Origin of the sequence: Caballeronia sp. LZ043 (assembly GCF_031451075.1) — a bacterium.
GTDB lineage: Bacteria > Pseudomonadota > Gammaproteobacteria > Burkholderiales > Burkholderiaceae > Caballeronia.
The window spans coordinates 1-57,671 of sequence record NZ_JARUXT010000057.1 but is presented as its reverse complement, the minus strand read 5'-3'; the positions used below and the strand labels follow the sequence as shown (position 1 = coordinate 57,671).

The 57,671-nt window shown below is 60.1% G+C and carries 53 protein-coding genes and 1 pseudogene; 29 read left to right on the top strand and 25 right to left on the bottom strand.

The window, feature by feature from the left end; all coding sequences use genetic code 11:
- Positions 1–1,341 precede the first annotated feature (1,341 nt).
- From QCE64_RS36735 to QCE64_RS36720, 4 genes are all read left to right on the top strand, one after another.
- Positions 1,342–2,364, top strand: coding sequence for a PRTRC system protein D (locus tag QCE64_RS36735; protein WP_310009322.1), 1,023 nt, complete (start codon positions 1,342–1,344; stop codon positions 2,362–2,364).
- The gene (locus tag QCE64_RS36730) at positions 2,361–2,726 is read left to right on the top strand and encodes a hypothetical protein (protein WP_310009321.1); all 366 of its coding nucleotides are present in this window, start codon (positions 2,361–2,363) and stop codon (positions 2,724–2,726) included. Before QCE64_RS36735 ends, QCE64_RS36730 begins: the two co-directional genes overlap by 4 nt.
- Positions 2,727–2,876: 150 nt before the next feature.
- Complete coding sequence (locus QCE64_RS36725) at positions 2,877–3,032, top strand: hypothetical protein (protein ID WP_310009320.1); 156 nt, start codon at positions 2,877–2,879, stop codon at positions 3,030–3,032.
- The gene (locus tag QCE64_RS36720; protein WP_310009319.1) at positions 3,022–3,255 is read left to right on the top strand and encodes a hypothetical protein; all 234 of its coding nucleotides are present in this window, start codon (positions 3,022–3,024) and stop codon (positions 3,253–3,255) included. The genes QCE64_RS36725 and QCE64_RS36720 overlap by 11 nt, the downstream gene beginning before the upstream one ends.
- A gap of 71 nt (positions 3,256–3,326) precedes the next feature.
- Here QCE64_RS36720 and QCE64_RS36715 read toward each other — a convergent pair whose 3' ends face one another.
- The 6 genes from QCE64_RS36715 to QCE64_RS36690 all read right to left on the bottom strand — a co-directional run bounded on the left by QCE64_RS36715 (position 3,327) and on the right by QCE64_RS36690 (position 7,223).
- Positions 3,327–3,632: a hypothetical protein gene (locus QCE64_RS36715; RefSeq protein WP_310009318.1), complete on the bottom strand. Its 306-nt coding sequence runs from the start codon at positions 3,630–3,632 to the stop codon at positions 3,327–3,329.
- 26 nt (positions 3,633–3,658) lie between these two features.
- A complete protein-coding gene (locus QCE64_RS36710) occupies positions 3,659–4,741 on the bottom strand; it encodes a primase-helicase zinc-binding domain-containing protein (RefSeq protein ID WP_310009317.1) in 1,083 nt (360 codons plus the stop codon).
- A gap of 247 nt (positions 4,742–4,988) precedes the next feature.
- Positions 4,989–5,561: a single-stranded DNA-binding protein gene (locus tag QCE64_RS36705; RefSeq protein WP_310009316.1), complete on the bottom strand. Its 573-nt coding sequence runs from the start codon at positions 5,559–5,561 to the stop codon at positions 4,989–4,991.
- Positions 5,562–5,571: 10 nt separating this feature from the next.
- Positions 5,572–6,375 carry a hypothetical protein gene (locus QCE64_RS36700; RefSeq protein ID WP_310009315.1) on the bottom strand — a complete coding sequence of 268 codons (804 nt, stop codon included), beginning with the start codon at positions 6,373–6,375 and terminating at the stop codon, positions 5,572–5,574.
- Between the two features lie 9 nt (positions 6,376–6,384).
- A complete protein-coding gene (locus QCE64_RS36695) occupies positions 6,385–6,819 on the bottom strand; it encodes a hypothetical protein (protein ID WP_310009313.1) in 435 nt (144 codons plus the stop codon).
- A gap of 104 nt (positions 6,820–6,923) precedes the next feature.
- A complete protein-coding gene (locus tag QCE64_RS36690) occupies positions 6,924–7,223 on the bottom strand; it encodes a hypothetical protein (protein ID WP_310009311.1) in 300 nt (99 codons plus the stop codon).
- Positions 7,224–7,830: 607 nt separating this feature from the next.
- Between QCE64_RS36690 and QCE64_RS36685 the strand changes: the two genes are divergently transcribed.
- The gene (locus QCE64_RS36685; protein ID WP_310009310.1) at positions 7,831–9,117 is read left to right on the top strand and encodes a hypothetical protein; all 1,287 of its coding nucleotides are present in this window, start codon (positions 7,831–7,833) and stop codon (positions 9,115–9,117) included.
- Between the two features lie 69 nt (positions 9,118–9,186).
- Entirely contained in the window at positions 9,187–10,374 is a 1,188-nt protein-coding gene (locus QCE64_RS36680; RefSeq protein ID WP_310009308.1) for a FlhC family transcriptional regulator, read from the top strand.
- Here QCE64_RS36680 and QCE64_RS36675 read toward each other — a convergent pair.
- The gene (locus tag QCE64_RS36675; protein ID WP_310009306.1) at positions 10,343–10,663 is read right to left on the bottom strand and encodes a hypothetical protein; all 321 of its coding nucleotides are present in this window, start codon (positions 10,661–10,663) and stop codon (positions 10,343–10,345) included. The genes QCE64_RS36680 and QCE64_RS36675 overlap by 32 nt on opposite strands.
- Before the next feature lie 489 nt (positions 10,664–11,152).
- On the opposite strand from QCE64_RS36675, the gene QCE64_RS36670 reads away from it, so the two are divergent.
- Positions 11,153–12,304, top strand: coding sequence for a CAP domain-containing protein (locus QCE64_RS36670; RefSeq protein WP_310009304.1), 1,152 nt, complete (start codon positions 11,153–11,155; stop codon positions 12,302–12,304).
- 661 nt (positions 12,305–12,965) lie between these two features.
- Here QCE64_RS36670 and QCE64_RS36665 read toward each other — a convergent pair.
- From QCE64_RS36665 to QCE64_RS36595, 15 genes are all read right to left on the bottom strand, one after another.
- On the bottom strand, positions 12,966–14,420 hold the full coding sequence (locus tag QCE64_RS36665; protein ID WP_310009302.1) for a hypothetical protein: 1,455 nt from the start codon (positions 14,418–14,420) through the stop codon (positions 12,966–12,968).
- A 17-nt stretch (positions 14,421–14,437) separates the two neighbouring features.
- Positions 14,438–15,055 (bottom strand): hypothetical protein, encoded by a 618-nt coding sequence (locus QCE64_RS36660; RefSeq protein ID WP_310009301.1) that lies wholly within the window; start codon positions 15,053–15,055, stop codon positions 14,438–14,440.
- A gap of 12 nt (positions 15,056–15,067) precedes the next feature.
- Entirely contained in the window at positions 15,068–16,186 is a 1,119-nt protein-coding gene (locus QCE64_RS36655) for a type II secretion system protein (RefSeq protein WP_310009299.1), read from the bottom strand.
- A 13-nt stretch (positions 16,187–16,199) separates the two neighbouring features.
- Positions 16,200–18,596 carry an ATPase, T2SS/T4P/T4SS family gene (locus QCE64_RS36650; RefSeq protein ID WP_310009297.1) on the bottom strand — a complete coding sequence of 799 codons (2,397 nt, stop codon included), beginning with the start codon at positions 18,594–18,596 and terminating at the stop codon, positions 16,200–16,202.
- A gap of 2 nt (positions 18,597–18,598) precedes the next feature.
- The gene (locus QCE64_RS36645; RefSeq protein ID WP_310009295.1) at positions 18,599–19,189 is read right to left on the bottom strand and encodes a hypothetical protein; all 591 of its coding nucleotides are present in this window, start codon (positions 19,187–19,189) and stop codon (positions 18,599–18,601) included.
- The gene (locus QCE64_RS36640) at positions 19,176–20,453 is read right to left on the bottom strand and encodes a hypothetical protein (protein WP_310009293.1); all 1,278 of its coding nucleotides are present in this window, start codon (positions 20,451–20,453) and stop codon (positions 19,176–19,178) included. Before QCE64_RS36640 ends, QCE64_RS36645 begins: the two co-directional genes overlap by 14 nt.
- Positions 20,454–20,461: 8 nt before the next feature.
- Positions 20,462–22,090: a type II secretory pathway protein gene (locus QCE64_RS36635; protein WP_310009290.1), complete on the bottom strand. Its 1,629-nt coding sequence runs from the start codon at positions 22,088–22,090 to the stop codon at positions 20,462–20,464.
- Positions 22,091–22,095: 5 nt separating this feature from the next.
- Complete coding sequence (locus QCE64_RS36630; protein WP_310009288.1) at positions 22,096–22,683, bottom strand: TcpQ domain-containing protein; 588 nt, start codon at positions 22,681–22,683, stop codon at positions 22,096–22,098.
- Positions 22,684–22,688: 5 nt separating this feature from the next.
- The gene (locus QCE64_RS36625; RefSeq protein WP_310009286.1) at positions 22,689–23,111 is read right to left on the bottom strand and encodes a lytic transglycosylase domain-containing protein; all 423 of its coding nucleotides are present in this window, start codon (positions 23,109–23,111) and stop codon (positions 22,689–22,691) included.
- Complete coding sequence (locus QCE64_RS36620) at positions 23,108–24,355, bottom strand: hypothetical protein (protein WP_310009284.1); 1,248 nt, start codon at positions 24,353–24,355, stop codon at positions 23,108–23,110. The genes QCE64_RS36625 and QCE64_RS36620 overlap by 4 nt, the downstream gene beginning before the upstream one ends.
- Positions 24,352–25,155, bottom strand: a complete 804-nt coding sequence (locus tag QCE64_RS36615) for a transglycosylase SLT domain-containing protein (RefSeq protein ID WP_310009281.1) — start codon at positions 25,153–25,155, stop codon at positions 24,352–24,354. Before QCE64_RS36615 ends, QCE64_RS36620 begins: the two co-directional genes overlap by 4 nt.
- Positions 25,148–26,398 (bottom strand): TrbI/VirB10 family protein, encoded by a 1,251-nt coding sequence (locus QCE64_RS36610; protein ID WP_310009279.1) that lies wholly within the window; start codon positions 26,396–26,398, stop codon positions 25,148–25,150. The genes QCE64_RS36615 and QCE64_RS36610 overlap by 8 nt, the downstream gene beginning before the upstream one ends.
- A gap of 1 nt (position 26,399) precedes the next feature.
- Positions 26,400–27,278 carry a TrbG/VirB9 family P-type conjugative transfer protein gene (locus QCE64_RS36605; protein WP_310009277.1) on the bottom strand — a complete coding sequence of 293 codons (879 nt, stop codon included), beginning with the start codon at positions 27,276–27,278 and terminating at the stop codon, positions 26,400–26,402.
- 2 nt (positions 27,279–27,280) lie between these two features.
- Positions 27,281–27,985, bottom strand: a complete 705-nt coding sequence (locus tag QCE64_RS36600) for a type IV secretion system protein (RefSeq protein ID WP_310009275.1) — start codon at positions 27,983–27,985, stop codon at positions 27,281–27,283.
- A gap of 325 nt (positions 27,986–28,310) precedes the next feature.
- On the bottom strand, positions 28,311–29,693 hold the full coding sequence (locus QCE64_RS36595) for a replication initiation protein (protein ID WP_310009273.1): 1,383 nt from the start codon (positions 29,691–29,693) through the stop codon (positions 28,311–28,313).
- Between the two features lie 783 nt (positions 29,694–30,476).
- Here QCE64_RS36595 and QCE64_RS36590 point away from each other — a divergent pair.
- From QCE64_RS36590 to QCE64_RS36560, 6 genes are all read left to right on the top strand, one after another.
- Positions 30,477–31,685, top strand: coding sequence for an AAA family ATPase (locus tag QCE64_RS36590; protein WP_310009270.1), 1,209 nt, complete (start codon positions 30,477–30,479; stop codon positions 31,683–31,685).
- On the top strand, positions 31,682–32,653 hold the full coding sequence (locus QCE64_RS36585; RefSeq protein WP_310009268.1) for a ParB/RepB/Spo0J family partition protein: 972 nt from the start codon (positions 31,682–31,684) through the stop codon (positions 32,651–32,653). The genes QCE64_RS36590 and QCE64_RS36585 overlap by 4 nt, the downstream gene beginning before the upstream one ends.
- A gap of 3,032 nt (positions 32,654–35,685) precedes the next feature.
- A complete protein-coding gene (locus QCE64_RS36575) occupies positions 35,686–35,970 on the top strand; it encodes a CopG family transcriptional regulator (protein WP_310009266.1) in 285 nt (94 codons plus the stop codon).
- Positions 35,971–35,984: 14 nt separating this feature from the next.
- Positions 35,985–36,266: a type II toxin-antitoxin system RelE/ParE family toxin gene (locus QCE64_RS36570; protein WP_310009264.1), complete on the top strand. Its 282-nt coding sequence runs from the start codon at positions 35,985–35,987 to the stop codon at positions 36,264–36,266.
- Between the two features lie 228 nt (positions 36,267–36,494).
- Positions 36,495–36,716 carry a hypothetical protein gene (locus QCE64_RS36565; protein ID WP_310009262.1) on the top strand — a complete coding sequence of 74 codons (222 nt, stop codon included), beginning with the start codon at positions 36,495–36,497 and terminating at the stop codon, positions 36,714–36,716.
- Between the two features lie 677 nt (positions 36,717–37,393).
- Positions 37,394–37,798 (top strand): GNAT family N-acetyltransferase, encoded by a 405-nt coding sequence (locus QCE64_RS36560; protein ID WP_310009508.1) that lies wholly within the window; start codon positions 37,394–37,396, stop codon positions 37,796–37,798.
- 429 nt (positions 37,799–38,227) lie between these two features.
- Here the strand turns inward: QCE64_RS36560 and QCE64_RS36555 are convergent.
- Positions 38,228–39,477, bottom strand: a pseudogene (locus QCE64_RS36555) (IS256 family transposase).
- A 185-nt stretch (positions 39,478–39,662) separates the two neighbouring features.
- Positions 39,663–39,863, bottom strand: a complete 201-nt coding sequence (locus tag QCE64_RS36550) for a hypothetical protein (RefSeq protein WP_310009260.1) — start codon at positions 39,861–39,863, stop codon at positions 39,663–39,665.
- Positions 39,864–40,179: 316 nt separating this feature from the next.
- Here QCE64_RS36550 and QCE64_RS36545 point away from each other — a divergent pair, with 316 nt between their 5' ends.
- The 15 genes from QCE64_RS36545 (at position 40,180) to QCE64_RS36475 (ending at position 55,205) form a co-directional block, all read left to right on the top strand.
- Complete coding sequence (locus tag QCE64_RS36545; RefSeq protein ID WP_310009258.1) at positions 40,180–40,524, top strand: hypothetical protein; 345 nt, start codon at positions 40,180–40,182, stop codon at positions 40,522–40,524.
- A 134-nt stretch (positions 40,525–40,658) separates the two neighbouring features.
- Positions 40,659–41,699 carry a VPS10 domain-containing protein gene (locus tag QCE64_RS36540; protein WP_310009257.1) on the top strand — a complete coding sequence of 347 codons (1,041 nt, stop codon included), beginning with the start codon at positions 40,659–40,661 and terminating at the stop codon, positions 41,697–41,699.
- A 27-nt stretch (positions 41,700–41,726) separates the two neighbouring features.
- Positions 41,727–42,584: an aldolase/citrate lyase family protein gene (locus QCE64_RS36535; RefSeq protein ID WP_310009255.1), complete on the top strand. Its 858-nt coding sequence runs from the start codon at positions 41,727–41,729 to the stop codon at positions 42,582–42,584.
- A gap of 37 nt (positions 42,585–42,621) precedes the next feature.
- Positions 42,622–43,581 (top strand): ABC transporter substrate-binding protein, encoded by a 960-nt coding sequence (locus QCE64_RS36530; RefSeq protein WP_310009253.1) that lies wholly within the window; start codon positions 42,622–42,624, stop codon positions 43,579–43,581.
- Positions 43,578–44,477 carry a phosphate ABC transporter substrate-binding protein gene (locus QCE64_RS36525; protein WP_310009251.1) on the top strand — a complete coding sequence of 300 codons (900 nt, stop codon included), beginning with the start codon at positions 43,578–43,580 and terminating at the stop codon, positions 44,475–44,477. Before QCE64_RS36530 ends, QCE64_RS36525 begins: the two co-directional genes overlap by 4 nt.
- Positions 44,478–44,504: 27 nt before the next feature.
- Positions 44,505–45,437, top strand: coding sequence for a VOC family protein (locus tag QCE64_RS36520; RefSeq protein ID WP_310009249.1), 933 nt, complete (start codon positions 44,505–44,507; stop codon positions 45,435–45,437).
- 36 nt (positions 45,438–45,473) lie between these two features.
- On the top strand, positions 45,474–46,481 hold the full coding sequence (locus tag QCE64_RS36515; protein ID WP_310009247.1) for an amidohydrolase family protein: 1,008 nt from the start codon (positions 45,474–45,476) through the stop codon (positions 46,479–46,481).
- Between the two features lie 17 nt (positions 46,482–46,498).
- A complete protein-coding gene (locus tag QCE64_RS36510) occupies positions 46,499–47,278 on the top strand; it encodes an SDR family oxidoreductase (protein ID WP_310009245.1) in 780 nt (259 codons plus the stop codon).
- A 13-nt stretch (positions 47,279–47,291) separates the two neighbouring features.
- Positions 47,292–48,146 carry a fumarylacetoacetate hydrolase family protein gene (locus QCE64_RS36505; protein ID WP_310009244.1) on the top strand — a complete coding sequence of 285 codons (855 nt, stop codon included), beginning with the start codon at positions 47,292–47,294 and terminating at the stop codon, positions 48,144–48,146.
- Between the two features lie 31 nt (positions 48,147–48,177).
- Entirely contained in the window at positions 48,178–49,464 is a 1,287-nt protein-coding gene (locus QCE64_RS36500; protein ID WP_310009242.1) for a LysR family transcriptional regulator, read from the top strand.
- A 76-nt stretch (positions 49,465–49,540) separates the two neighbouring features.
- Complete coding sequence (locus QCE64_RS36495) at positions 49,541–50,959, top strand: MFS transporter (protein WP_310009239.1); 1,419 nt, start codon at positions 49,541–49,543, stop codon at positions 50,957–50,959.
- Positions 50,960–51,102: 143 nt separating this feature from the next.
- Positions 51,103–51,822: a hypothetical protein gene (locus tag QCE64_RS36490; RefSeq protein WP_310009237.1), complete on the top strand. Its 720-nt coding sequence runs from the start codon at positions 51,103–51,105 to the stop codon at positions 51,820–51,822.
- Positions 51,823–51,851: 29 nt separating this feature from the next.
- Positions 51,852–52,661, top strand: coding sequence for an amidohydrolase family protein (locus tag QCE64_RS36485; protein ID WP_310009235.1), 810 nt, complete (start codon positions 51,852–51,854; stop codon positions 52,659–52,661).
- 78 nt (positions 52,662–52,739) lie between these two features.
- On the top strand, positions 52,740–53,951 hold the full coding sequence (locus QCE64_RS36480; RefSeq protein ID WP_310009233.1) for an MFS transporter: 1,212 nt from the start codon (positions 52,740–52,742) through the stop codon (positions 53,949–53,951).
- A 108-nt stretch (positions 53,952–54,059) separates the two neighbouring features.
- On the top strand, positions 54,060–55,205 hold the full coding sequence (locus QCE64_RS36475) for a porin (protein WP_310009231.1): 1,146 nt from the start codon (positions 54,060–54,062) through the stop codon (positions 55,203–55,205).
- A 17-nt stretch (positions 55,206–55,222) separates the two neighbouring features.
- Here QCE64_RS36475 and QCE64_RS36470 read toward each other — a convergent pair whose 3' ends face one another.
- On the bottom strand, positions 55,223–55,504 hold the full coding sequence (locus QCE64_RS36470; protein ID WP_310009229.1) for a hypothetical protein: 282 nt from the start codon (positions 55,502–55,504) through the stop codon (positions 55,223–55,225).
- A 1,132-nt stretch (positions 55,505–56,636) separates the two neighbouring features.
- Here QCE64_RS36470 and QCE64_RS38040 point away from each other — a divergent pair.
- Positions 56,637–56,771 (top strand): alpha-hydroxy-acid oxidizing protein, encoded by a 135-nt coding sequence (locus QCE64_RS38040; protein ID WP_404987972.1) that lies wholly within the window; start codon positions 56,637–56,639, stop codon positions 56,769–56,771.
- The last annotated feature ends 900 nt before the right edge of the window (positions 56,772–57,671 follow it).

Below are 57,671 nucleotides of genomic sequence, written 5' to 3'. Positions count from 1 at the left end.
TTCTGTGCCGCAACAGGCGGGATTCGCCAAAATCTTCCATCCCGTCATCGCCGCATGCCTGAGCGCACGTCTCGTTCATCCATCGCCTTCGAACAGATCCGTTTGAAGGCTCTCGCATTGCCATCTCGTACTCGCGTTCCGAAAAGCCGGGCCAACGCATTCGAGCCCGGGTTCATTTGCCGCCACGCGAGCGTCACAGGGAGCCTATCCCCTGGTCTCGATCGCGCTGCGCATTGCGTGCCCCGCCGGGTAAAGCCTTCCTGTCCTTTAGCGATTCCATTCGATAGCCCCGCACGTGGAAGAACCGTGCATCGACCTTCCGTGTTGCTGCGTGCCGCAGTCCTCTCGCTGCGCGAGAAGCCCACTAGCGAAGTCCCAGTCAGCATCGAGCTAGCCGCTCTCGCAGCTCATTCGCGTTGCTTTCCCGCGCCGTCGCCATCACTCGCCCGCGTGCGTATATCGCACTCGCTCGAGTCCACTCGCCGCTACGGCTACCGCGCCGGCCTAGACGTATCGCTGCGTCTGTGTGCCCTGTCTTGCGACCGCACGACTGTGGCCAATTGCTCGGTAATTCGTTTGCGCTGTTCTTGATCCGGTCGCGCCTGCCGTTCGTCATCCGTACAAGGACGAGCTGCCTTTTTTCTGTGGCGTGCCCATCCCCCATCCTAAAGCGCGTTCATTCGGCCGCGGTGTGTCGGGCTTCATGCAGCGCACCCAGCTTCGTGGGCTGAAAGGATGCGTCCATGCGTGTCGAGGCAGCATTTGGAGGATGGTCGAACCGTGTTCGTGTTCGCTTCCAAGTGCTCTCAACTTGCTCATGCGGGCAAAACCGCCCGCAAACCCAATGGATATCGCGTGTTCGGTGCCCTCAACTTGGGTCACCTTGAACTTGATTCGATTCAGAAAAAGGCCGCATCACTTTGCAGCCTGAGACACAGGGGTTCGCTAGGCAAAGCGATCCCCTTGATGGACCTTTAAGGAGAGTCGATGCGCTGATCGCGCGGTGGATAGGGAGAACAATACGGCTGAAACACTTCCAGCCACAGGCAAAAGCTTCTTCAATCACACGCGCTTTCGATTCCTTGACATCGCTTGTTGGTCGCTACAGTGGATCAGTGTGTTGGGTGACTTATCTGCCTGATATCTGCCTGATATCTGCCCGAGAACTGACAGATCGGTCGAGTCATTGTCGGATCCTTCGACGTTCTCACCGGATTCGTGCAGATATCGGCGACTTGTCGGTGACTTTGCAGCGAGGCACTCGGTCACTTACTGGAAGTGTCCACAATCCGTCAGTTATTGGGCGGAACACATACCGAACATGAACGCACTGGAGAGAGAATGAAATCGCACGCAGCAGTCTTCGCCGTCGACGTTGGATATGGCAACACCAAGGTTGCGTTCCGCAACGGTGCCGAAGTCGCAACGCTGATCTTCCCGTCGCTGACGCCCGTTCATCAAGAACAGACCATCGCGATCGAGAGCCAGGGGCTCTTGAATGTCCCGAAGACCATCCCGATCGAGTGGGAAGGAAAAACTTACGACGTCGGTCCAGGCGTGCCGCTCAGCTCGCGCAACGGCAACGCCGGCGGCACCTTGGCCGACAACTTCTGTACCACCGACAGCTATGCGGCGCTTCTCGGCGGGGCCTTCCATTTCGCCAATATCGAATCGGTGGATCGACTCGTACTCGGCCTGCCCGTCAAGAACTTCCACAAGTATGCCGAGCACCTTCGGCAAGCCTTCACTGGGAAGCTCGACTTCGGAAGCACGCAAGTTCAGGTCGATAAAGTGATGGTTCTCCCACAGCCGATCGGTGCGCTCGTGAACTTTACGAAATACCATGAGTTCGACCGCGACAACCCCCACCTCATCATCGACGTCGGCTATTTCACGACGGACTGGGTCGTGGCTACCGGACTCACTATGGATGAACGACGCAGTGGCGGGCACCAGAGCGGCGCCTCCCACTATTACCAGATGATCGCCGAACGCATCAAGGCTCGTCTGAAAGTGGCACCCGATGGTATTGAGCGTATCGACAAGGCGATCCGTGAAGGCAAGAAGTATTTGCTGGCTGGCCAAGACATCGATCTGATGGCTTATCGAGAGGAGTCGCAGCCTGTGATCGACAGCACTGTCAAGGTAATTCACAACCTCATTGGCCATACCGAGGATCTCCGTTCGATCGTCGTGACCGGCGGCGGGGCCGCGCTCTACGCGTCGACCATTCGCGCCGCATTCCCGACGACCCGGATCGACGCCATGTCGAACCCGAGTTTCTCAAACGTCAGGGGCTTTTTCGCAGCGGGAGAGGTCGCGATGATGCGCGACAAGCAGCGTAAGGAAGGTGTTGCTGCATGACACGATCATTGGAGATTAAGATCACGATCAGCGAAATCGTCACTCCTGCGTTGTTCAAGGCGATGGTCGCCGTTTCCAATCCGAGGCAGCGCGCTGCTTTTCTCAAACGCGTCGCTGAGGACGCGCTGCGTGGAACCATCGTGTCTGCGCCCGACAGCGGCTATGCCTGTCTGACCGGATCGGCCGTGACCGCGGCAACCGCGGCAACCGCCGCTCCTCATCTGACTCCGATGCCGCAGTCGTCGCCCGAGCGTTTGTCACTGGAAACGCCGCAGCGCGTAGCGAAACCAGCGTCCACCAACGACGACGAGCGTCCATTCGACTTCACTTTTCTCGCAGACCAGCTTGGCCAATTCGGTTGACGCTCAGCTAGCAACGACCGCTTCCAAGTGGAGGCGGTCGCCTACATGGGAACCCACAGCCCGCGACCTACTGCTTGACTTACGTGCAACGGTGACATGATCGATTCACGAGCATGCCGAGCACCCGCAACACACAGCGTTTTCTGGAGAATGACACTGTTCGATACCATCATGCAACTCGACTGGACCCGCGCCACGCGCGTGGGGATACTTGTTGGCACCGCACTTACGACGCTCCAGGCCGCCTGTCTGTTCCGCCGGGCGCTCATCAATCATCCGGAAATGGAATCGAAGGGTGTACACTAATTTTCAGGCACTGCCTTTCGTTGCGCGCCGCGCTCTTCTCGCTGTAGTGCTCGTGCTTCTTGCTTGGTTCGCTCTGCAGTTCCCGAGGAACGAGGTAAGCGAGACCGTCTTCTTCGCATCCGCCACCGGTGCCATATGGGCAATCGGCATCCTGATTCCCTTCCTCAAGGTGATCTTTTATATCTGCAAAGTCGCTCTGCGCGTGCATGCCAGTAAATGGTGAGACAGACTCACTTCGTCGCGACAAAAAATAGCCCCGACCAATTGGACAGGGCTTTTGTCTTAAGTGGATCTTCAATGCAGCAACGAAACACCTCGGGCGCACGCCTGACGGCGAATGCAGTAAAACCATGCAGTGTCGAACGTGACACCCTGCTTCTCGACCTTCACCTTCCCGCCCTGTAGCCGATCGATCACGTCATAGGCTTCCGCCTCCGCTTTCCCCACTCTCACGGAACCATTTTCCATTCCGGACGTGGCGACGATCGTGTAACGCCCGACAATCACGCTGAAGCTCATTTTCCTGTTCTCCAATGAAATAGCTCGGGCGGATTTCGGCCCCAGCAGGGACGAATCCCCACCGGGCGAACGAAACAACATGGCGGCTCAATTACCGCCATCAAGAATCAAACGTGCACAGCTCGCTGCTGACTGCGTCTAACCGGGACTGCTGCACTACACCCCGTGATCCGGTCCGAAACCAGCCACTCATTCGCAAAATCGGTCCCCCGCTTTTTCGGACGATGCACCATCACCGTGTACCTCTCGGCGCGCAGGCGCTTGGCCAACCGCAATGCGGCGTCAACGCCCGGTGACTTGCCCGTGCGAGGATCGACGGCGTCGAAGTCCGCGAAGATGTGAACCACGCGAATGCCCAGGCCTTCAGGCACGACGAAGTCTGCGAGCAGGACTCGGTTCAGGCAGTACCAGACTGGAACGTCGAACAGCATGTGCGACGCATACGCTGTCTCCAGCCCCTCAGCTACACCGATCTCTCCGTCGACTGGATCCATCAGCCGGACTGCGCCGCCGTTGAGTTTGTGAAGCGTCACGTCGTTCAGCTTCGACGGCAGGATTTCCCCATCGTTGGTGACAATCGATGCCTTGCAAGGCTTTACACGCTCTAGAAATGTTCGTTGCAGCGTGCCGAGACGGCCGTCCGGCAACGTGAAGCGCGCCAGAATGCCCGGCCATTTCCCAAGGATTTTCTTTTCGTGCCAATACTCGAGCATGCCCAAACGCAGCGCCGGGGACGGCTCGACGGAAAGACCTGGAACGCGCTCACGCAGGTAACGTGACACGGCGCCTTCCAGGCTGATCGACGTCGCTCGATCCCACATCGAATCAAGCCGTTTGCGAGCCCACTCCGGATCGACCTTTCGGCCAGGTGCCGGCGCCGCCAGTCGCGTTCGCGGGTCGGGGGCAGCAAAAAGCAAATCGCCCTTGAGTTCCTTCATCAACTCGAGGAACGGGATACGCGCCGCTTTACAGATTAGTTCGAGCCCATCGCCAGCTTTGCGATCGCCATCGTTGCATTTGCGACAGACCCAGTCGCCGCGCCCTCGATTGTTGTCGTACGTGAAGCGATCGTGGCCGCCGCAGATGGGACAGGGTGTGCCCTTGCCGGTCAGAGAAGTCGCTGGTATCCCGTATTTCTGGAGTAACGCAACCCACTGTTCCGGCGACAGCTTGATGTCCTTTACATTCATTGGCACTCCAGGTGTGGTGTGGTTGAGGTCGATGCCTGAGACAGGCGGAAAAGCCGTGCTCAAAAAAGCCGTCCGCGAGACGCGATGTGCGGCGAAAGGCTTTTTTCAGCAAGCGCTAGTTGGTTAGGTTCTGGTGCGCGAGCCGCGCACAGGGACAACGGAAGCCTTCTCGGCCCCGCCAGCCCAAACGGGCAAGGCGGGACTTAAAGGTGAGGAACTACGGGAAGAAAGGTGAGCGACTACGGGATCAGATCGCAGCCCATGCCTGCCGGGCGAGATACAGATCGAACGGAATATCGTCGTCCATGTCTGCGAACCCACCGCCTCCACCAAACGACGCAGGAGCCGGCTGGGTGTCGTGAGGCGTTGAGGACATCGGGGATGTCGAGCTTGCCGCCGGCACACGTGCTCCACCCTGGCGAGCTTGGCGCTGCGGCCGCGACGTCTCCAAGTCATCTGCGCCTGCAGAGCGTTGCTCGCCCGGCGCGCGCCCCCTCAGCATCTGCATTTGGTCGGCGACGATTTCAGTCGAGTAGCGTTCCTGCCCAGCCTGATCCGTCCACTTTCGCGTACGGATTCTGCCTTCGATGTAAGCCGACGACCCCTTCTTGAGGTACTCGTTCACGATCTCGGCCAGTCGCCCGAAGAACGCGACGCGATGCCATTCGGTCAACTCCTTCATTTCGCCCGACCCTTTGTCTTTGTAGCGATCCGTTGTTGCGAGCCTGATGTTGGCGACAGCATCGCCACTCGGAAGATAGCGGGTCTCGGGATCTGCTCCAAGATTTCCGACGAGAATCACTTTGTTTACTGATGCCATGAACAGCTCCTTAAGATTTTTTTATAGACCACAGCCACTTGTCCCATAGCACTTGCGCGCCGCTGGCATCGAGCTTCGGTCTTCCATGTTTATCAACGGCAGGCACTTTGGTTTTTCCAAGTCGCTTGACTTCAATTCGATCGCCCAGCTTGCAGTTGGCCTCGGCGATCGCGTCGCGCAGCCCCTCGCCCTGAAGCACGTCGATACCGCCGCGGTGGTGGAGCGTGATGCAGAACGATTCGTAGGTCTTTCCCGGACGCTTCCCGTCTGGGAACTCCTTCTCGCCCCACTCTTGGAGCACCCCATAACGCGGCCGCTCGGCGCTACGGGCTGACCCGCTCTGTTGTGGCCCGGTCGAAAGAACGACCGCTTCAACCACGGCATCATCTGGCCGGCGAACCTGACGAGGCGCTGTCTCGGCTCGCTGCGGCGCCGAGGTCATCTGGCCACCTTCCGATGCTGGCAACTGCGCATCCCGAATCGCCACCGCAATCGCGTCTCTGAGCGAGCCGGCGTGCTCCCGCAGTACCTCCCAGTGCGGCGTCAACGAAGGCATCAGCTTCAAGCCGACAGATGTCTGCTTGAGCTCAAAGTCGAAAGCAGGCCGAAACTGCACGACCACCCCTCCTTCATCTCTGAAAAGCATCGCCTGGCCAGCCACATTGAGCTGGCGCTCATTGCGCCCGCCCTGCCCAACGATGATGGGCGCGGCTACCGGGTCGGCCCGGACCGGGCTCGTCGGCTTGGATGACTGCGATCTAGCTGACGTGCTGAAGAGGCTCCCAAGCAGGCGGCTGAACGTCATTGTGTTCATGGCCGTCTCCTACAAAAGGGTGCCGAAGCTGTCGCGTCGCACTTCTTCCATATCGCGCTTAAGCAGTGGCGTGCTCTGGATGACATCCTGAAGAATCTCCGGATCGACCCCGTTAATCTGACAGACGAACCGGTACGGCAACGCGCCATCCCAGAACTCCATCACCCAACCAAGCGTCGCGCGGTAGTCCTCGAGGTCGAGCTTCTTCTTGTTCTTGAGTCGATCGCTGAACAACGATGCGCAGTCCATCAACGACTCGGGCATGCTGTCGCCGCGCCTGCTGTCCGTCGCGAGACTGATCAGCGCGTCAATCATCTTGTCTGTGACCGCCTTGCTCCAGAACTGCGGATCGGGCAAAGGATCAGGCTTGGCTCTAGCGCGCGGAACAGGCGCCCGGTTGACGTCGAACATGTCCGGCTGCCATGCAGCCACTTCCGTATCCATGGGATTCTCCGATGAACGGGAACCCACGGCCCGACGGGACTGGGTCCCGTCGGGTTGAGGAATGAAACCGCCTTTATGGACGGTTTCGGCATCAGACATGTCGACTAATCGACGGTGCCTGTCTTGAGGGGCACGACCACTTCGGATTTGGCGTATTGCCGTTTGATTGGCGTGACCTTGGCGTGCGCCGGGGCGGGCGCAGGCACGACTACATTCGGAGCCTTTGCTTCATCGACAGTGTCTTCTTTCAGGGAAGCCTTGATTGCTCGCTTGATCCACGTGGCTATCGCTGCGCACACAAAGAGGAAGGTGAAGAACGAATGAGCCGCGAACCACAGCGCAAAACACACAGCGAATAACCAGGCGGGCGACTTGATCGCCATCGTGATCAATTGCTTCGACATTTTTCTCTCCAGAGGAACTGACGCACAAGGCAACCTCCAGCAGGACCGCTGGAGGTTTTGGATGGTCGGGTGGGCAGGAAAAAGCGGCGCGAACAGAAGCTTTCGTCACGGTAAGGCCAGCCGTGGCCGAAGCAACTGAACGCAGAAAAAGGAATCGAGCAGACACGAAATTTCGCGTTGCTCTGTCGATGCGTCAAAGACGCGGGGATAAGGAGGACGGTACGCCGACTAGGTGCGGCGGCGGCTTGCGAGAGCTCACGAAAACACCCTCTCTTTCCGCTTTGCTGCGGACTGCGGACCGCGGGCTAACACTAGCGCCCTCGCCAATCCCCCATGCCCCATTCAAACACGTTGCATCGTAGGCTATATGTAATTTTAGCCTTTAATCATACTAATTGCATACGATGCAAAGCCTTTATTAGGTAATTTGTTCCATTCAACTTCCAAAGTGTTACAGACTAAAATTGTTAAACGTTTGCTGAAGGCTGGAGAGAAGGCTCTCTCGGCTTGCTGGCGTTGAAAGAGGGGTTGAGAACACCGCCTTTCGAAGACTTCAGAAGTAACAGGCCCGTTACGATTCGTAACTTGCACGGGGTAAGAGGAAGAGATGGAAAAAGACCAAGAACATCCGTCCGAAAAGCCGGACAACGAGAAGTCCAAGAAAACCGACCTGATAAAGCGCAAAGACCGACTCCCGAGCGAATTCATGGATCCACTCGGCGATTTGTTTGAACGACATGACGCGAATCGTGCAGATCGCACCGATATCGCCACGAAGATGAGGGGGCTACTGGGCGATGACCCCGCCTACAACGACCTGATCGTTCAATTGGCCGAAAACATGATGGCGATCGCGGACGCGCGTGAACGCATTCGTGCGGACGTTGAGCTTATCGGTGGCCAATTGGTGAACTCGATCTACATGCTGCGAAACGTTCTGATCGCCAAAGCCGGTGATAAGACCGCGGTCAAACGAAAGGCGGCCTCGCTCGGATTCGTGATCTTCGAGCAAACGTTGGGGGTCAAGCCAACAGCAGCACGCCAGTACATGCGGTGCTACGAGCGATTCGCCGACAACGTCGAGGTCATCCGCGCATTCAACGTTGGCGAACTCATCATTCTGGCCGCCAAGCACGTAACTGACGAGCAAGTTGAGAGAATCCTTGCGGAAAAGAAAGAAAACAAGGACATGACTCGCGCAGACGTCAAAGCGTTGCTGGATCGGCTGCAAAGGCAAGACGAAGAGATCGAAGACGGCCGCGTGCAACTCGAGAACGTTCAGGCGATGCTCGAAGATCACCGAACTGCGTTAGACGTCGCCGACAGCGAAGCCCGTCACATGCGCGATGAACTCGCAGCGAACGCTCGCGCGATCGTCGAAAAAGAGGAAGCGCTCGGGCGGCTGGACGAACACTATAAAAGACGACAGGCGGGTCTCAGCAATATGGAGAAAGATCTCGCGGATAAGGGGAAGGATATTGAAAGACTTACTCGGGAGATCGAGGCTCTTCGGAATCGCAAGCCTGAAGTCGAGATCAAGGAAGTGCCTACGGTTCCGGCCGGCTACCAAAGCATCTCCGACTCGGTGCAAAAGCGAGCAGAGGAGCTTTCTGCGATCGAAGCGGACCTGCAGACCGGACGCGCCGCGCTCGAAGCACTGCAGGAACAGCGCAAGAAAGAAGCCGCCGCGCTTGAAGCGGCAAACAGAGTTCAAACAGCGCTGCAAGATGTCACCGCAACGTTTGAGGCGTTCGCGGGCAAGCTCACGATTGCCCAACTTGCTGTGCAGGCTTCTGATACACCGGCACAGCATGGGCCACTCTTGGAAGCCCTAGGAGCGATGCTGCGTAAGGCTGTGACCGAATTGGACGCCGCCCTTGGCGGGAAACACTAAGACAACGACGAAGAACCGAAGCGTGGACGCTTGCTTCGCGTCCAGGGTCGCAAAACAATCAAAAAAAATATGTCGAACATTACGCTAGACGCTGTTGAGACCACAATCTCGCTTCCCAAATTCCTCGCCGAGAAGATCCAGCGGACGAATTATTCCTTGACCGATGTGATGCACTCAGTCTTGGTGCGATACAGCGAGGCCGAGCAATTCTTCGGCGTCTCGCTCGAGGATATGAACACGTTCAAAGCGCATGCGCTCCCAAAGGCCAAGTTGATGAATATGCCCTTCCTGGCACTCTCTCCAGCCTTGCAGGACCCGCGCGATTGGGAGACGTTCGTTGACGGCATTCTCCTCTCCCCCACGGTCGAGCGTCTGACGAACTCGATGCCCGCCGTCGACGGCGTGACTGCCAGAGACATCTTCCATTACAACCGAGCTTATGTTTCGCTGCTCAAGGATGTCCTTCACCTGAGCGTGCTCGCAGCGCCGCTGCTTGGGATTTCGTTCGAGCTCGCAAAGTATCTGATGGAATTGCCAATCGGACGCCTTGAAGCGGCGATCGGGGCGATTACATTCCCGCTATTCAGATGGCGATTCGACGAACAACTCTTCTGGACTGAGTACCGGGCCGGGTGGCTCACTGATGAGTCTGTAGCCCATTATCTGATGAGCACGTCCAATCTCAGGTCCACCGTCCTGCCCTATCAGAGCCTGTGGTCGGACCTTCGTTTGGATCGCGCCCGGAGAGACGTCTACGCGCGCATGTTGATGACTCAAGGCGTCCGGGCATCGACAGCCACAAATCTCTTCGGCTTGAATCAGACGAAGACGCGAAACACCTATAAACAGATCCACGGTGTCAGTTCACCGTGTGGATGCAACCCGAGTTCGCTCACATGGTACGTACATCATCCGGTCAATCGGCTGCAGGGATCGCTTCTCGTTTGGCTTTATCGGTGTGCATTGAAGAACAAGGCAAGCATTCCTGAGGCACTGATCGCCGCGAACGATGTCGCAGCAAAGGTCTTCGGTGAAAACCTCGTAATCACCGCTGATCGTGCCAACCACCTTACGCGTTCGATGGCGATGGACTCCCGTCTGACGATGGCGCCCTGCCGGACCTGCGGGACAGACTACATCCTCTCTAACGGTGAAGGGAAAATCGAACTGGCAAAAGACTTCATCTGCCCGGGTTGCAGCTACAGCCTAAAACCCCGCTTCGACCTCAAAAAGAAGAAAAGCAGGGCAACGGCCTAAAGGCCCACCCTCTGGAGAAATTCAGATGTCCCATGATTCCAGCGGCGATGCCGCTCTTATCGTTTTCTCTCGCGATGGACGGGCCCAGTTCGCCTGGCGCGACCGCGAGACCGGCGCGTTCTATGCAGAGGCTGATGGCCGTTGCATTCTCGACGCGGTAGGCGCGGTCCAGTTTTATGCCGACGTAATGCACTAAGTCATGGAAGATTTCGCCTACCTTTTTCCCGACAGCGTCGCCGCTTGGCTCCGCGGCCACGGTGACGGCAGATTCAAGCGATACGAGCGCCATTACCGGAGCAGCCGAGCGAGCGCATCCTCGCCGAGGAGTTTCGACCTGGAACGGAGCAACCTGCAATTCGCTCGCCGTCTCAGGAGAGGTAGATCAGCTTCCGCCAACATCGTTGCCGTAAAGACATTCAGCGCGCTCGCATCATTCTTGGTTTTTCTGTGGTGCGGCTCTTTCCTTTTGACGACATTCGGCACGGAGCGGCCTGTCGTCGCGGGTTTCGGTATGTGCATCTTGTTCGCCGCAGCCCGTATCAGTCGAATGAGGTCTTGCACGACGCGCTCATAGAAAACGGTACGCGACTACAACAGGCACCCTGGCACAGTTGTCTCTGAGCATTGCAACGCCTGAACCGCCCGACGGCCAACGGCTTAAGGCACAACGAGGAAGGCACTGCGAGCGATCCTGAAGCGACTTGACTTCGAACTCCGCTCAATAAGATGAAAGTAAGCAGATCGCGCGGGCGACTGCACAACTCGACTGGAATAACAAATGAATAAAAATTGCACCTTCAAACTTTCGATCGCCGCGATCGCTGCATCGCTTCTCGTAACGGCGTGTGGCGGCGGCGGTGGCAGCGACAGCAGCGCGGCAACCGGGAAGCCGGCAAGCGGTGCCGGTACCACCGCGCCCGCAAGCGGCGCTGGAACCGGCTCCCCCGGCAACTCGGGCTCGACCGCGCCCAGCACTGGAACCTCGCCCGCAACCTCGATTCCGGCGTCGACCTATGACGGCGCGAGTTTCGAAGCTGCAGCATTCAAGCAGCTGAACGACTACCGCGTAGCGATGGGTGTTGGTGCGCTCAAGCAAGACCCAGTGCTAGACACGTCGGCGCAGGCACACGCACGCTATATGTACACGGCGTTGAAAGCGCAGACAACCACTACGCTGAGCCACGATGAAGTCGCGGGAAATAAAAATTACTATGGCGACACGCCGCTTGCGCGTGCGCGGAAGGCGGGCGCTCCTTCGAACGAGTGGATCAGTGAAATCATCGGGGCAGGCGCGTCGCAGACCACAGCGGCCGATGCTGCGGCCGACTGTATTGGCCAGGCGCTCGACACCGTGTATCACCTGGTTGACGTGACCTTCAATCAAGAGGCGATCGGCTTCGGCTATCAGCCGGGCGAGCAGAGCTGGCCGCAGTACACCTGCGCTGCGGACTTCGGCACCTACACCGGGGTCAGTGGTTCACCTGGCTCGAATACTGATACATATGCCGGGGGTCAACAGATCGCGACGAACACCGTAGTCCACGCCCCGTTGAATAACGAGAACGGCGTGCGCCTTGCTATGGTGCCGGAAGCTCCGAATCCCGCCACGGATCTGTCGGCTCCCGGACACCCGATCGCAGTTCGTGTGAACTCAGAGAATTTCGATACGCTCTCGGTGAGCCAATTCACATTGATGGAAAGCAACGGCACTCAAGTGGCCGTTCGAATCATGGTCCCTGCGAGTGCGCACGCGAGCTCGACCGCAACCACCACTGCTGACCCTAACAACTTGCTGCCAAACGGTTCCGCCGTTCTACTGCCGCTTGCTCCTCTTAAGGCCAACACAACCTACACTGTCACTTTCAACGGTGCTCGCGACGGCGTGACGTTGCCGACAGCGACCTGGAGTTTCACTACCGGCGCCAAGTAACGGTTCTCTTCGGTCAGTCCAACGCAAAGCGCCCTTCATCGGGCGTTTTCTCGTTTTGACGCGGATCGCTTACAGGCTCCAGTTCGTTTACGTCGAAGATCCGATCGACAAATTACCCTCCCCCGCCTCCGCATGCGACGTTTTCCGGCTGCGGCGCGGCGGCAACAGACGACAACGTGTTATCGGAATTAGTCATGCAATACACAACGTAAAGATGTGTGGGATCTTGACACTCGTCACCGCTATCGGTCCATGGCCCGTTGGCCATTCCCGAGAACTCCCGCTTCGGCGGCTGATTTGACCGTATTTCTCCAAAGTGGTTTAGGTTGTAGAAGCCTTGGGCTTGGATTGCCGTAGTGCAGACGGCGATCGGCTCCATGGGCGTTCCACCGCCATTACCAGGGTCCTTTCCGCCGCCGCCGAAGGGTGGTCCAGGCGCCTTGCATGTGTACACCCCTGTAGGTTGTGGTTGCCACGCCAAGCCGGAAGTGCAATCCGGCGAGATAGGATTGGGGATGGTCGCACATCCTATGCACGCGGCCGACTGAGAATATGCGGCCGTCCCCAAGCAAGCCGCGATCACACCCGCCGCCACAAACAGCGTCTTTTTCATAAGACTCTCAAAATGCTCGCCTGTCTCGTGATCTGCACAAAATCGCGCTCAATACCCGGGAGCTGCCCCGTTGTAGTACTGACATTGCACAACCGCGGTCGCGCGTAAATTTAGATCGTTGCCAGATTCGTTTGCACCGGTTCCAGCCTGGATCAAGGTGATCTGTGGCACCCAATACGTTCCACCGTCGTTCATTCGGTAGATCACAGACTCATAGGGCTGGCCTACGGTCACATTCGCCCCCGTTGTCTGTGGGATCATGTCCACGACGGCGGAGCCGCCCGGACACGACGGCTTCGTCACCCAAGGGTAGGTATCGGCGACCACGACCTTGTAGATCAAAGTGAAGTTGCTCAGCGTATTTGTCACCGGTGACATATAGCCTTCGTAGTTGCAGATGTATCCGTTGTTGTTCACGTCGGTATAGAACGCGCCAGCAGTCGCACATGGGACGCCGGCACCTGCGTTGTTATTGGCCGTGCCGATCGGTTGCCAGCGCCCGAAACTGCAAAGAAGCAGCGAGCTCCAGGTCGAAGAATCGCGAACGACTGCTGCATCCGTGGTGCACGCCTGACCTCGTACGCCAGAACCGATGATCTGCATGTATCCGTTGACGCTTGCGTTCCTGTTCAGAATGGCGAACCCGTTGACCGTGACGTCGCCGTTGAATGACCCCGCACCTGCGCTCACCGGCGCAAAGCTCGAACCATCATAGTTCTGGACAACGAGTGAACCCTTGGTCCTGACCGCAGCATTGGTCGTATCGCCGTAGTAGCTCGCGCCGGACCCGATGCCGAGACTGTTACCAGCCTGCAGTTTCAGCGTCTTCCCGGTGATGTCGCCCGCGTTCTGGATATCCTGGTTGTTCGCGTTCATCGTGCCGGTCAGCGGCAACGCGCCGTCTCGCCGGTAATAGGGCGAGTTGCCATCGGCACCGAAGCCGTTGATCGCCAACACCATCCCGGCGCGATTGCCAACAGGATTTGGCAAGCTCCACCGCCCCTGATTTCCCGTGATCGTGCCTGGCGCGCGATTGGTGGAATACCCGAACATGGCGCCGCCCGCGGCGCTCAGGATGCCCGCGCCCGCGATATCAGCCGTCCCAGCCTTCAGCAACGGTAGGCTCGGGTAGATCTGCGACGCAAGATGGCAGGTTCCCGCCGCGGTCGAACAGTTGTCGGGCACGACAGCCAGCCCGATTTGATAGGTGCCGCCCCAGAACGGTCCGTTCTTGAACGACACGTGGTTGTTCGACTGCGCACTCAGTTGCGCAAGCGTGGGAGCGGCAATCGGCGTTGATGTGGTCTGTGAGAAGCCCGCCGGTATCAACGTGCCGTAGTTGTCCGTGATGTAGCTGCCAAGCGCGGCGTTGATCGTCGCGATGCTCTGCCCTTCGATCTGCAGCAGGTTCTGGCGCTTGGCCGCGACGTCTTCCTTTATACCCTGCACCGTCAACAACGCAGCGCCGATCAGGACGATCATCATCTCGAGAATGCTTCCCATATCGGCGCCCTACCCCTTTACGTACGTGTCGTCCACATGCCAATCGACGCAGTGGCGCCGTTCGACGCGCACGCGGTGGCAGCGCCCGAAGCACTGAATGCCGTCGTGGGGGCGTAGATGGTCGTGCCATTCACCGTCACTTGCGTGTACACCGTCACGAGCGCAGCGACGCTCAGCGAGCAGATCGTTGCTGTGACGGGGTACGTCAGGATCAACGAGTCGTTGGCAGTAACCAGCGTTCCGGTCGCCGCAGACAGGTTTCCGGTGAAGAGCCCTTTGACGGCCGACTTGTCGGAGGCGACACGCGAACCCGCGGAATCGAAAGCATGGTTCTGCGCCAGAATCGAAAGCGTTTCGGCGGAGAAATCCGCGTCGTTCTGCGTGGCGTTCAGCACGCCGGTGTGGAACATCTGCGCTTCGCTCTTGAACTGCGAGGCATGGATGAGGTCCAGCACGTACTTGCCGCCCGCATACACGGCGATCGCCAGCAAAGCGGCGCCGGCCATCACTGCGCCCGCCTCGATCATCGAGAGTTCGCCCGACTGCTTCTTCGCTCGCGCTATCTTGAGGATGCGCGCGCGACGCGCCTTCGCCTGGTCGACGATGGCATAACCAGCCTTGTGGTTATTGTTCATTCTTGATTTTCCTCAGTAGCTAGATACCGCGGGATTTCCCGACGACAGGTTGACGGCACCAGTGATCACATAGGATCCAATGCCAAGGGTGAGAAATAGCGCGGCCGCAAAGCCGAGCAGGAAGTAATGCGTGACACGCGCATTGCGTTTGACCGCTTCAACGACTCGATCGAGCGACTCACGGCCGAGGCTCTTGATGGACGCCTCGAACTGATCACGCCCCGCTGCGTCGGTGATGGTGTCGACGATCGTCATTGAGAAGATGCCCGTGTCGAGCGCGCGCATCGGCTCGTCGGCACGAGCTGTCAGCCGACGATTCATCGTTGACAGATGCCAGCGCAGCCATGGGTCAGCCGATTTCAGCAACCGCTCAAGCGCCGCTCGCAGCGTCAGATTGGAATCGAACAGGCCCGCAAGCGACACAATCAGCAGTGCCGCGCGCAAATCCCGTCGGTTTCGCCATAGCAACGGCATCCGATCGAAGCGATCGCGCAACGGCCCGGCCCAACGTTTCAGGCTGACGAAGTACCCGATCACGAGGCCGATCACCGATGTAAGCGTCAACCACCAGTACTCGTAGCAGAACGTGTCGATGTGGTACAGGAACCGGCCTAGGTCCGGCCATTGTTCAATTGGCCGCACATCGAGGACCTGCGGGAAGATGACGCCCCCAAAGAGCATGCAGTAGACGTACATATAGACCAGCAGCAAAGCTGGATATGCCATCTGCATGGACGTCGTCGACGACAGCACGCGCTTTGCTTTCGCTGCCATTTCGGCAAGCTCAAAGCCCCGCACGACCGCGTCCTCGCGGGACGATTCGTCAGCGATATCGAACAACGCGTATTCGTCGCCTGGGATAAACGGCTTGATCGCGAGCGCGAAACTCTCGCCACGCTGCATCGTTTCCCGAATGCGAGCGAACACTCGCCATTCGAGTTGGCCACGCGACCGACTGCGTTTCTCGTAGGTCTCCAGCCGATCGAATAGCGTCTCAGTATTTCGCAGCCCTTTGGCTGCGATATCGAGGCGCGTCTCCCGGTAGAAATCTTCTCTCACTTTCTGGAAGCGCAGGCGCGCGGCGACGAGCTGTTGCCGCTCGGGCAGCAGTTTGGCAAAGGCTGTGAACATGTTCGACTACGTGTTAGATCATCCGACCATCGACGCCGGGCATCACGCGGTATTGCGCGAATGACTGCATCGACCTGTTGATGAATTGTGGGTCAATCAAACCGCGCGAAGCCTTGAAAAGAGCGTGTTCATATAGCGTCTTTCCAGTCATGTCTGAATTATCGAAGCCCGTGCGACGCTCCCCCCGCCAGACTGACCGTGCGCCCGCCCAGTCACGTTGGGCGACGCGATCCAGAAACTCGGGTGTCGGCCGATAGAGCTCCGCCGCCAGCGAGGGACGTTTCGTGCCACCGGCCGCTTTCCCATTACGCGTGAAAAGGCCCTCAAGGCGGCAGTGTTGGCAGCCGTCGTAGTTCCGGCAAGCCATGCGCTCGGTGTCGAGGCCGAACTTCGTACGCAAGATCTCGAGGTCCGCCGCGGGCATGACATCCTGCGCCGGCAGCTTGCAGTGGTCGCAGAGCGTCGGAATCAGCTTCTGGTTGCCGACAGCGTTGATGAAGCCCTCAGACGCCAGCTCGTCGATCGGCAACTGCAGCCGCCCGCCCGCCATGCGCATCACCGCCGCGATGATGTCGCCGGCGTGCAGAGAAAAGCGCACCGGGTGACCGGTCAGCGCCAATTCGGACACCAACCCCATCACCACGCGGTCTCGAACTTCGCCGATCGTCAGATCGTCGGGATCCTGACGCATGAGCGTACGGATCACCTCGGCGTATTTCCGGTTCGCCTCATCATCGGTCTCGTCCGGCCGCCGGATGATCGAGTAGTCGGAGAGCCACGGCATCGGATACTCGGACGGCTCGTTCACCGCGAACTGCTTCTTGAGCTCCCGATCGGGCAGCATGTACGACAGTGCGCGCAGTGTCGTCGTCTTGCCCGATCCCGTCTCGCCGGTAAGCGCCGTGATGCCGCCACTCACATAGTTGAGCGTGTCGATTAGCGCGAGTTGGCTGGTCTCGAGACCCATGTCTTTCGGCAAAAGGACCGAATAATTCTTGAAGTTTCCGTCCAGCAGACGAAGCGTGACGTCATATCCACCGACCAATGGCGACGACTGCCAACGAAGATTGACCGTGTCCGTCTTCACGACCAGCGGGATCATCGCCGACTGCGGCGCGCTCGGCTGAAAGCTGTTCCCCGAATTCGTGTTGCGCTGGACGAGGTCACTGTACGCCGCGAACAACGCTCGACGCACGATCGCTTTCGGCATGCGGCTGTACGTGTACATGTCCCCGTTCACGCGGAAGCGGATCTCGACTTCGTTGTGAAACTCACGCGGTTCGAAGTGGATATCGCTTGCGCCGTAAGAGTGCGCGGCTTCCACGATGTCGCGGAAGTTCCCGATCGCCCTGCTCGCCTCCCGCACCGTGGAGTTGGATGACGAGACTGATTTCCCGAGATAGATCGCTGCGACCACGGCTTCGGTCGCGATCATCTCCTCGCGAACCAGAATGTCGTTCTGGCCCAGATCCTTGATGAACGTCGCGTACTGCGCTTTCTGTGCGAAGCGGGCCGTCGCCACCGTGATGGCGACACCAGGCTGCAGCTCGACCGCCACGAATTCCTTGCGTGCGCTCGCGGGAATGCGTAACGCTGCGTCGTCATCTGCGACCGTCAGAATCCGCTTGTAGTCGGGCAGCGAATCGGCAGATACCAATTGCGGTCGGCCTGTCGCCGGTGCTTCCAGATCCGTAGCTCGGTCGCCCTCGTCTTCGGCGTCGCCCAACGTCGGCTGGCTGTCCGAGAAGCGAACATCGGGTCCACGCGACTGAGTTGCAGCTACGGGCTCCGCAGGTTCTTCGTCCCGCTTTGATTCGACAACGGGCGGCGTGATCGTCTGCGGCACAGCCGCTGCCCCTGCATCCTCCGAAGCGCTCTGCGCGACCGGGAGCAGGACAGCCGCCTCGATCGTCGTACGCTCTGCTGAGGCGACAGGCTGAGCGTCTTTGGCGGCATCCGGTGCGGGTTGCGTAGACGCGGCCGTCGCGGCCAAGAGACTCTCGTAGGTCGGGCGCTCGCAGATCGGCGGGACGAACGGCTGAAACGGTCGCTCTCCCTCACCTTCCACTGGCGCATCGCCTGCGCTGGCCATGCTGGCGTCAGTGTTTTTGAAGTCCGAGCGAGCGCTGCTCGTGACTTCCTCGATTTCGTTGCTTTCGATGTCTTCGATTTCACCGCCGGACAGCGCCCGGCCAAGGAACATGACCTGCGGGTTCGTCGCGCGTGTTGCCGCGGAGGGCGCGTCGCTATGGTCGTCCGCCTCGTCTCGACGAGCGCTTCGTGAACGCGTAAATTTCGGCTCCGCGCCGCTCCCCGCTTCGACGAAGCCTGCGCGCGGCGCGCGCAAGCGCTTGAAGAATCCGCCGCGCACTTCCGGCGCGTCTTGCTCTTCCTGCCCAAAGAGTCCCATGTTTACTTTCCGAACGATCCGATAACCGGTGAAGCCGATGCGATGCCGCCCGGCGGAAGAGGCGATCCAAGATCGGTGATAGCGCGCACACCGGGACTGTCTGGCAGCGCCGGTGGCAGATCGGAGGGCGCGGCGATGGTCTCGGTCCACTTCCTCTTCCCGTCAACAAGGTTCACACCGAATCCATCGACGGACGCGACCGTCCATCCGTTCAGCAACCGTGTTCCCTGGCGCGCTGTGTAGGTCGTGCCCTGATAGTCGTAGAGGACGTACGCACCCGACATATCGGAATAAGCTCCAACGAAGGTCGCCGGGATCACGCGCTTGGCGACGGACACGGGCTTGCGCTCAAACTTGGGCGCAGCCGCAGCCGGCATCGCTGCGGGCGCACCGAGCGGAGCAGCCAAGCCGATGCCGCCCGTCCCTGCAGCCGCCGCTCCGTCGGTCTTACGCATTGAGTCAACAAGCTTCTGTCGTGCGAGCTTGTCGATATCGTCGAGCGTCAGATGACTCTCTTGCGCCATGACAACGCTGCTCATCAGCATGAATGCGCTGAAGCACACGGCGCGGTAGCCGCGTTTAGTTGAGAACATAGTATTTACCCCTCGCGGTGAAGTGCACGCCGGTACCGTCTTCCTTCAAATCGATGTCGAGGGTGTCGAGTGCCATGTTGTCGGGCAAACGCGCCAGCAGCGCGCTCTGCCATTTGTATCCATCGATTTGCCACGATCCTCGTTGGACGAGCGGGCCTTGTATTTCTCCGGCCACGGGCTGTCGCGCGATGAGGCGTTCTGCCGGCTTGATATCAACGACGTAGCCGTGACTGTCGAGGGTGTCAGGCTTGGTCGAAAGCTTCTGGGGGTCGGTCTGCAGCGCCTTGATCAGCGCCTGCTGCGTGGGCCACGACTTGGCTTCGGCGAGCGCGACACGTTCGGGGACGGTGACTTCGGGCCCACGCGTGGTGAGATGCCATCCATCCGAATTGAAGACCACAGGCCGCAACGACTCGGGCGCCCTGGCGTCGAATTCCTTGAAGGTGCCCCCCTGACGCTTGTACGTCACGACGCATGGGCCCGCGACGCCACACAACGCCTTCTCGAACTGCCAGCCAGACACGTTGCTTTCCTGAGCGCCGAAGCTTGCGAACAGCTGAGGCAGCCGGATCTTCGCGAGCTGCGCGGGCGCGGCGAGCGTGCGGATTACCGCAGCCTGATATTCCTGCATGAATGTTGGCGGCGGCGCGGGCGGCGCGGGCGGCGGATTCAGAAACTCGACCAGCTGCTTCCCGCCAAAGAACACCGCGCCCACGATGACGAGCAGCGGAATCGCTGTTGGCACCGTAACAGGCATTTTCTTGACGAGGCCGATCCTGCGCGCGGCGAGCAGCTCGCGAAGCTCGAAGTCCTCATCGACTGCATGCAGTTGCGGACCATGGCCGAGCGTGGAAAGCGTCAGCCCCGCTTTCGCGCATTGATCCTCGATCTCATCGCGTCGATCAGCGAGCGCGTTAAGGGCCACTTCTTCGTCGATTGTGACCGCGCCCCGCGAGACGAGCACAAGATGTACGCGTTCATCGTTCTGGATCAGTACGAGCACGGCCGGGCGGCGGCGCACGCGATCGAGCGTGGCAATCCGCGCGGCCGCCGAATACAGTTTGCCCTTCCGCTCCGCAGCTTCCAGTGTGCAGAATCCCGCGATGGTCTCGTCTTTCGCCTTGATCTCGGTGTAGTGCGTCGCGCCGAGATCCTGGGCGTAACGCCGGCGTTCAGCGGCGGCACCCTTCACTGCATAGGCACGCCACTCGAGCCCGAACACGAGCTTCGCGCCCTTTTCCCCCGGTATGGATTCGAAGTGCATGCGCGCGCTCACATCGAAGGAACGACGGTGGCGGTCAGCATGATCACTTGGAACGTACGGCCCTTGTTCCACGCGCCCGACGCGCCCGCGATGCCGTTGTTGCTGGCGCTGTCATAGTGATTCGTTACCGCACCATAGAGGACCACCGTCTGACCATCCGACAAGGCGATCGTCTGGTCATCCTTGCTGCCGAGAATGTCCGGCAACTGGATCTGCTGCAGCGTATCGCCCGAACCCGTGCTGATCGTCGTGAACGGGCCGTTCAGCTTCGAGCTATCGCTCCAGTACGACAGGATGATCTGATTGTGATCGTTGACCGACGGCAGGATATTGACGAAGTCGCCGACCGTCACCGAACCCGGCTGGAGGCCCGGCACGCCAGCGCTTCCGCCCGCGATCGATCCCACACTCGGGGTGGTAGCGGCGAGATACCCCTTCGTTTCGAAAGAACCGATCGAGACCGGCAAGCCGTTCAAGGTCAACTTGGTCTGGGTGTTGTCCTGCACCGTTTTGCCGAAGGAGTTCAAGCCGCTGACGATCGCGTTGGTACCCTCGAACGGCGAGCCCGGTTTGAGAACCGAAAGTCCGACCGTGCCGCCGGCCGCGGTCGCGAGCGAAATGGGCGACGCGAACGTCACGGCATAGCGCTTCAATCCGTCAGAGATGCGGTTGAAAATCACATCGGCGCTCACGCCCGCCTGCGATCCGTTGCTCATATCGACCTGCAGCGTTCGCACGCGCAGCGCCACCTGGCGCGTCGAAATCGCGTTTTCGCGCGCGAGCAACGCGGCCATGCGATCGACCGCCTCCTTCGTGTCTCTCACCATGACAAGTCGGCTCTGCGGATTGACTACCACTTCACCGAGCGGTGATTTGAGCTTTTCGAGTTCGGACTGAATGATTGCGATCTGGTCGAACGTGCCGTCGCGGCCTGAGGATGTCACTGACGAGAAGGAACCCGTGTTGCCAGCGGTTCCGCCCGAAGCGCCGCCGCTGGACTGATTGCCCGTCGAGGTATCCGTGCCCTTCGACATGGTCGACTTGATGGATACCTTCCCGGGGATCGCTGCGATCGTGAACGTCTTGGTCACGAAGCGGCTGATCGAGATGGTGGTGCCGTCGAACGACCAGTCCAGACCGAGGTTCTCCGCTACCCCTCGCAGGTACTCCCCCACCTTGCAGTTACACGGCTGCGCATAGACCGGCTCCACGTTCGACTTGGCGAACATCGCAGAACCTGGCGGCTGTACGATCGGCGTATTGCTTGAGGTTTTCGGGATGAACGCGTCGCGCGGAATGAACACGTCCGGGCTCAGGTGCACCGGATAGCCCGTCGCGCTGGATACGAGTGTGGCGATCTTCGACAACGGCAGATTGCCGGGGAACACGACAGTCTTTTCGCGGAAGATCGCGGGCAGCGTCGCCTCATAGGCCACCGGCACGAGCCGGTCACCGAGGAACGCGGTCGGCACGTCCTCAACAAGGGCCATGGATTCCGGCCCGTTGCCAATCGCGCGCGCGCCATCTGCGTTGGCTGCGTCATACGCTCGATTGACATCGAATTGGGAGACGGCGCAACCGGTCAACGACACGGCGACGAGCATGGCAACGGCGGATTTGATTTTCGTGAAGCGCATGGCGTTTATTCTTGGCAGTTGGCTGCGCGTGCAACGACGCGGATGACGTTGTTGGTGTGCTTGCATACGCGCGTGGGCGTGCGCATGTGGTTGGTCGCCTGCATGACCTGGGTGAGCACGGACTTGAAGTCGCCGGAAAACGTCGCGTTGAACTCGAGCGGCAGATCGTCATCGATCTTCCAAGCCAGCTGCCAGCCCTGCTGCTGCAGCCAACGATCCAGTGCGTTTCGCAGATTGATGTCTTGCGGCGTGATGCTGAGCGAAAGCACGCCGCCCGGAACGGTGGCAGTGCCGGCCGGTACGACTACAGGCGCAACATCGAGAGACGCGGCTGGCGCGGGCGAGGTCGTCGCCTTAGTGCTGGGCGATGCGAGCGCGGCATGTGGCGTCGCCACTGCGACCTGCGTAGACGCCGGCCGCGCGTTGGGGGCCGACAGCATCTGCCACCCATCGCCAGGAGGCGGTGCGAGCCGGGATTGATCCGGCTCCGCGGCGTGGGACAGCGTCGACACGGTCGTCAGGGCCAAGCCGGCGAGCAACCGCGCCACCAGACGTGCTGAACGGTTCAGGTTGAGAGAATGAATAGACGTCATGTTGATCAGTGGGGGCGCTGCAGGCGGCGATAGATGTTGTTGGCGTAGACGAGTTGCTTACTCGACGAAACGGCGTTGTAGGCGCCTACTGCTTTCCAGGTCGGACCGAACTGGCGGATGTTGGACGCAAGAATCCACGTACCGACGTACGCATTCACGCAGGCGTCGAAAAGGTGCTCGCGCGAAATGCCAAAGCGGGAGAGCTTTGGGAGCCACGAAGAATTGATTTGCATGAGACCGATGTCTTCGCTGCCGTCGCTATTGCGGTTGGTAGCATTCGCGCGCATTCCCGATTCTTGCTGTGCGATCGCGCGTACGACCTGGACGCTCACGCGGTGATATCGCGCTGCATCGTCAAGACAATCAGCTCGCGCAACTACCGAAATCGCGAGCGAGAGCACCACGAAGATCTGAGCCGCTACGTTCATGACGCAGGCCGGTCGAAGAATCGGACTTCGTGCTTGCGTAGCACGTTGACCACGTTCCCGTCTGCGTTCACGATGAATTGGTCGGCCGTGCCGTTGAACTTGTAGAAACGACCCTTCTGCTCGCCGGAGCCCATGTGCGCTAAATCGGCGACAGTGACCTTCCCTACCGTGTCGGCAAATTTGAAGAAGGTCGAACCGTCCTGATCGAAGACGCTTTGCAGGGCCGCTTTATTCGCTGAGTCGAACGCGTAGACTGTGCCCGCGACACGCGCAACCTCGACCTTCTCCGTCTCGCTCAAGATGGTGAAGCGCTCGGCGCGGTTGAATGTCATGACGTCCGTCGATTCATCCCATTTCGGGCGCAGCGACTTGCCGTCGGCATCAAGCACTTTCAGATCGGTCTTCGGTTTGGCCGAGAACTTGATCTGGATGTGGCTATCATCTCCATCCCGAATCGCCAGCGCGCCAAGCTTTGACGCGAGCACCGAATCGGCCGGCGCTGCGGTGGTGGTCGCGTCGGCGTCCGACTTTTTCGCTATTTCTGCAATTGGATCCGTGGTAGTAGTGCTCTCGCGCGCGGGCGCTGCCGACGCGACGTAGTTCACCGCCGCAGACTGAGGAGCCGAACGACGCAATGTCACGTGCCGCGCGTCAAAGTCCACGTCGGCGTAGAGGTCTGACGCAGCCACGAGCCGATCGAGCGACTGCATCCAGTTTTCGCCTTCGCGGGTGGCAAAGCTCGACGACGATGTGAGGTCGATATCTTTTTGCGCTGACCCGGTCCACCCTTGCGGCACGAGCGCTCTGACCAGTTGAGACAGCGGCAGGGTCGCGCTCAATGCGCGCGTGCTCTCGAGACTGGTACGCGCGCCGATCAATGCGAGACGACCGGAGAAGCCCGCAAATCCGGACGGCGTATCGCTCCGCGCCTTGTCCCCGACGAAGCAATTGGCCTTTTTCCAGTAGGCCGTTGCGCTAGCATTTCCCACGATGTAGTGGATGACGTCGGGGGTGCCTGTGACCACGACATAGGGCCCCTGGCTATGGCCGCCATCGACGCGCAGCGCCTGCCCGGCGCGCGGCTGGAAGTATGTGTCGCTCCCATCGTTAAAGACGAGTGCGGGACGTTCGAGCACGTTGCCGGCGATCTCATAATCGAAGTCCAGCGGGTCCGTTCCAGCGGCTGCCGCATTGAGCGAGATCGCGGCGAGCGCGAGCGTGAGAAGGGAAAGCGTGTGCTTCATAGGCCGCGTTCGATTTGGGAAAGGTGCTTGACGAAGCGCGCAAGATACTCGCGGCCGGGAACGGAACTGGCGCTGTGGTAGTACGCGACAGCCTTCGCCGCAGAGTGCGTTAGCCGATAGTTCTCGTTCAGGATGTCTTCCGCCACTCGAACGTTCGTTGCCGGCGAGAGCGCATCCCACGGGCTTGCGAATCGCTTGGAGTGGTATCCCCAGTTCACCTGCATCAGGCCGATGTCGAAGTCCGAACGACCTTGGCTGATGAGATAGCGGATCGCGCGGTAGGCGTCCTCGCGCGAGCGAAAGAAGAAGCCGCGCCCCGCGACATTGAGCGTCCACGGCCATGCGCGACCGTTGTAGGCCGACTCGTTGAGCGCGATCCCTGCCAGAATCTTGGGGTCGACCGAGGTGTGCAGTGCCTCGAACGGAGCCTGCGAAGAAGCGCACGCCCAACCGCCCCGCCGCTCCGTCATGCTGGCCTGCGCGTCATCGTTGAGTGTCGCGGGACGGAGCCAGCCGGCGCGCACAAACAGCGTGGCCATGCTGACCATCGATCCGTCGAACGACGCGGCAAGCGATCCATCCGCTGCCGACTCGACTGACTGACCATCAAACCGGCTCGCCCAGTCAAGGAATGGAGTCAATCCGCATGCGTACACCGGCTCACCAGGTATCTCGACAATCGCCCGCTTCGTGCCGTCTTCGATGACGATCCGGGTCGGGCTGAGGATCAAGGCGATCGTCGTTGCGTGTGCACCGAGCGAAGTAACGATCAGGCACAAGGCAAGGAACGCCTTAGTCATGGTAGGGCTCCATCACGATATCCTGCGTCACCTGAACCAGGAACTTCTGGCCGGGGTCGACTGTGATGGTCGGCGGGATGTTCTGATTGCGCTGAAGAACGGTTTGGGCGGTGGTCGCAGCAACCTGCCCCGCCGTGCTGCCGTATGTCGTAACACCATTCGGGCTCGCAGTCGTCGCCGTCTGCGCTCCGTTGTCGAAGGTCTTCAGCAGGATTGCAGTGATGAAGCCCGCGCCGAAGATCTTGAGGAAATGGTTGTTGACGTCTCCGGAAAACCCCGCGTATCCATTCTGATCGGCACCCTGCATGCCGTCCATCGGTACGTTCTTACCGTTGGGCAAGCGCAGGCTGGTCGACGCGACGAGCAAGCGTTCCTGACCGACCTTCACGTCCGCGCTGTACATGCCGTTGATGAACGCGCCTTTCGGGATCATCAAACAGTCGCCACGGACGCTATCCCATACATCCTCATCGACCATCAGTGCAACGCGCCCCGGTTTGTCCGAGTTGAGCCCTTCAACCGTCTTCACATGAATCGAATGTGGAGGCGTGAGCGTGCAACCGGTCGAGCGACCGTCGAACGTCGTTCTCTCGATGCCGCCTTTCGCGGCCGCATCGTTGAGAAACGCGCGATCCCGATCGGCAGGGGCTTGGCCTTGCTTGGCCAACGCGAGCGCTACGGCGTCCGCTCCAGCATTACCTGCGGCCGCACGCGCCGCGCGAACGTCGTCCAACGACGGGATGCCCGGTGACAATGAATTCGCGGCTTGCGCCACATTTCGCGATGCTCCGGCTTGTTTGAAAATAGACGACGTGTAGATTGCGTCCTGAGCTGCCTGGCGCGAAAGCTCGTGTGCATCTCGCCCCTCTTTCCCGACATCGTCCTGAAAGTCCGCGCCGGTCAGCACCGGTCTGACTGCGGGCTTCGCAGCGGCAGCCGCTTCGGACGCAGCGTGCGCCCCCGCTTCCGCCGCTGCGGCGTCGCGCTGCTGGCGAATCATCTGGTCGATGTCATTCGGGTTCGCGGGCGCAGTCTCAGTGCTGCTTTTTAGCGCACTCGCCTTCTTGATCCGGGCGTCTTCGTCAGCCTTGCTGGTTGCCTGCAGTTCGTAATAGAAGCCGAGACCGCCGATCACGACTGCGGCGAGGATGCCGATACTCATGATCGCGTTGCGCGGAGTCTTTCCCTTTACCAGGGCTTCTTGTTCGGCGCTCGGGGCGGCTGCTTCAGTTTTCTTGGCCACTTCACAAGATCCCGAAGAACCGACGGCGACCGCGCGTGACAGTGACCTCATCCTTGCCTGAGCGCAACACGATCTCGTCAGCCAAACGTTGGAGCACGAGGAAGTCTCCACGACGAATGAAGTTCGCGACCACGCGATCGCCGTGATCCAGAATGAAAGGCACAGGCCATTCTTGAGCCTTGGCGGGCATGCGCATCCATACGGAGCGGCCGTCGTCGAACACGGTTTCCGGCGTGAATTCGGTGTGACCGTCGACGCTATAGTTCCAGTTCAGCTTGTCCGGGGACACATCGATACTTCCCGAGTCTTCGCCGGCATGCTCAGCGTTGCTACCTGTCGCATCTTCCCGCGCGGTGGCGCGCGCCATCGGGGCACGCGGATACTGGAATCGCACGGTCTGATAGAACATCCCGCCCGCTGGTGAGGCAATGAGCGTGAAGTCGTATTCCCGCAGATTCGTCGTCAGATGAAGCGTATTGACGAGATCAGCTTTATGCGGCTTGATGAACACGTGGTTCATCTTGTCGTCATCGATCTCCCACTGCACGCTGTCTCCCATCGCCGGATCTGCTATCAGTTTCTCGCCCTTCGCCAGCTCAATAGTCGTGAGTTTCAGCGGGGCCGTCAGGACCCGAAAGATTTGATCTCTGCTGTACGGGAAGACGCCGATACGAGCATCACCCGGCATCGTCATCGGATCGGCCCCGCCGTTGAAGGGGTTGATCGGGCTCATCGGGTCACCAGCGATCACTGCTGGGTTCATGACACCCGATTCGCTCGGCGCCTTCTTTGCGTGGGCCAGCGGCGCGGCGACGTTCGCGCACAGCGCGAGAGCACACGCGCCGATGAGACGCCGATGGTTTTGCTTGATTGCGGTCATGCTTATGCGGTTCGCTCAAGGCGGAAGAACGGGATATAGATGCCGAAGGGGTTCGCGGTCAGTGCCTGGTCCGCGCTCGGCGCCACGATTTGATATCGCAGCGTGAGCGCGAACTGCTTCACGTCGGGCTTGCCAACTGAGCCGGCTTGCGACGTCGTCGTGGTGAACTCGACGAGAACGGTGGAGTCTTCGAGAAGCGCGATATTGCGCACGTCCACTTCGCGTATCAGCTTGGGATTTGCCGTAATGGCCTGAAACGGGGCGTCACTCTTCAACCAGTCGCGAAACTGTCCGTTGGCCGCTCCGATCATCTGCGCTCTGACCGAATTGATATTCGCTGTCATGCGAGACGTTTCGAGCCGATCCGACAGAACGGGCTCAATCGTGAACCAGCGGACCGCCATGTCTTTCACGCTCGTCCGGATTGCCTGTTGGTCAGGTTTGTATGCTACGAGCTCCGTCACGATCGGATGCCCACCTACATCTGCTGACACTCCAACGACGCGGGTGACCGAGGGAGGCGGCTGCCGCGTCCATACGGCGCCTGCCGCAACGAATGCGAGGCCGAAGGAGATCAGCATCCATCGGTTCGATTCGAGCTTGAGCCTTGTGCTGGTCTCGAAGATGACCTTGCTGGGATCCTCGTCGGCGTACATGCCCGGAGCAGTAGAGAGCGCGGCGCGGCGCTTGTTCTTGAAAAGACGCATGGCAACCCTTATTGAATGGGTACCATTGAAACAGTGCGAACGTCTCTGGTCGGCCTGAAAGGCGCTGAGTTTTGAGTGCCTTTTAGGCGATATGGTGGCCTGGGCAGCCAGGCAATGCTCCCCTCGGCCAATCCGCTAACACGTTAGCGTTGATATCTCGAAAAGACGCTATTTTTTCTTACCATCCTGCCTCCACGACGCGCGATGGACGTGATAGCACCACATGCGGTAGGAGCGATGAGGGCGGATTGCGCCTGTGGGGACTATGAGGGTGGGGTCGCGTGAGTGGAGACCCGTTGGTTCGCGGCGCAGCCTCCCACTACTGTCAACTTCTCCGGCCGGATTCTGACTTTGTTTTGCTGTAGACGTATCCAGAGAAACCGTCGCGAAGGTCTGGAAACTGCCTGACCAATGTTTCGGGTAAGTCATTGCCAGCATCAATACCTAGCCTTCGCAGAGTCAACTTGCCGGCGGGACTCGATCGGTAGGTGCGGCGCCAATCATCGCGCTGCTTCTGCGTCGCCCGCTCGTAGGCCTCCCATCCTATACGCACCTCGTTCACGACCTTGCTTTGCGCGTGAGCATCTTGCGCAGCAATCTGCAGTACGCGACGATTTTCCAATTGTTCCCTCACTTCCGCCTCTCGACGATCAGATAGCGCCAGATCCTCCTGAATCTGAACCATCTGCCGTTCGGCATCCGAGACGATCCAACCTTCCTTCAAGGCTTTCATGAAGAACCCCGCTGGGCTCTTGGAAACCTTGCCTAGTTTAAGACTGAAACGAGTACGTTCAACTGCTTGCAGCAATCGCTCGTCGGTGAACGTTTCCCTATCTGCGGCGATCTGATTGAGCTGTGCACTTGTTAGCCCGATCTCCTGCTTCAACGTTTGATAGATCGCCTGCGCATGCTCATGAGTCTGGAGAACACGCTCAGCAAGCTCCTTCCGCTCGACTCGAAACCGCATACGTCCAATTTTGCGAGAGCCGGGCTCATTTCTCGTCTCGAAGGAGATGTGAAGGTCGGAAACATCGTTTATCTGTTCTACGGCAGGTGCAAGCCAATCACGCTTGAAATATTTGAACTCTTGCGCCTTGGAGCCAATGGAACCTTGCCACGCACGTAATTCGTCTAGTGTGTACCAATCGGTTATCCCATCGTCCGCGTAGGGCAAAAGATGGTCGTACATTACGCGCGCATAGCTGAGCGTAAAGAGCGACGTAATTCGCAGGCTCAACCAATGCGATTTTCCTGGGCCTCGGATTATCCCGATCAGGTCTGGTGGAACGCGAAATTGGAAACGGCCTCCGGCGAACGATATCCGGCCGATCAGCTGAACTGACCCGAACGGCTTGGTACCATCGGCGTCTGCTTCGGCCGTCGCTTGAATAAGGGCTCGCTGCGCCTCGGTAATCACCTGTTCCAGGTGAGCATTGTTTCGGCTCGAATACCGCATGAGCCACTTGAAGTAATCAAGCTCAACATCGTAGAGATCACGGGCCTGCTCTTCTTGGGCTACAACGAAATACGCGGCGTCAATTAGGCGTCTTGCGGCGACACCTAGGTCGACAATCCTGATTAGAACATTCTTCCGGGCGAAACCAACATCAGTGCGTGCGCTCTCAACAGGGAGCCCCTCGGCATTTGCGTCGTCAAATAATGCGAGCGCCAATTGTCTCGACGTCGCGACTTGACCACTGTTTGCCATTGCCTCGCCTTGTAGATTGATTGATCGCTCGAAAGGTACATTCAGGAAAGTGAGCTGTCAACACACAAAACCTCACCTTTTCCGGGGGTTCATCACAGAACACCTCACCGTTGAGGTCGTTGAGCACATAAGCCCTCACCTTCGTCTTTTCTAGAGCTCACCTTGCCGCTCAAATCCCCGCACTCAAGCGCGGTAAACATGGCACTTTCGTGCTCAATTCACAGCACCGCCGTCACAATACACGGCACCTTGCTCGCTTAACACCATGATTTATATGGTTAATATTCTCGCTGTTGTTGTAGTTGCTTTCTTCTTTTAAAGGTAAACACTAACCAACTAAGAGGACAAGCAGCTTTTCGTCTGCGTTGGGGATGCAGCGGTGGGTTGCAGCCATGGGACAGAAAATCCTTGATTTCGATGCGTTCGCTAGGTGAGGAGAAATGTGCTGGCCCCGAAAGCGCCCCAGATCCAATGTCCAATCTGCGGCGTTCGGTGAGGTATTTTGTGCTGTGATTTTCGCCTAGGTACCTCTCTAGAGTTGGTCAGCAAGCAGATTGCGTGGCCAATCCGGCAGGTCTTGGGGAGTTCATGTTCTCTATGTAGTTGTTTTAAAAGAGATACTCGGTTCGTTCCTCTGCGCGCCGGAGGACTCCTGCGCTGATCATGGCGTTTTGACGGGTATCCTAGTATTCTACGGTTCGATGCTTGTCAGCACCAAAACCGTATAAATGGCGCTGGCCGTTTAAAAAACACCTCACCGCGTACAACGAAGGACGCAATCCAATGAGTTTGAGCGAATTGCCCGGAATCGATCGCAAAGTCAAACTTTCCAATCTTGGGGAGTTTGCTGAACGCTTGTCGGTCATGACCAACGAGCTGCGAGACCAAATACTTGCGCCGAGACCGCGCAAGACGGCTCCTATTTTTACGATTGGTGAGCTATCAGACATGTGCGGCGTGGATCGTCAAAAGATCAACTATCTCGCGACTAAGGAGGGTTCTGAACTGCCGTCCGGCGAGGTTCAGGGCACGGGCCGGGCTCGCACGTTTTCGCTAAAGGACGTACGCACGTGGGTACAGCAAGTGTCGGATATCTACCAAACGCCACTGGTTTCTGGCACAAGAGACCATCGTGGTCGGGTATTGATCACTGCAAATTTCAAAGGTGGGTCGTGTAAAACGACCACGTCGATGTGCGTTGGCCAAGGACTTAGCCTTCGCGGCCGAAAGGTTTTGATGATCGACCTGGATCCTCAAGCATCTCTGTCGGAGCTGTGCGGCCTGTATGCAGAAAAAGATGTTACTTGGGAAGATACAGTACTGCCCTACATTTACGATCCCGATGTTGAGGGTGGGTTCGAGTCGAAGGTCCAAAGCACCTATTGGGACGGTCTAGACGTAATTCCCGCACATAATTATTTGCACGATGCTGAGTTCCACCTTCCGGCCGCGCAGAAGACGAATCCAAACTTCGAGTTTTGGTCTGTGCTGCGAAAGGGCATAGACTCGCTTCGATCAAAGTATGACTACATCATTCTAGACACTGCCCCTTCACTTTCGTATCTGACATTGAATGGACTAATGGCTGCTGACGCGATGGTGATGCCGCTAGTGCCCGAAAGTCTCGATTTCATCTCTTCCGTCTCCTTCTGGTCGCTGTTTGCAGAGGTAGCAAATGGATTCGTCGAGCATGAGGTCGACAAGTCCTACGATTTTGTTTCCGTTCTCCTGTCGCGCGTCGACTACGGAAGCACGTCGTCTGCTCCTGTAGTTCGCTCTTGGTCGCAGCGTGCCTACGGGGATTGGCTACATACGACCGAGATCCCCGCGAGTTCAGTAATGAGCAACGGCGCACTCGCGTTCTCTACTGTGTTTGATCTTTCTCGCGCTGAAACCGTCGCGAAGACTCTAGCGCGCGTGAAACAGCCGATGGTGGATTACTGTAAGTGGATCGATGATCAATACGTTGCGCAATGGAGGGCGGGACAATGAGCAGCCTTCGAGATCGAATGATGAGTAAGACCGCTGAAGTGCGAGCGGCGAAGGATATCCAACTTGATCCTCAGCAAGAAAAGGTTGGCAGTCCGCGGACGGCGCCAGGCATGGCGGGGGCTTTGGCTGCAGCCCAACAGAGGATCGCCGTTCTTGAGAAGGCGGGCCCGGCGCTCGAAGCTGCTGTGTCTGAGATCACGCCGAATCCTTGGCAACCTCGTCAAGTCTTCAACGACGCTAAGCTCACCCAACTCGCAGAATCCATAAGAGAGACTGGGCTCGTTCAGCCAATCGTTGTCAGGCGTTCGGGCGCCGGCTTCCAAATTGTCGCCGGTGAGCGTCGCTGGCGGGCGCACAAGATGATTGGCCTAGCCACTATCAAGTCGCTCATTGTTGATCTTTCCGACGAAGAAATGGCGATGCTTGCGCTAGTTGAGAATGTGGCGCGGGAAGATCTTTGTGACTACGAGATTTCGCGTTCGATCCGGCAGACCGAACGAGAGTTTCCGAATCGAAAGCGTATGGCTGAAGCTTTGGGCATCTCTCGCTCAGAGCTTTATCGCTACCTCGCGTTCGGCGACCTGCCACAATTTATTGCTCAAGACCTTGATGTGCATCCCCGGTTGCTTGGCGCCACTGCTGCTGAGTCCGTCGTTTCGGTGCTACGAGACAGTGGTGACGATGCGATGGAAAAAGCTCGAGCAATCTGGCCGCGTGTAGTCGCCGGTGAGTTAGATCAGTCAAAGTTGGCCCGAGCAATCAAGCAGGCTTTGGATGGAAGAAAGACACCGGCTGCCTCCGTAAGTGATCGAAGTATCGATAAGATCTTCGCCGGCGGATCCCAGGCAGGGTCGATAACGAGGGATTCTGCCGGCCTTACGGTAAAAATCAAAACAGGCGCGCTGACGGAGGAGCGCGAAAAGCAAATTCGAGATTTGATCAGCAGTCTGTTCTCAAGCGAGGCTTGATCACAAGGGTGTCCCAACTTGGGACACGTATTGCTAAGGCGGGTGGCGTCTATCGCCGTTCTCAAAGAGCATGAAGTGTCCCAAGTTGGGACACACGAAGGCGAACCAAAAAGCCACTCTGAAACAATATCAAAGGCCTGAACAGCATAGCTGATCAGGCCTTTTCCTTTTGTGTCCAGATTGGGCGTTCCATGGAGGGTGCCTTCTGCCTATGGGCAACGGCGTCGAGCCCTCTGGATGTTCGGGGTCGCAGTGCCCACAGACCACAATGACGTTAGCGAAGCAATGTTGAAGGTCGAACGGACGAACCATCGCCAAGCCCCTGCAAAAACATTCGCTTCAGATGCCCCGCATCCAAAAACGGACAACAGTCAAGCGCGAGGAATCCGCACTCTTTCGCGGGGGCGCAGGCGCCTGCTGCCCGAAACCTGAATCTAGGTGAATGCCATTCAGCTGATGGCGGCACGAACGAAAGAGACACTGAAGCGGTATTCAGACCGGTGCGTGCCAACGAAGGGACCGCTAGCGTGGGCGGTCTGAATATTGGCCGACGCCATCGCACCCTAGTGGCTGCGTCGCCCGTAATCCGCGAACGATTGCTATGGGACTGCCGTTTAGTCCGGTAAGGCCGTTGGAGATCCCGAAACCCGAGAGATTCGAAAGTGAGGTGGCAAACCGGATAGCGACGGACTAACTTTTCTACTAGGCGAGGTCGGAGCGAGGCGTGAGCACTAGAGTGTCCCAACTTGGGACACGTTGAAGCTAGAGCCTTCGTCGTCTACCGCCTTTCTCAATCGGCATAAATTGTCCCAAGTCCGGACACACGAAGGCAAACTTAAAAATTGGAGCAATATCGAAAGCCTGAATGACCACGATGATCAAGCCTTTTATTCTTTCGTATCGAGATAGGACGCAATCCGCGGAGACGCCTTTTGCTTGGTGGGACACGGCGCCGAGCCCGGGCCAGAAGTCAAAGCCCGCAGTAACCATAGGCAGGATGTTGAATGCAAAGCTATGATGAAAGCTCGAAACGGGGTGTTCATCGCCACGACGCTGCGACACGATTCGCGTCAGATGCACCGCAACCGAGACGCACGGCAGGCATACGGGATGAAGTTGCATCCCTGCACAGGAGCTCAGGAGCGCAGGAGCATGTTGTCCGCGATCTGGATCCACAGGTTGGGAGAATCAGCAGACAGGTGCATACCAACGAAGAGCCGCAAGCGTAACAGGTCCAATATTGGCCGAACCCATGATGCTTCTGGTGGCGGCGTAGCCCACGATCCGTGAGCGGTCGATAAGGGGACGTGTTCGTTCAGCCCTGTGAGGCCGTTGGAGATCCCGAAACCGTTTAGACTACACACATAGACATTGCATCGTCGGCATAGCGGACGATGCAATGGCCTCGCCGCTCCAGATCACGGTCGACTTCACCGAGCAACATGTCGGGCAGCAACAGCGATAGTGGTCCTCTTGCGACGAGCCCTGTTCGCGCTGCTGAATCACGAGTCGGTCGACGAAAATGCCGTGGTTGATCTGGGCGAAGAACCTCTCCGGTCAACGTCCACCTTTCATCGCGGGCGAGCGGTTGATGCCACTGCCGCGTCGTCTATATGGACCTTTGAAATTGAGTGTCGACGAAGCCGAAAGCGGATGGTTACTGTGTTCGACCGCGAGTTTTACCTGAGTGATGTCTTGGCGGCTGCACATCATCTAGCCTAAGCAATTGCGCAGCGGGCCGACCAACTACCACGAGCCGCGTGCTTTGGGGGTATCCCCACCGCGGCACAACAGATGGCGGTGAGCGGCCGTCGCTAGTCGTGTAACGGTGGCCCGATCCTGAATAGCGTACTGACGTCGCCCGCTTTGACCGACCGGGTGTGCCCGACTGATAACCCTCAACTTTCTTGGACGGCGAGAGCGAACTGTCGTGCCGCCGGCGGTGGGATGCCGCCTCATGGACGCCCCCAAGCCGTATTAGAAGCCGGGTAATCTCTTTGCCACGACCTTGAGAACCACAGAGCGAGGTCACGTGTGAGAAGGAGGCTCAACCCGACGCGTGAAACAAATTAATCAAAATTCAACGTGGCATAACCTCATGATTTGATTGATATTTATCTCATAACTATATGTTTTGAATGGGAATGTTTCACGACTCCTCGGTTCGAAACTGCATGGTGGAACGAAATTCCTGCCCTGTGCCACTAGCTTGGCGCCGTGACAAGTTATATCGTAACGTTCGTTACGCTATTTGTTCTAAAAAATACGCGACCATTATTATTGATCGTCACAATTGGCAGCAACCTTCCGCTCCACGAAAATCCAAGTTCTCCGCATTCAAGCCCGGAGTGTCCAAGTCGACCGATGCGTAGGCCGACGCGCCAGCGGCATTGATCGCCAGAAAGAGTAGTTGCGATCGTGTTGTCACGCGGCGCAGCGCGAGATAACAACCGGATGGCGGCCGACGGAATTCCGCTTCTGTAACAATCCGATTGGTCGGTCCTAGGCCCGCTAGATCTCGCATGCGCCCCCTGGCCCAAAAGCGTAGACGTACACGGTACCTGGGTAGCCCCCAAACAAGCCCGCAACATGCCGTCACCACTCGATTCTTGCTTTTTTCACCGGTCCGCTTTCCGGACAGGCCGGAAATCAATGACTTACGTTTTTGTTTCTTCGGACGCTCAGTGAATCGGTCGAGTTACCAGCGCAGCGCTTCCTGCCGCTCGCCGGCTTCGTCTTGCAGTCCGAGACGCATCGCTTTTTTCGCGCGTCTGATATCCCAACACGAAAAACGAGACCGCGTCGCATGTCGGAATAGAACCTAGCCAACCAGGACACGATCTTTTCTTCTTTGGTGATTCCAGACCTTGGTGCCCAGCAGGAGGCCGTGACCTGACGGTTTTGACATTACAGCCCCTATGTCAAACGTGATGCGCTCACCGGAAGCTGGGGAGGGCCCAGATTTCGCCGTCGCTTGCCTTCTACCTAGATGCGCGTAAAATGTAGCACATATGTGACACACGAGGTCCGTTATGTCCACCACCACCCTTCGACTGCCGCCTGAACTTCGTGATCGGGTCTCGCGACTCGCCCAACAGTCCGGCACCACAGCCCACAGTTTCATGCTGGATGCGATCGCCGAACGAGTCGCCCACGAGGAATTGCGGCATGCGTTTTTGGAGGAGGGCAACGCCCGCTTCGCGCGCATGCTGGAAACTGGCGAAGGACTCGACTGGAATGATGTACGGACGCACTTACGTGAACAGGCGGCCGGTGAGGCGTCTCCGGCACCTCAGGTTAAGCGATGGCGCGAATAATCCTGGCCTCGGAGATGCGCGACGACTTCGATCGGATATTCGCATTCCTGTTCGAACATACGCCCGAGCACGCCGCTCAGCGTATCGATGACATCGTCCTGGCGCTGGACATACTGCAGTCGAGTCCGATGATCGGGCGCCCGGCTGAGACGTCCGGCGGCATGCGTGAGTTAGTGATTTCGAACGGAGCGCATGGCTATCTCGCACTCTACCGCTACGTGCCCGAGTTCGAAGCGGTGTTTGTTTTGGCTTTACGCAGTCAGCGCGAATTGCGCTACCGAAGCGACCGCTGCTGACCTACGGGGCGTCGTCAGCACTTGCAGCAACGATGCGATGAGAGTTGATAGTAGAGTAGGATGGTCGAAGCGGCGGCGAGCCAACGCCCGAGATAGATTAGAACTCGAAGTGCTCAACATGGCACTTCGATCTTCCTGCTCGCCGTGCCTCGTACAAGCTGTCAATGTGTTATCTGGTGACGACGCAGGCTCACGTGTGCGCCGCTTATGAAATCTAAAGGTACCAACGTGGCAACGTTGCTCGAATGTCTCAGCTCTCTCCCAAACAACCTGGTGATGCGTGACCTTGCTGCTACGCATGACGACGTAGCCACCGTTGCCGAGCACATCGCGCGCCTACATCATGATCAAGACGGCCATGAAGTGCGGAAAGAGTCGCGCTACTACAAGCAGCGCGAGATTACCGCGATTGGCCAGATCGGCGGGCCTGCTATGTATCGGCAAGTCTAGAGTCACGCTTTCAAGGTGAGCCTCTGGAATAGGCATCAGAAGAACGTGTCGCCTTTCATGGCGTCGCGGCTTATGTGCCGATCTGGGTTCTCGCCGGGCACATGCAGGTGCCACCATAGGCACTGTTAAAAAATAGTGCCGCACTATGCGGAACTCCACGACTGGAGAGGAAGGGGCTGAGCGATTCAGGCCCACACATCGGTCGCCACCCAAGAACCTTTGGAATGCTTCGTCTCACGACGAGACCGGCTAGTTTGAGGCGGCTCGGAGCGGCGATGACGGTGTCTGTCTAGGAATTCATCATAGTGGCGGTCAACAAAACAATCACCGATGGAAAGTACATTGCAACGTGCAAGGAGCGCAACGCGCTCGCTGCATCAATGAATGGTCACCGCGCCGTTTATCCTCAGGCGCCTTGCACGATCGCACGCGGCGTTGCGATCTTCTACCGTGACGGGAAAGAGGTGTGGAGGTGCAACGCGGCCTACGCTGAAGCAAATTTCAAGCTTGAGCGTGACTCGCAGTAGGTCAAAGACCGAATCGCTCCATGCACGTCGGCGCGTCTCAGAGTTACCCAGACAGCCGTGACGCTTGAGATCCCTGCTTCACTCATTCTCCATACTGCCGTCATTCGATGACGTTATCACTTAGCTTTATGCTGATCGGCCCAATGTCTCCTGGCGACGCCGCAGCCTTCTTTTGGTGCCTTCAACCAGACTGAACTCATTGGGGTCGCGAGTGTGCAATGTCACGCGATGCTTGAACATCTCCGTGTTGCCCACATCTGGGGTGTCTTTGTCGCGCGCCATCATCGGAACACTGGCGTGGCGAAATCATTGCTCGCAGCAGCGATCGCATATGCTAAAAGCATGCAGGACGTGACTTGCGTGAGCCAGAGTGTAGCGGCAGATAACGTCGCTGCGATCAACCTTTATCAAACTCTCGGATTCCGCGAAACTGGGCGAGAATCGAGCTCAATCTTTGACGATCAACTGCAGGAGGTCGTTTTGCAGATGTGTTTGTTTTGCGAGGTTTCCGGCGCGTTCGAATCGGCGACATCACAACTCGCGAGAAACGGCTAAGAATTCGATTAGCCACGAAGCGGAAAAATTCGGTTCGGCGAAGCTGATGTTGAAAAAGCCGTCACGCGAGTCAAACTCACACCATCTGTAACGCTGGCGGGACGGAGTCCGTTCTCTCGTCGCTTCTTGCACATAATTCGGAGGTCACAGCTTCTGCTGTATTTGGCCCCCTAACAGTTGAGTCAGCAGTAGGCCGCCTGGCTTAACAAAGGAGTGCGCCGACGGGGAGCGTTGTCGAACATAATTAGGAGGCGTTTAGTTTCGCGCCAAATGCTGTCGGAATGTTGTCGCAACAATCGGAGCCAGCCGTCCTTCTAGCGTGTCACCGAAGTTTGTGACGTTGAGTTTGCCCGTGCGAAGGAGAAGTCGCGCAAGCATGGCGACGCGGAGGGGGGGTCAGTATTTCCGTGTTCGAGGCAGATTGAGTAGTTACACGGAAGGTCGAACGAATCGATCTGCGTAAAGGATAGCGAATTGGTTCATGGCCGTCTTCCAGTCATGTGCGGCACTGCCCCAATGGGTTGTGATCTTGCGCAGTGCCAGCCAGATGAGTTTCGTTGCTGCCTCGTCGGTCGGGAAGTGCCCGCGTGTCTTGATGATCTTGCGCAACTACGAGTTGATATTTTCAATCGCATTTGTCGTGTAGATGATCTTGCGCACGCCCGCGGGAAAGGCAAAGAACGGGATCACGCGATCCCAGGCGTTGCGCCACGCGAGACTGACAGTGGGGAATTTCTGTCCCCATGGACCATCCGCAAAGGCATCAAGTTCAGCCTGCGCCGCTTCCGCACTGGGGGCCGCGTAGATCGGTTTGATCGCCGCAGCCAATCCACGACGGTCTTTCCAACTGGCGTAATCGAGGCTGTTGCGGATCAGGTGAACGATGCAGGTTTGCAGCGTCGTCGCCGGAAACACGGCTGCCAGCGCCTCGGGCATGCCTTTCAGACCGTCGGTCACGGCGATCAGGATGTCGTGAACGCCGCGCGTCTTCAGATCGTTGAAGACCTTCATCCAGAATTTGGCGCCCTCAGTACTCTCGATCCATATACCCAGGATATCGCGCGTGCCGTCAGGCAGCACGCCCGTGCCAGATATACCGCCTTGTTGCGCACCACGGCATCCTCGCGAATCTTGACTCGCAGTGCGTCGAAGAACACGACCGGATACATCGGCTCGAGTGGCCGCGCTTGCCAGGCGGTCACCTCGGCCATGACCTCATCGGTCACGGAGCTGATGAAGTCCGGCGAAACCTTGGTGCCGTATTGCTCCAGCAGAAAGCCCTGAATCTCGCGTACGGTCATACCCCGTGCATACATGGCGACGATCTTGTCGTCGAAGCCAGTAAAGCGGCGTTCGTGCTTGGGAATCAGGATGGGTTCGAAGCTGCCATCCCGATCACGCGGCACCTCAATACGGATCGGGCCATCTTCAGTAAGGACCGTCTTGGCACCCCGGCCGTTTCGCTGATTCGTGACGTTGGTTGGCTTGGCCGCACCGGACAGGTAGCCGAGATGGTGATTCATCTCGCCGCCCAGAGCACGCTCGATCAGAGCCTTCTTGAGCGCCATCGTTGCTGAATTGATGGCTTCAGCCGTCATTGAACCGCTGCCAAACTGCTCAAGCAGCTCGGCCGGAATCGTCGGCAGATCCGCCGGCTGGATTTTCGGTTTGCGAGGCATAGATTCTCCTTGTGAGCATGTTATGCCTCAAACACGAAATTGCTGACACCCCCACGCGGAGGTGTTCACAACGGAGCGATCCGCAGCACACGAGATCTCACGTGCGCTTATAAATTGCAGATGACTCGAAACGACTACCATCGATTTGATTTCCACCAAATCCTGACCGCATTGCGCCCCGTCCGCTAGATATCAATGTCGCACTGATTCACGGCTTTACTGTTCAGCGCCATCGGCGCGGCCCGATGCACCATGCGGACCGCATCGGCCTCGACACAGTACTCGCCCACATAAGCAAGTTCACCAAGGAAGATCCTCTCTTCTAGCGCGCTTCGCCGCTGATTGTCGGTCTCGTCAGCCAGGGCGAGGACTGTTCGAGCTTGCATCCATGAGGCCGATGGGGGTCGCAAGCTACAAGTCAGCACACGTGGTCGGCGTGTTTCCGCCGTAGGTACACGTTTTCCGACCAAGTTGGTCACCCGCATGCACTCTCAGCGAGGTTCCCACTCATCCGGAGCATCGGCGCGACCATCCTGGAGCACTTTCTGATGTTTGGCGCTTGGCGCGACGCGGCATCGAAGGAGTGCGCATGCATATCGAACATCATGAGGGTGGTGCGAGCATGTTCGGGCGTCAGGCCGAACAACGTTCCGAGCGCGCCCTAATGCTGGCGATGATTCAGCAGGACATACCGGGAAGCACATGTCCACGCGCACCTATCGACACGATGTTCAAGCGGTTGCGCGCATTTCCGACGCGGTTGGCAGCGTCTGCGGCGATGGTTCGATTGCCGAGCGCCGGCGCAGCGAGCGTTCCGTTCGCCACGCGATTGTTCGCCCCAGCGATGTCGATCTGGTGATTGTCTTGCCATTTCTCGACTGTGCGACCGAAGTTGATCGAGCCAACCGCGAGAGCGATGCGGAGAGCTACGTCAGCGGATCCGGCAACCCGGCGCGCCGCGCTTACGCGCATGAACGTACACCAGACGGTCTTGACCTCTTTAAGAGTGTTAAGCAAAAACCTATTGCCGCCGCAGGTTTCGAATAACAAAGCGTATCCCCCCGAGCCTACACTCGTCTCCAACAAATCGCTAACCGCTTCCGGCCTTTGAGTCCCGCCACACAAGGACGCGGCGCCGTGCGGCCTGCGCGAACCATCTACAACCGAGATAGGAGACTCCAATGAAGAACCTGATGCTCGTCGGAACTGCGGCTTCGCGCGCCGACGCAGTCGGCACGATGTTCGCACTGCGCCCCGGCGGTGAATGGGAAGCCGTGGACGGTATTCCGCTTGACGCCTCCGTGCAGGCGATCACGCCGCATCCGGAACAGGATGACCTGCTGTTCGCGGCCACGCGCAAGGGCGTGTATCGATCGGTCGATGGGGGCCAGTCATGGCAGCGTCTGCAGGTCACCGATGACAACGTGCAGTTCTGGTGCGTCGTCATCAGCCCGCACGATTCGCGCACGGTGTTCGCGGGGACGTCGCCGGTCGGCTTTCATCGCAGCGACGACGGCGGCGATACATGGCGCCGCTGCGAGGCCGATTACCCCGAGCGCTTCAAGATCTCCTTCGGTGCCTCGCGCGTGATGCGCATTGCTTTTCATCCGGTGAACCCGGCCGTGATGTACGCGGTCAGCGAGATCAATGGTTTTCTGTTGAGCGAGGACGGCGGTGAAACCTGGCGCGGCGAAAACGACGGACTCGTCGCGCTCTCGCAGCAGCCGCACCTGAAGAGCAAGCTCGAAACCGACGACGACGCCGAAGGCATGTTCGACGCCCATTCGGTCGTCACCACGCCCGCCGATCCCGACGCACTCTTCTACATCTGCCGCCTTGGCATCTTCGAAAGCCGCGACCGGGGCAAGACTTTCCGCGACATCGAAGTGGGCAAGTCCGCGCCGTTCGCTTACACGCGGGACTGCCGCTTCGTCGCGGGGCATCCGGAGAAAATGCTGGCGTGCTTCAGCATCTCGTCGCGAAGCAACGCAGGCGCGCTCTACGGCAGCGACGATCTCGGCAGGACGTGGTATCGCGCGGACGGTGCGGTGGCGCCGCAAAGCACGATGCTCGGCTTCGGCGTGCATGCGCACGACCCGGACGGCATCGTCACCGTGACGCGCGGCGGACAGGTGTTCTATACGCTGGACGGCGGTGCGAACTGGACCGAAAAGCGTCTTCCTCAACAGGCCGGCGACGCGTTCTGCGGCGCGATCCTCTGAATCCGAACGAAGCAAAACAGGTCCGACATGGCAGAACGACTCAACGGCGTCATACGCGCGCTCGAAACGGGACGGCGCATTGCTTTCACATCATTCATCCAGGCGGAAGTCGAGAACGCCGTCAGCTTCGCGCAGTCGGCCAACGACGGCGTGGTCTTCGAAATGGAGCACACGCCCTGGGACATCCGCGCACTGCGCGAAGCGATGCAGTTCCTGTTGCTGCGCCAGAAGATCGCGCAGGCGGGGTCGGTCGCGTGCCAGATGACGCCGCTCGTGCGCATCCCGCCGAGCGGCAGCGAGATGAATCAATGGTTTGCTAAGCAGGCGCTGGATCTCGGCGCATATGGCATCGTGTGGCCGCGCATCAGCACGCCGGAGGAGGCGTACAACGCCGTCTCCGCGTGCCGCTATCCGCGTCTCAGGAGCGCGCCGCTTTACGAGCCCGCCGGCTTGCGCGGCGATGCGCCGATGCCCGCGGCGCGTTACTGGGGCGTCTCGCAGCAGGAATACTACAAGCGCGCCGATGTCTGGCCCCTCGCGCCCGATGGTGAGGTGCTCGTGGCGCTGATGATCGAGGACACGACCGCCATCGAAAACCTCGAGGAGATCGTCAGGCGCGTGCCGGGGATCGGCGTGCTGCTGGTCGGCGAAGGCGATCTCACGCAGGAACTCGGCTGTCCGCGTCAGTACGACAACCCCGAACTGCTGCGCATGATGCGCCACGTCCGGGAAGTTGCCCAAGCCCATGACATTCCGGTTGGTCATCCGCATGTGACCGGACAGAACGTGGAGCGCGTGATCGAGGAGGGCTACCGCTTCCTCATGACGTTCCCCAAACGCGATTTCTCGGCGCTCGACCAGGGCCGCGCGCTCGCTGGCCGTTGAACCACGCGTCGGAGAACCAGGAAGCAACGGAGAAGACATGACCGAGAAATTATCCATCGTGCTCGGGCGGCACGGGCAGGTTGCCGACTTGCGCGCCGGGACGGTGAAGGTGGAGGGCCACGCGCTCGACTTCATCGAGATCGTGCGCATGCCGGATGCATATCGCGCGATGGCTCGCAGCCAGCCCTACGACATCTGCGAGATGGCGCCCACTTCGTATCTGATGGCGCGTGCCGCAGGCGCGCCAATCACCGCGTTGCCGCTGCCGATGACGCGACGCTTCCGGCACGCGGGCCTGCAACGGCCGGTGTTGTCGGCACTGCGTTCGCCGCGCGATCTGGCGGGACGGCGCGTCGGCGTGCGTGCCTATTCCGTGACCGCCGCCGTATGGACGCGCGGCATTCTCGCCGACGAATACGGACTGGATCCGGACAGCATCGCCTGGTTCACCGAGGAAGACGAGAACGTCGAGGGTTTCGTGCCACCGGGCAACGTGCAGCGCGTGGCGTCCGGCTCGACGCTCGCCGGCATGTTGCGCGCGGGCGAAATCGACGCGGCGTTCGCGGGCCTCGCGGGCGCGGGCAACGAGGCGGGCGAACTCGTCGATATCGTGCCGGATGCAAAAGCACGCGAGCGCGACTGGTTCCTGAAGACCGGCATCTATCCGCTGCATGGCGTGATCGTGGTGCGCAACGATGTGCTCGAGCGACATCCGCTGCTCGCGTCTGCGCTCTTCGACGCCTTCAGCGCGGCGAAGGAAAACTACCTGGCGCGCGTGCGTTCCGGCGCGGCGGCGGACGCCGAAGACAAGCGCTATCTGGCGCTGGCCGAACTCGTCGGGGATCCGCTGCCGTACGGGCTCGAAGAGAACGCGCGCTCGTTCGAAGCGCTGGTGCGCTATGCGCACCGGCAGAAGCTGATTCCCGCATTGCTGCGGCTCGACACCGTGGTCCATGACCCGCGTGTGCGAAATGCCGTTGAAAGGAGCCGCGCATGAACGCGACCGAAACGATTCACCTGAGCACCATGCTCGGCACTTACCCGAAGACAAGGGCGCTGAAGGAAGGGCAGATCCGCTCGCCCCTCGTCACGCTGGACATCGCACCCGTCGATACGGCGCAGAAAGCCTTCAAGGACGTGGTGCGTAGACTTCGCTACGACGTTGCGGAACTCGCGATCGTCACGTTCCTGCAGGCATACGAGGCAGGCAAGCCGTACCGGCTGCTGCCGTTCGTGATGAACGGGATGTTCCACCACAAGAGCATTCTGTGCCGCGCCGAAGACGATCTCCAGCCCGGCGCGCTGGCGGGCAAGACCATTGCGATGCGCTCCTATGCGCAGACCACGCCGACATGGGTGCGCGGCATTCTTGGCGACGAATACGGTCTCGATCTGCAAGGCGTGCGTTGGCTGAGCCAGGAAGGGGCGCACGTGGCCGAGTACACGGATCCGCCCTGGGTCACGCAACAGCCGGACGCGTGCGGGCTCGAGGACATGCTGCTGGCGGGCGAAGTGGACGCGATCATCGCAGGCGGCGCGCTGTCGGGCGATGCACGTATCCGCACGCTGATCGCCGCGCCACGCGAAGCCGCGCTGCGCTGGCACGAGCGCACTGGCGTGGTGCCGATCAATCATGTCGTCACGGTGAAGGAAGATCTGCTGAAGGGCAACGACGCACTCGTGCGGGAGGTCTTCCGTATGCTATGCGAGAGCCGCGCGTCCGCGGACGCGGGCAATGAACAGACGACGGGCATCGACTTGCAGCCCATCGGTTTCGACAAGCTGCGCACGTCGCTCGACACCGCGATCCGCTACGCCTGGGAGCAAAAGCTCATCACAAGGCGTTACACGGTGGACGAACTGTACGGAAAGGTCGGGGACATTCTCGGCTAGCGCACGAACAGAAGAAAGGAGACAGCAGTGGCCTCACCCATCAACGGCATGTCGTTCGTCAGACTCAGCGCGCCCGATCTCGGCCGCATGCAGGCCTTCCTCGAAGACTTCGGGATGAGCGTGGCGCACCGGGACGCACGGCGTCTCTTCATGCGCGGCGTCGGCGAAACGCCCTTCCTGCATGTGACGGAACTCGGCGATCCCGGCGTCATCAGCTTCGGCTACGAGCTGCGCGATCCCGCGCTGCTCGACGAGCTGGCGCGGCACCCCGATGCCAGCGCCGTGGAGGCCCTCGACGCTCCCGGTGGCGGCCAGCGCGTGCGTGTGCGTGATCCCAACGGCTTCTGGCTGGAACTCGTCGCGGGACAGGCGCGCGCCGCCGCGCTGCCGCCTCGCGTGGTCGTGCGCGGACCGGATGGCGAAAGCCGTGCGCTCGGGCCCGCGCGCGTCGTGCGGATCGCTCATACCGCCTACACCACGCCAAACCTGGCGAGCACCATTGGCTGGTATCAGCGCGCGCTCGGTCTGCTGCCGACCGACGAGCTGTTCGTCGGCTCGCCCGACAACGTGATCGGCCAGTTCGACCGCGTCGATCATGGCGATGCGCCGGTGGATCACCACGTCATCTTCCTGATGCGCGGCCAGCGCGCCGGCATGCATCACGTGTCGTATCAGGTGGAAGGCGTGGACGACATCTTCTTCGGCTACGACCACATGACGCGCGGCACGCATGACCATGTGCGCGGCATTGGACGCCATGCGCTCGGCAGCCAGATCTTCAACTACTGGATGAGTCCGTTCGAGCAGATGCACGAGCACTGGATCTCGCACGAGAAGATGAACGCGCACAGCAAGTTCAACCGCATCCAGATTGGCGAAGGCATGAGCTACGACACAGGCGAACGTCCGCCCGAGCGCTTCGTGAAGCAGACGACGCCCGTCGTGCCCTGGAACGCCTGAGCGTCCTTTCCACCTTCAACGATACGACCACACGCAATGATCATCGATTGCCACGGACACTTCACGACCGTACCGAAGACGCTGCACGAATGGCGGCGTCAGCAGCTGGAAGTCCCCGGGGGCCGTTTCGGCATGCCGCTCGCTATCTCCGACGACGAATTGCGCGAGGCGCTCGAAGGCCAGCAGCTCAAAGCGCAGCGCGAGCGCGGCCTGGACCTGACGCTGTTCTCGCCGATCGCGGGACAAATGGGCCATCACCTCGGGACGCTCGAGCACAGCATCGAGTGGTCGACGCTCGCCAATGACCTGATTCACCGCGTGACCAGACTTTATCCGCGCAACTTTGCGGGCGTGTGTCAGTTGCCGCAGTCGCCGGGCGCGGACCTGACGGCGTCGGTGCGGGAACTCGAGCGCTGCGTCTCCGAGCTGGGCTTCGTGGGCTGCAACCTGAACCCTGATCCATCGGGGGGCTACTGGACCGGCAAGCCGCTCACGGACCGGCTCTACTATCCGCTCTACGAGAAGATGGTCGAGCTCGACGTGCCCGCGATGATCCACGTCAGCAGTTCCTGCAACCCGTGCTTCCATCATGTGGGCGCACATTATCTCAACGGCGACACCACCGCCTTCATGCAGTTCCTGCTTGCGCCGCAGCTGTTCAAGGACTTCCCCACGCTTCGCTTCGTGATCCCGCACGGGGGCGGCGCGGTGCCGTATCACTGGGGACGTTATCGGGGGCTGGCGCAAGACATGGGTTTCGCGACGCTCGACGAGGGCCTCATGAAGCACATCTTCTTCGATACCTGCGTGTATCACCAGGCGGGCGTGAATCTGCTTGCGGAGGTCGTGCCGCACCGGAACATCCTGTTCGGCTCGGAGATGATCGGCGCGGTGAAGGGCATCGATCCGACCACCGGACACTACTACGACGACACGCGCCGCTATGTCGCCGCGACGCCCAATCTCTGCGACTGCGACCGGCAACACGTCTTCCACGACAACGCACTCGCCGTCTATCCGCGACTCCGCGCGAAGCTCGCTTGAGTACCGAAGGAACTCACATGGACCTGGAAATACAAGGCAGGAAGGCGCTGGTATGCGCATCGTCGCGCGGGCTCGGACTCGCCTGCGCCACGGCGCTGGCTCGCGAGGGCTGCGAAGTGTGGATCAACGGGCGTCACGCGGATGCACTGGACGCCGCCGCACAGCAGATCGAGGCGGCGACCGGCATGCGGCCGCATGTCGTCGTGGCCGACATCGCTACGGAAGCCGGGCGCGCCGCGCTGCACGAAGCGTGTCCGGCGCCGGATATCCTCATCAACAACAACGCGGGACCGGAGCCGGGCAAAATCGCCGACTGGTCGCGCGAGGACTGGCTCGCAGGCGTGGAAGGCAACATGCTCGCGCCGATCTTTCTCATCAAGCATTACGTGCCCGGCATGCGCGAGCGGCGCTTCGGACGCATCGTCAACATCACCTCGGCGATGGTCAAGTCGCCCAGCGCGACCATGGGTCTGTCGGCGGCCGTGCGCGCGGGGCTGACGGCGCTCAGCAAGTCCGTGCAGCGCGACTCCGTGGTGGACAACGTGACCATCAACAACATGCTGCCCGAACGTTTCGATACCGACCGCCAGCGCTACATGGCCGAGCGCATGTCAAAGAAAGAGGGCATCAGCGTCGAAGACGCGAAGAAGCGCATTGCGGCGACCATCGCGGCGCGTCGTCTGGGCGATCCGCGCGAATTCGGCGATGCCTGCGCCTTCCTGTGCGGCGCACAGGCGGGCTTCATCTCCGGACAGAATCTGCAACTCGACGGCGGCTCGTACGCCGGCCTCGTATAACAAGGAACTCACCGTGAAATATGCAAGCTTTTCCATCGATGGACGCGCCAGCTATGGCATCGTCACGGACAGCGGCGTGATTGATCTCGGCAAGCGCATCGGCGACCGTCATCCAACACTGAAGGCTTACATTGCGGCGGGCATGCCGCCCGTCGACGAGATCGATCTGCGTCCGGACCATGCGCTGGCGGACGTGCAACTGCTCGCGCCGATCACCGATCCGGTCCACATCTGGTGTCTGGCGCTGAACTACCCGGAACACCACAACGAAGTGCAGGCGGCCGGGCGTGTGCAGGAACTGCCGAAATCGCCCGCGCTGTTCTCGCGCGCCGTCGATTCGCTGGTTGCGCATGGCGAAGCGCTGCGTCATCCGCGCGTGAGCGAGCAGTTCGACTTCGAAGGCGAACTGGTCGTGGTGATTGGCAAGGAGGGCTTCCAGATCAGCCAGGACAACGCCTTCGATCACGTTGCGGGATACACCTTGATGAATGAAGGCAGCGTGCGTGACTGGCAGTTCCACACACGGCAGATCACGCCGGGGAAGAACTTCTACCGGAGCGGCGCCATCGGTCCGTGGATGGTGACGAAGGACGAGATCGCCGACGTCGATGCGCTGACCATCCGCACGACGCTGAACGGCGAGGTCATGCAGAATGAGTCGGTGAGCGCGATGGTGCACAAGATTCCGCGCTTCATCGAATACGTGTCGAGCATCGCACCGCTCTATCCCGGCGACATTCTCGCGACCGGCACGCCCAGCGGCGTGGGTTTCTCGCGCAAGCCGCCGGTCTTCATGCGGGAAAACGATGTATGCGAGATCACGATCGAGGGTGTCGGCACGCTGCGCAACGTGGTCGGGGCGGCGTGATTCGCGGATCATCACACGGGAACGGGCGGCAATGGGGAAGATCGAGCGGGCAGCGGCTGCGGAAGAACCAGACGGCGTGATCGTGGCGGAGGTTGCGGCCGATACGCCGGAATTGCCGAGTCTCTGGCAACTCCGGGTCTTCGAGGCTGTGGCGCGTCATGAGAACGTGACACAGGCCTCGCAGGAGCTGCTGCGTTCGCAGCCCGCCACCACGTCGTCCATTGCCGCGTTCGAATCCTTGCTCGACGTCACGTTGTTCGAGCGGTCTACTACCGGCACGTGGCTCACGCCGGTTGGCGTCACCGCGCTCGTGCGCGCCAGGCGTATCCTGCAGGCCGCGGAAGAAGCGGTGACGCTGCTCGACAGCACGCGCAAGGTATCGGCGCTCGCGCTGGCGAGCGGCATCACGCGCACGCAGATGCGCTGCCTGATCGCCATCGAGGAACGCGGCTCCTTTCGCGCCGCGGCCCGCATGCTGGGCATCACGGAGGCTTCGTTGCAGCGCGCGGCGCGCACGCTCGAACAGAATCTTGGCGCGCAACTGTACCGGCATACGGCCTCCGGCGTGACGACGACCGATACCGGCCGTGCCTTCGCGCACCGGCTGCGGCTCGCGTCGGAGCAGATCGCTGCGCTGGTGCAGGCGGTGCGCGCGTACGACTTCCCGAAGGAGCGGTCCGTGACGGTCGGCGTGCTGCTGCTCGATCCGGCCATCCTGATCGTCAACGCGATCCGCGCGCTGTCGGCGCAGTTTCCCGATACGCGCGTCACGGTCCTGTCAGGCACCTACGAGGCGCTGCTCAACAAGCTCTCGCGTGGCGAGATCGACTTCATGATCGGCTTGCTGAAGCAGCCGGGCAAGGCGTTCGATTTCGTCGAGGAGGCGTTGTATCGCGAGCGTTATTTCGTGGTGGCGAGCCGCGACCATCCGCTCACGCGGGAAACGACGTTGTCGGTCGAGGCGCTCGGACGCTACCAATGGGTGTTGCCGCCGAAAGGCTCGCCGCGCCGCGAGGCCTACGAGAACCTCTTCGCGGTGGGCACGCCGCCGCCAGCGAGCATCGAGACGTATTCGCTCTCCACCATTCGCATCACGCTCACCGACGCGGACATGCTCACGGTGCTGAGCTGGACCGAAATCCTCAGCGAACGGCGCTTCGGCTTCCTGGCGCCGCTGCCGGTGGACGTCCCCTGGAACGGGCCGATGTTCGGTATCACGACGCGGCGCGATTGGATCCCCAACGAAGTTCAGGACGCGTTCCTGCGCAATCTGAAGAAAAACGCGGCGGCCATCGCGGGCGAATCGGGCGGCGACTGAACCGCGTTCGCACGAGCCCTCTGGCAGGACGCTCGCCAGATGTTTAGCCATCCGGATAAAAAAGAAGGAGACAAGCATGCATGCAGTATCATCCGGGCGCAGCCCGTTCCAGGAGCAACACATCTTATCCGGCAACCAGCGCATGTTGCTGGCGCTGGTGGGCATCGGCAGCATGCTCGAGTTCTGGGATGCGTTTCTCATCGGCTTCATCATGGCGTTCCTCATCAAGCCATGGGGCCTCACCTACGGCATCATGGGCGCGGTGCTGCTCGCCTCCGGCGTCGGCGCGATCGTCGGCGGAGTGGTGTGGGGCGTCGCGGCCGATCGCTTCGGACGCAAGCCCGTGTTCGTCGTGTCGCTGCTGCTGCTCGCGGCGGCGAGCGTCGGGCTCGCGTTCACGCCGGAGCGCGGCTGGCTGTACATGGCCGCGATGCGAACGGTGATCGGCTTCTGTTCGGCGGGCTATTTCATCCAGATCGCGCTCGTGCAGGAATTCACGCCGCCCCGCCGACGCGGCATGCTGACGGGCATCGTCTCGGCGATCACCACGGGCGGGCTGCTGCTCGGCGCATTCAGCGGCGCTTTCCTGATTCCGGCGATCGGCTGGCGCTGGACCTTCGTCCTCGGCGCGGCGCCGGCGCTGATTGCACTGCTGGGCGCCTTCTATATCCCCGAGTCGCCGCGCTGGCTCGCGTTGCAGGGACGTCACGACGATGCGCGCAAGGCCGTTGCATGGGCGCTCGGACAGGCGGCGCCTTCGGGCGATCTCGTGGCGTCCGCACCGCAGCCCGCGTCCGTAACAAGCTGGTTCGAGATCTTCCGCTGCCCGCGCCCGCTGCTGACCGCGACGCTCGTGAATGTCGGGCTGATCTCGGGCTACTACGGCATCGTGCTGTGGGCGCCCACATTGATGGCGCAGATCCAGTCGCTCGCGCCGGTGCTCGCGTCGAAGGTAATGATCGGCTTCAGTGTCCTCGGTATCGCGGCGCGGCTCGCGGCCGCCAGTCTGGCCGACCGCATCGGGCGCCGCAAGACGGGCGGCTGGTTCGCGCTGGCCGCTGCCGCGGCCTTGCTGGCCGCCGGCTACATCGGTCACGGCGACTGGCTTTCGCGCGCGTATTTCTGGCTGCCGCTGCTGCTGGCATTCATCTTTGCCGATGGCAGTCTCTCCGTCTGCGCGGCCTATTCCACCGAAATCTGGCCGTCACGCTTGCGTGGTTCGGGCGCGGGCTTCGCAGGACTGGCAGGCTCGGTCGGCAAGATTCTCGGCCCATTGGGCCTCGCGTTGACGGCGGGATCGGGCAACGTGGTGATGCCTTCAGCGACGGTCTCGGTGATCGTGCCGGCTTTCCAGTTCCTCGCTTTCTGTCTGTGCGTGTGCGGCGTGACTTATCTCACGATCGGCATCGAGGCGCGCGGTCGCGCGCTCGAGTCGCTCGACGACGGCGTCGCGCCACGCGAGCCGCGGCTCGAGGAATCGCGGCAGCAGGGATGAACAGCAAAAACGGATGACCACGGCGCCTTTCCGATTGGGCCTGCAAGCCGCCCCGACCCTAGACTGAATCCGAAACGTGCCCGAAGCCTTATGGCAAGCAAGGCATCCACGAAGGCACGTTCACGAAACCCGGAGACAAACAGATGAAGCGTGTGCGAATCGGCATAATCGTGCCGTCCTTGAATACCATTGCCGAGGATGACTTCCGCGCCTATTGTCCGCCCGATGTCGCCTATCACGTGCATCGCATCCGGCTGCGCAAGGAAGCGGGCCGCGTGACGATGGACAGTCTGACGCGCGCCTGGCTCGAAGCCATCGACGAAGCGGGTTTTCTGAAGGATCTCTCGCCGGACGCGATCGCGTTCAACTGCACCGGCGCGAGCGTCGCACACGGCAAGGGTTGCGATACGGCGCTGGCCGTGCGCATGAGCGAACAACTGGGCGTGCCTTCCGTCAACACGATGACCGCCATCAAGCAGGCGCTCGGCTTTCTGCGGGCGAGCAGCATCCTGCATGTCTGTCCGTTCAGCGACGAGTTCTCGCGCGTCGAACGGGAATCGCTGCAGGAGGCGGGCTTGCAGGTGCAGCGCACGGTGTCGCTGGGCTTCACCGATGCGAAGGTCGCCGCGCAAATGGAGCCGCGCGAGATTACGGAAACGGTGCTGAAACAAGTCGATGACGCCACGGGCGCCGTGTTGCTCTCCTGCGCCAACGTACGCGCCTTCGAAGCCGCGCACGAGCTGGAAACCACGCTCGGCATGCCGGTCGTCACCAGCAACCAGGCGATGCTGTGGTCGGTGCTCCAGGCGGCAGGCTGGCGCGGCAGCATCGCGGGCGCGGGCCGCCTGCTGGCGGGCAACTGAAGGGCGCATCTCAACCCACCATCGAAATCATGCAGATCGTCGACGCACAAGTACACGCCTGGTCGAGCGGAGAATCGACCGGACATCATCGGCGCACGCCGATCACGAAGGACGTGCTCGTCCCCGAAATGACGCAGGCGGGCGTGGACCGCGTGCTGCTGGTCCCGCCGCTCTGGGACCTGCGCGGCAACGCGTATTCGCTCGAACTGGCGCGCCAGGATCCGCAACGCTTCGCGGTCATGGGCCTGCTGGACGTGCCGCCGGAACAGGCCGAGCCGCGCCTGCGCGCCTGGCGCGGCGAGCCCGGCATGCTCGGCATCCGCTTCCTGTTCAATACGAAGGAGCGCGTCGCGCCGCTGCTCGATGGCCGCTATGACGCGCTCTGGCCGGTCGCGGCCGAAGCCGGGCTTACCGTCGCGCTGCTGATTCCCGGGGCGCTGGCACAGGCGGGAGAGATTGCCCGCCGGCATCCCACACTGCGTCTGATTGTCGATCATCTCGGCGTGCCGCGCGGCGCGACCGGGCCGGGCGCGTTCGAGCATCTGCCGCAACTGCTGGCGCTCGCCCGCCATCCGAATGTGTATGTAAAGGCGGTGGGGGTTGGCGACTACGCGCTCGATCCGTGGCCGTTCCACTCGCTCGACGAAACCCTGCGCCGGGTCTTCGACGCCTTCGGGCCCGGACGGCTCATCTGGGGGAGCGACCTGTCGCGGCTGCATCATCCGTACCGGCAATGTGTCGCGCATTTCACGGAAGGGCTGTCGTGGCTGTCAGACGCGGATCGGGAAGGCGTGATGGGCGGCAACCTGATGCGGCTGCTTGGGTGGCAGCGAGAATAGCCGTGCGGTCCGCGCTCTGATACAAACCCAATGTTCGTTCGAGCCGGCAACAGACCGGCCGATACTCAGGAGACAACGATGCTCACCGCCGGAAGCTGGCCCTGCATCTTATTGCTGTACGTCTATGGCACCGTCGCGACTTCGCTGGTCACGCAGGCGGTGCCGGTGATCGGCGACATTGCCGCCTACTTTCATCTGTCCCACGCGGCGTCGGGCTGGGTGATCTCGATTCCGTCGCTGATTACCGCACTCGGCGCACTGTTCGCTGGATGGCTGGTGGACCGCATCGGCGACAAGCGCGTGATCGTCGGCGGAGCGGTGTTCGCGCTCGTTGGCAACCTCGGCGTGGTATTCGCACACGATCTGGGCGCACTCTTCATCGGCCGATTGCTGGAAGGCGTCGGCTATCTGTCGTTGACCGTGGGCGCCGTGACGCTCATCATGCGCACCACGAGCGGCGCGCGGCGCAGCATCGCGCTGGGCCTGTGGACTTCGCATACGGCTGTCGGCATCGGCCTGACGCTGAGTCTGGTCGCACCGCTCGCGCAACGCGGCGAAACCTGGCGCTGGGCGTTCGGCGGGCACGCCATCCTGATGGCCGCGCTCGTCGCGCTCGCCGTCCTGCTGCCGCGCAAGCATGCCGGGGCGCAGAACCGGCGCATCGGCGACATCCTGCTGGTCCTGAAGAGCCGCGCGCCGTACCGGGTCGCGCTGGCCTCGGGGGCGTCGGCCTTCATCCAGACCGGCATCATGGCGGCGCTGACCGTGTATCTCGCGCGGCGCTTCCAGATTTCGATTCCGCATGCGGCGGGCATTGGCACGATCGCGGAGGTCTTCGTCGCCGCCGGATGCCTTTCGGTCGGCCACTTGCTCAAGGCCGGCGTGCAGACCCGCACGCTTGCGCTGACGGGCGGCGCGGTGATGCTCGCGGGCGGCATCGTGTTGTATCTCCCGGCCACCGCGCTGCTCGGCGCGGCGGTTTCGGTCTGCGCGTTCTCGCTGGGCGTCGGCGTGGTCAACGGCACGATCTGGACGCTCGTGCCCGGCGCGGCGCCTTCGCCGGCGACGCTCGGCGCAACCAGCGGCCTGGTTGCGCAGGCCACCTATCTCGGCGTCCTGCTCGGACCTCCCGCCATCTTCGGCACCTTCTACGAAGGCGGCTGGAAGGTGCGCATCGCGCTGCTGCTGATTGCCACGGTTCTGCAGATCGCGCCCATCCTGGTGCGCACGGGCGGCCGGCAGAACGACGACGTCCACGCGGTGGACGGCCCGGCGCTCGGGCCCAACTGACGCATCCGTTTCATTCCTCGACTACGCGTGCGACTGTCCCGGCAAACCGCCGGAGGGCAGCGCACGCCTCATAAAACCAGCAAGACAAAGAAGACAAGGAGACGCAAGGTGAAGGGGACCGTCAAACCGTTGGCCCGCTGCGCACGCAGCGTAATGATTCTCGCGGCGATCAGCGCCGTATCGGGCGGCGTCGCGCACGCGCAGAGCAGCGTGACGCTGTACGGCGTGCTGTCGACCACGCTCGAATTCGTCAGCAACTCGCGCGGCAATCATCTGTATGCGCTCTCGAACGGCGGCATGATGCCGCCGCGCTGGGGCGTGCGCGGCGTCGAGGATCTCGGCGGTGGCAATCAGGCCATCTTCCAACTCGAGAACGGCTTCAACATCGACAACGGCGCGATGCTCGGCGGCATGTTCGGACGCCAGGCCTACGTGGGACTGAGCAACACGCATTACGGCACGCTCACGCTGGGGCGGCAATACGAGGAAATGACCAACACGATGTGGTTCGCCACCTCGGCCAACGTGTTCGCGGGATACGGCGCGCACATCGGCGACAACGACAACATGTTCTTCACGAACCGGTTCAACAACGCGGTGCGCTATGCGTCGCCGACCATCGCGGGCTTCAGCGCCGCAGGTAGTTTCGCCTTCTCCAACTCGACGCAGTTCTCCAACAACGACGGCTACAGCGGCAGCGTATCGTATGCACGTGGTCCGTTGAAGGTGGCGGCTGCCCTGACGCAGTTCAATCGACGCGGCGCCGCCGTGCCTTCGAACCTGACGAGCGGCGCGGTGGACAGCAGCGGCTGGGGCTTCAGCTCGCCGTTCGTGGTGAGCCCGGGCGGCGCGGCGACGGATCAGCAGCGCATCGCCGGCGTGGGCGGCACCTGCGACTTTGGCTGGTTCAACGTGCTCGGCAACTACACCAACGTGCTGTTCAATTACGCCGACTCCACCGGACTGCGTCTCCAGAATGCGGAAGGCGCGATCTACAAGTTCTTGCGTCCCGACTGGGAAGTGGGCTTGGCGTACGTGTATACGCATGGCGATTATTCGATCGGACGCTCGACGCATTACAACCAGATCGACATTGCCTCGCACTACTTCCTCTCGAAGCGCACGGATCTGTTCCTGATCGGCATCTATCAGCGCGCGAGCGGTCCGAATGCGTTCGCGCAGATCTATACGACCAGCCCGTCATCCGGCAAGAATCAGACGCTGCTCGAAGCGGGCATCATGCACAAGTTCTGAGTGAGAGCGGGCGCGTTTCAGCGAAACGCGGTGTCGGCGTGGTGGCCCGCTTCTTCAGCAGAGACGGGCGAGCCGCCGATCGCGGTGGCATCGACGCCCTTTGCATTCGACGCTGCCAGTTGCACGCGATGCTGCGCGCGCTGCAGATTGACGGGATAGGTGGGATCGTCGGCTGCGGGACCGTACCCGGCGCTTTCGAGCTGGCTGAGTTCGGAAAGGAGCGAGGTGTCGGCTGCGTGAGCGCTGAGCGGTGCAGCCGTCAAGGCAACGAGAAGCGACAGGAGATTGAGTCTGGACATGACGTGAACCCTTTTGAATGCGTGTGATTGAGGGTTGTCATTCTAGGGTTTTCCCGGAGCGGGGCTAGACGATTAAGCTTTTATGCATTACGGGCTACAAAAAATCTATAGCGCTAACCGCTTAAGGCTTCGCTCAATTTCGGTGTGAAGGTCGGGATTTTGGGGCGGGATATTGTGCTGCGCAGGTCATTATCCTTCTGCGGAGATGATCCATCGTGTGAGGCCTTTCAGTTGCGCCGCACGGCCCCTAGTCGGTGCAGCAGCGCCGAAGTGCAGGCTATCTGCGATGTCAGACGCGCGGCTCGGGACCATCGCGAGGCCACAGGCTCAGGCCTGCTTTTTGGGTCCTCCCTGCGAATACCGCCCGGGAAGCGTCAGGCATGAGAGGCCGCCAGTCATAGTCAAATTGGGTGCTAAGGGGTATCTCGATCTATCGTAAGAAGACGCAACTAATGGTCGTTATGTGAACCACCATTCTCTTTTGCGCCAGACCTAATTGCTCGCAGTGACGGGGTTTGAATTGTGTGCTCGCGACCTACACGACATATGCAGCAATAGCTCGACAAGCAAATTCACGAGAAGCTTGTCCTTACTCTGTCCCTAGGCATCTCGTCTGAAGTGGACCCATGTGGTCGCGCCCAACTCCGGCGATAGGCAAGATGCGAAGCGACTTCCCACAAAACCACCTGACCGCTTCAGCAACGGGGCAAGGCATTTGGGTCACGACCGCTTGCGCGTCGCCCGAACAACAGCGCTTAGGGCAGGGCGTTAAGAGGCATTGTTACGCGTGTCTGTGCCGGGCCTTGCCACCTAAGTTGCCGCTCGTTGCGGATTGATCAGGAAGCGTTGGTAGCTCAGGCGGCTTTCCGGCAGGCGTGAACATCGCGGAGATGCCGAAAACACTGGAGGCGAACGATGCATGCCCTCGTACGTGAACGACAAGGGCGGTTTGCTGCGCATCACGACGGACCCGGGCAGAAGGCGCGCGGACTGCTTGCGGTTGCTATCGAATGCACTTTTTGCGGTCCGCGAAACGTGAAAATCATGGTCGGGGCATTGCACGTTTTGACATTGACCCCGTCGCCGCCAGACCGAGCGTCTAATCATAAAAAAAGAGAACAGACAACGGAGAATGCTGCGGCGTTTCAAGCGTGTCATGTTGGGACGTGCGCCGCTCTACCACGTCGCTGCGAATGGCCAATCGGGGGTGACGAGCGGACGGGATACCCTGCACGACGAAATGCGGCGCACGCTTGGTCTCTCTTGACTGTACCGTGCCGGGCCAGTAGCACGGAACCCATGCTCCTCTCGGGCGAACACGGCGCCACGGTCAAAGTGTTGCTCGCCTGTGCGAATTCGTCTGGCAATCTGACGAAGCCCCACAGTTTCACATGGTGCCGTGTGCGAGGCATTGGACTGAGTTCGAACGCGCCAACGCCGCCAACGACTGCCTTGGTGAGTCCCTTAGCGGCGGGATGATCGCGCTGCCATCCTAGATGATTCAGAGTCTTGCGGAAGCCACGCCAAGCTCAGATCGCAGGAAGCGGTGCACTGTTGAGCGCCTTTTGAACTAAAAATCCAGTCCGTGGAGGCTGTGGAGATCCTCGGCCAGCGCGTTCGCAACGGCGAATTGTCAGCTTGCAAAATACCCGCGTTGACTAGCCTCGTAGGGCGCAACAATAGCAGAAACGCGATGGCGGTCTTGCTCTGTCATTGATTCTTTGCTGCTCAAGGTGACGTGCTTGTTGTGTAACAACGCGTCTCAATGCACGTCTGCCGATCGCGTCGGCATTATTTGCATCAGCGGCAATTGTCGCTTCCAAGCCGATGTATGCCGACAAAGCAGTGGTCTTCAGCTAGCAATCTTCGCTCAATCACCGTGGTCCGGTAGCGCACGCGTCACAGTTTCTCACCTCTGGCTGCTTAGCTCGAGGAATACATAAACGTCGCTAATGTTTTCTGCCGAATTGTTGAGTTGTTGACGCCGCAGGCGCTCCCGTATATTCGACCCTGTCAGGCCGGCCGCGAAGTGTTCGAACCGGCTTCGACTACCGGCGGCCGTTCCGCAGGCAGTCGACACGATCGATAAGGAACAGGAGACGAAGCATGGTGATGAAGTGCCGCATAGCAATTGTTGGCGGCGGTCTGGCTGGCACGGCCACGGCCA

Bases quoted from the DNA above. Each gene is read 5' to 3' on its own strand.
- QCE64_RS36735 (WP_310009322.1), top strand. From the start codon at position 1,342: ATGAAATCGCACGCAGCAGTCTTCGCCGTCGACGTTGGATATGGCAAC.
- QCE64_RS36730 (WP_310009321.1), top strand. From the start codon at position 2,361: ATGACACGATCATTGGAGATTAAGATCACGATCAGCGAAATCGTCACT.
- QCE64_RS36725 (WP_310009320.1), top strand. From the start codon at position 2,877: ATGACACTGTTCGATACCATCATGCAACTCGACTGGACCCGCGCCACG.
- QCE64_RS36715 (WP_310009318.1), bottom strand. From the start codon at position 3,632: ATGTTGTTTCGTTCGCCCGGTGGGGATTCGTCCCTGCTGGGGCCGAAA.
- QCE64_RS36710 (WP_310009317.1), bottom strand. From the start codon at position 4,741: ATGAATGTAAAGGACATCAAGCTGTCGCCGGAACAGTGGGTTGCGTTA.
- QCE64_RS36705 (WP_310009316.1), bottom strand. From the start codon at position 5,561: ATGGCATCAGTAAACAAAGTGATTCTCGTCGGAAATCTTGGAGCAGAT.
- QCE64_RS36700 (WP_310009315.1), bottom strand. From the start codon at position 6,375: ATGAACACAATGACGTTCAGCCGCCTGCTTGGGAGCCTCTTCAGCACG.
- QCE64_RS36695 (WP_310009313.1), bottom strand. From the start codon at position 6,819: ATGGATACGGAAGTGGCTGCATGGCAGCCGGACATGTTCGACGTCAAC.
- QCE64_RS36690 (WP_310009311.1), bottom strand. From the start codon at position 7,223: ATGTCGAAGCAATTGATCACGATGGCGATCAAGTCGCCCGCCTGGTTA.
- QCE64_RS36685 (WP_310009310.1), top strand. From the start codon at position 7,831: ATGGAAAAAGACCAAGAACATCCGTCCGAAAAGCCGGACAACGAGAAG.
- QCE64_RS36680 (WP_310009308.1), top strand. From the start codon at position 9,187: ATGTCGAACATTACGCTAGACGCTGTTGAGACCACAATCTCGCTTCCC.
- QCE64_RS36675 (WP_310009306.1), bottom strand. From the start codon at position 10,663: ATGGCGCTCGTATCGCTTGAATCTGCCGTCACCGTGGCCGCGGAGCCA.
- QCE64_RS36670 (WP_310009304.1), top strand. From the start codon at position 11,153: ATGAATAAAAATTGCACCTTCAAACTTTCGATCGCCGCGATCGCTGCA.
- QCE64_RS36665 (WP_310009302.1), bottom strand. From the start codon at position 14,420: ATGGGAAGCATTCTCGAGATGATGATCGTCCTGATCGGCGCTGCGTTG.
- QCE64_RS36660 (WP_310009301.1), bottom strand. From the start codon at position 15,055: ATGAACAATAACCACAAGGCTGGTTATGCCATCGTCGACCAGGCGAAG.
- QCE64_RS36655 (WP_310009299.1), bottom strand. From the start codon at position 16,186: ATGTTCACAGCCTTTGCCAAACTGCTGCCCGAGCGGCAACAGCTCGTC.
- QCE64_RS36650 (WP_310009297.1), bottom strand. From the start codon at position 18,596: ATGGGACTCTTTGGGCAGGAAGAGCAAGACGCGCCGGAAGTGCGCGGC.
- QCE64_RS36645 (WP_310009295.1), bottom strand. From the start codon at position 19,189: ATGTTCTCAACTAAACGCGGCTACCGCGCCGTGTGCTTCAGCGCATTC.
- QCE64_RS36640 (WP_310009293.1), bottom strand. From the start codon at position 20,453: ATGCACTTCGAATCCATACCGGGGGAAAAGGGCGCGAAGCTCGTGTTC.
- QCE64_RS36635 (WP_310009290.1), bottom strand. From the start codon at position 22,090: ATGCGCTTCACGAAAATCAAATCCGCCGTTGCCATGCTCGTCGCCGTG.
- QCE64_RS36630 (WP_310009288.1), bottom strand. From the start codon at position 22,683: ATGACGTCTATTCATTCTCTCAACCTGAACCGTTCAGCACGTCTGGTG.
- QCE64_RS36625 (WP_310009286.1), bottom strand. From the start codon at position 23,111: ATGAACGTAGCGGCTCAGATCTTCGTGGTGCTCTCGCTCGCGATTTCG.
- QCE64_RS36620 (WP_310009284.1), bottom strand. From the start codon at position 24,355: ATGAAGCACACGCTTTCCCTTCTCACGCTCGCGCTCGCCGCGATCTCG.
- QCE64_RS36615 (WP_310009281.1), bottom strand. From the start codon at position 25,155: ATGACTAAGGCGTTCCTTGCCTTGTGCCTGATCGTTACTTCGCTCGGT.
- QCE64_RS36605 (WP_310009277.1), bottom strand. From the start codon at position 27,278: ATGACCGCAATCAAGCAAAACCATCGGCGTCTCATCGGCGCGTGTGCT.
- QCE64_RS36600 (WP_310009275.1), bottom strand. From the start codon at position 27,985: ATGCGTCTTTTCAAGAACAAGCGCCGCGCCGCGCTCTCTACTGCTCCG.
- QCE64_RS36595 (WP_310009273.1), bottom strand. From the start codon at position 29,693: ATGGCAAACAGTGGTCAAGTCGCGACGTCGAGACAATTGGCGCTCGCA.
- QCE64_RS36590 (WP_310009270.1), top strand. From the start codon at position 30,477: ATGAGTTTGAGCGAATTGCCCGGAATCGATCGCAAAGTCAAACTTTCC.
- QCE64_RS36585 (WP_310009268.1), top strand. From the start codon at position 31,682: ATGAGCAGCCTTCGAGATCGAATGATGAGTAAGACCGCTGAAGTGCGA.
- QCE64_RS36575 (WP_310009266.1), top strand. From the start codon at position 35,686: ATGTCCACCACCACCCTTCGACTGCCGCCTGAACTTCGTGATCGGGTC.
- QCE64_RS36570 (WP_310009264.1), top strand. From the start codon at position 35,985: ATGCGCGACGACTTCGATCGGATATTCGCATTCCTGTTCGAACATACG.
- QCE64_RS36550 (WP_310009260.1), bottom strand. From the start codon at position 39,863: ATGCAAGCTCGAACAGTCCTCGCCCTGGCTGACGAGACCGACAATCAG.
- QCE64_RS36545 (WP_310009258.1), top strand. From the start codon at position 40,180: ATGTCCACGCGCACCTATCGACACGATGTTCAAGCGGTTGCGCGCATT.
- QCE64_RS36540 (WP_310009257.1), top strand. From the start codon at position 40,659: ATGAAGAACCTGATGCTCGTCGGAACTGCGGCTTCGCGCGCCGACGCA.
- QCE64_RS36535 (WP_310009255.1), top strand. From the start codon at position 41,727: ATGGCAGAACGACTCAACGGCGTCATACGCGCGCTCGAAACGGGACGG.
- QCE64_RS36530 (WP_310009253.1), top strand. From the start codon at position 42,622: ATGACCGAGAAATTATCCATCGTGCTCGGGCGGCACGGGCAGGTTGCC.
- QCE64_RS36525 (WP_310009251.1), top strand. From the start codon at position 43,578: ATGAACGCGACCGAAACGATTCACCTGAGCACCATGCTCGGCACTTAC.
- QCE64_RS36515 (WP_310009247.1), top strand. From the start codon at position 45,474: ATGATCATCGATTGCCACGGACACTTCACGACCGTACCGAAGACGCTG.
- QCE64_RS36510 (WP_310009245.1), top strand. From the start codon at position 46,499: ATGGACCTGGAAATACAAGGCAGGAAGGCGCTGGTATGCGCATCGTCG.
- QCE64_RS36500 (WP_310009242.1), top strand. From the start codon at position 48,178: ATGGGGAAGATCGAGCGGGCAGCGGCTGCGGAAGAACCAGACGGCGTG.
- QCE64_RS36495 (WP_310009239.1), top strand. From the start codon at position 49,541: ATGCATGCAGTATCATCCGGGCGCAGCCCGTTCCAGGAGCAACACATC.
- QCE64_RS36490 (WP_310009237.1), top strand. From the start codon at position 51,103: ATGAAGCGTGTGCGAATCGGCATAATCGTGCCGTCCTTGAATACCATT.
- QCE64_RS36485 (WP_310009235.1), top strand. From the start codon at position 51,852: ATGCAGATCGTCGACGCACAAGTACACGCCTGGTCGAGCGGAGAATCG.
- QCE64_RS36480 (WP_310009233.1), top strand. From the start codon at position 52,740: ATGCTCACCGCCGGAAGCTGGCCCTGCATCTTATTGCTGTACGTCTAT.
- QCE64_RS36470 (WP_310009229.1), bottom strand. From the start codon at position 55,504: ATGTCCAGACTCAATCTCCTGTCGCTTCTCGTTGCCTTGACGGCTGCA.
- QCE64_RS38040 (WP_404987972.1), top strand. From the start codon at position 56,637: ATGCTGCGGCGTTTCAAGCGTGTCATGTTGGGACGTGCGCCGCTCTAC.